Source organism: Acinetobacter sp. UBA2063, assembly GCF_002333245.1.
Classification (GTDB): domain Bacteria; phylum Pseudomonadota; class Gammaproteobacteria; order Pseudomonadales; family Moraxellaceae; genus Acinetobacter; species Acinetobacter parvus.
Window position 1 is genome coordinate 1 of sequence record NZ_DDAH01000037.1, and the last position, 43,553, is coordinate 43,553.

Consider the following 43,553-nt stretch of genomic DNA (forward strand, 5'->3'; position numbering starts at 1 on the left):
TTGAGATGTGTCATAGTATTCGTCGTTAGAAAACAATTATTGTGACATTATTTCAATGAGTTATCTATTTTTGTCGTGTACAGAGAAAGGATTTACAAAGTTGCTTTAACACCACAGCATGATCTACTTCCACACCCAACTGAATATTACCCGTCCAGTTTTTCTTTACATCATTCATACGCTGCCAACATCCAAAGGAACGATAAACATCCCACTATTTTGTACAAATCTAAAATTATGGGGCTACAATAGCGAGGTTCTTTCATTGGTTCAGGCTGCCAAGCTCTCCCCAGCATGCCTTAAATGAGCCAATTATTTCTATAGTGTAATACTGAACATCGAGATTGTTATGACTTATACGTTCAATCGTCCAGCTTTCCCTGCGACTCGCATGCGCCGTATCCGTAAAAATGACCAGCTCCGTGCCATGGTCAGCGAAACACAACTCACAGCTAATCACTTGATTTATCCAGTATTTGTACTACCAGGCCAACAACAAAGCCAGGATATTCCAAGCATGCCAAATGTGCAGCGCCTGTCTGCCGATTTATTGCTCAAAAAGGCGGAAAGCCTGCTGGAACTTGGCGTATCCAAACTTGCCCTATTCCCCGTAACCCCACAACAAGATAAAAGTTTAATGGCGGAAGCGGCCTGGCATGAAGATGGTCTGGTTCAAAACACCTGCCGCCTGCTTAAAAAAGAATTGCCTGAAATGGTGCTGATCACCGATGGCGCACTTGATCCATACACCACACATGGTCAGGACGGTATTATTGATAATACAGGCTATGTACTGAATGATGAAACGGTGGAATGCCTGATCAAACAGGCATTGAGCCATGCCGCAGCAGGCGCGGATGTGGTCGCACCAAGTGACATGATGGATGGCCGTATTGGTGCGATTCGTCAGGCACTTGAGCAAAATGGTTTTATTTATACCAATATCATGGCGTATTCAGCCAAATATGCATCCAGCTTTTATGGCCCATTCCGTGATGCAGTCGGTTCAGCCAGCAACCTCAAAGGGGGCAATAAATATAACTACCAGATGGATATAGGCAACCGTGCCGAAGCCCTGCATGAAATCGCCCTTGATATTCAGGAGGGTGCGGACATGGTGATTGTAAAGCCTGGTATGCCATATCTGGATATTGTGCGTGAAGTCAAAGATACCTTTGGTGTCCCAACCTTTATCTATCAAGTCAGTGGTGAATATGCGATGCTTGCGGGCGCAATTCAAAATGGCTGGTTATCGGACAGTGTGATTCTGGAATCCTTGATGTGCTGCCGTCGTGCAGGTGCAGATGGCATCTGGACGTATTTTGCAGAAGAAGCAGCACGTAAACTGAAAGAGATGAAATAATTATTGCTAGTTCAATATAAGAACTTATGTTGAAACTGGATACACGGAAACGTCATCCACAATTGTTCGAGACAGGACGACACTAAAAGAATGCCGTTTCTGCGACCCATTCAACAAGCTGATGGTAGTCAACGAGTTTTGTGGTGAGCTGCGATTATAGCAGCGCAAGATGCCTTTCTTGCGAAGCGTTGCTTCTCATTTGGGCGAAACCAAAGTAAGTCCAGCCTGAGCAAGCCAAAGCGACTAAAGCTTTGGTGAAGCGCAAGACGAAGTGGCTTATCCTGAAATATAATGAGAACTCGGCAAGACTCCACCATGCATATCATTAATAGTAATTCTAAAATAGTTTAAATTAAGCTGAAATTAAACTATGACTTTGGTTTAGATTTTTATGCATATCGCCATCATTGGTGCAGGCATTAGTGGCTTAATGACTGCACTGGAGCTTGCTGAACAAGGCTGCTCAGTTGATATTTTTGATCAGCATCAAGCGGGTCAGGCTGCTTCATGGGCGGGTGGCGGTATCCTCTCCCCCATGTATCCGTGGCGATATGCACCTGAGGTCAACCAACTCGCGCAATATGGCAAATCGCTGTATCAAATGTGGAATGAAAAACTGCTGCCGATCACAGGCATTGATTTTCAAATCCACGATACAGGCATGCTGATTTTTGACCGAGAAGATTTCGACATAGGGTTAAGTTACGCAGCCCAATTCAATGAACCGATGCAGCAATGCGACCTGCTCAATCGCAAGCAACTTGAACGGGTTAATCCGCATATTTCAGCACAATTCCAGCAAGCGATTTATTTTCCACAGCTCTCCAATGTACGTAATCCCCGTCTATTACAATCGCTGATTGGCTATTTAAAACAGCATTCTTCAGTGCGTTTTTTTGAACATTGCCCGATTGAAAAACTGATCATTCAAAATAAAAAGATACAAGGTGTACACACCGAAGATGGCAGAAACTTTAGTGCAGATCATGTTGTGATGAGTTGTGGCGCATGGAGCCAGCACTGGTCAGAACAGGTTCAACGAAAAATCTCTGTGCATCCTGTACAAGGCCAAATGCTACTGTTTAAAACGCCTGAAAACTGGTTGCCCACCATGTGTATGAATCGGGTAATGTATCTGATTCCACGTCAGGATGGTCACATTGTTTGCGGTTCAAGCATGGCAGATTGTGGCTTTAGCACCACAGTGGATGAACAAACACAACAAGATATTTTAACAGCCTGTCTGGAAATGGTGCCTAAGCTGGAACAGTTCCCGATTGTGCAACGCTGGGCTGGGTTACGTCCTAGCTCCCCTCATGGCATTCCGTATATTGGCGCAATGCCTGAAATAGAAAACCTATGGGCCAATTTTGGACATTTCCGTAACGGACTGTGTATGGGAGCAGGTTCAGCACGTTTACTGCGCCAGTTAATGCTAGGACAAGAAACCCTTGTTTCGCCAATCGCCTATTCACCAGAACGCTTAAAAAAACAGGATTTAATCTCTTCCTAAAATTTCGCTCAAGGCCGATTTCAGGTCGGGATATTGAAACTGGAAACCTTGGTCCAGCAATGCTTTCGGTTTTACATACTGACCATTTAAAATCAACTGGGATTGCTCCCCCAAAGCCAGTTCAAAGACACATTTCGGCATTCGAATAAAAGGCCTACGTTTTAAAACCTGCCCTGCGACCTGAACAAATTCTTGCTGATTGGATTGCTCAGGCGCAACCAGATTATAAACCTGTTGCTTATTGTTCGATTGCAGCAGAAAAACCATTGCATTGAGTACATCCTGAATATGAATCCAGACAATTGGCTGCCGTCCTGAACCAATCTTGCCTACCGCATTTAAGCGAATGGGTAACAGCATTTGCGGTAAAATCCCTCCATTTCCAAACACAACGCCCAATCGAATAATCTTGGTATTTTGCTGGGTAAATTTTAGTGCAGTTTGTTCCCATGCCTGACAAAGCTCAGACATAAAAATGGTTTGCGGTGGTGTGTTTTCATCACAGATGGCTGTCCATTGTTCTTGTGGATCAATGCCGTAATAGCCAATCGCTGAACCTGAAAGAATGCATTGTGGGAAAATCTGCTTTTGCTCCAGCCACTCGTACAACCTTTGGGTCATAGAAACCCTACTTTCAATGAGTTGTTGCTTCCTCTGTTCCGTCCAGCGTTTTTGCCCAATATTTTCTCCAGCTAGATTGATCACATAATCAATCTTTTGGGAGCTCATCTGTTCAAAGTCATTTACCCAAGTTAAATCTGGATGATCAGAAACTTTATTCTTTTGCCGAGTGAGCGCAATGACCTTGTATTGCCTTTCCAATAAAAATGGCAACAGATAGGAACCGATAAAACCACTGGCGCCCGTGATCAGGACAGTTAATTTTTGCATCACACAACCTTTATAAAATGATATGCATCCTAGTCTTGGCAAAATTGGCATGAATTACAAGTGAAGTTTTTTATCCTAATTAAACATCTTGTTTGCCATTCTTTGTGCTTGTGGTCCATAAAACCAGTAAGTAATTAAAAATAAGGGTAAGGCAATCACCAACCACATGCCTAACACCGTGATAAGGAACTGTGGCTGTTTTAAATAGAGTAAGAAATTCTGCCAGATTTCAGGGTCTTTACCCGAAAACATAAATAAACCAAGTAATAAACCACAAATGTTATATCCCCAAAAAATCAGGGTAAATCCAAAAGCTAGGCATTTCTTTTCCTGCGCAGTTGGGGCGCGGCGCTGTTGCTTTAAAAACCTGAATAAGACAAAAATAATCGCGATTAAATAAGGAACAGCGGTAAGCACACCACCAATACTATTGGGTAGAATTGCTGCCAATACCCCAGCAATCAAAGTTGAAACCAGACAAATAATAAAAAACCAAATATAGTACAAACGCAATGAAATCATTAACATAAACCTAGCTAGAGCGGTTTCGAGAAATAATTATAATTTTTTTTCACTTTTTTTTCATTTTTATGTCAACCAATCCTCAACTATCACCGTTATATAGGGTATTAGGTCGCAGCAACCGATTGGACATTGCACGGCACCCGCAACGTTTTCGGTGACCTTTCATTATGACTCTCCAATCTTTGTCTGTGCTTTTGTTAGCAGCCAAAATGCAGATTAAGATTTTGACCGACGATTCCTCATCACTCGAATCGTCGGTTTTATTTTTTTAGATAGCCTTAAAATATTTAAGATCATCATTTCATTAATATTTAAGAAATGAATATGAATGTAAAATGTCAGTGTTATACTAAAATTTCATAAAATTAAAATAGTTAAGTTTTAAAAATGAAATGTCCAAACTGTCAAACAGAAGTGGCAAACGACAATATCAATATTCAAAGTGATATGGGTAAATGCCAGGCATGCAATCACCTGTTTCGTGTTTCAGAACATTTCGACATGCCTGCATTTGCATTTGACCTGAACCAGCCTCCTAAAGGGGCCTGGTATAAAAACAATATGCAGGAAATTAGGCTTGGGGCAACGCTAAGAAGTCCAATCGCGTTCTTTCTTGTGCCATTTATGCTGATTTGGTCAGGTGGGTCATTGGGTGGTATTTATGGTACTCAAATCGCAAAGCAGCAGTTCAGCCTTTTACAAAGCCTATTTGGGATTCCATTTCTGCTTGGCACATTATTTTTTGGATTCATGACCCTCATGATGACATTCGGCAAAGTGGAACTAAGCATTGACCGTCAAGGAGGACGTGTTTTTACAGGCATTGGAAAAATAGGAAAATCCAAATCTTTCCAATGGCATGAAGTGACCAGAATCCGTGAGAATTATGTCGCCAACTCATCCAACAAACAGCAAGGGCAAATCTTTATTGATGCGGCTCAACCCATCCGTTTCGGTCTAGGGCTTTCTCAGGAACGACATTTCTACCTGTTCCATGCCCTCAAAAAAATCCAGTCACAATATAAACCTGAACGAAGATAAACCGATTTAAAATTATTCACCGATACTCCCTCATGGCATGAATTGTCAATTCTGGTTTTTATTGCCCTTTAAACTGTGGCAAACGTCTCTCCAGCATGGCACGCACTCCCTCTTGTGCATCTTGCGATGCAAATAATGGTTTGAGATAACTGTCCATGTTCTGGAATGCAAAAGTCTGTCCCTGTGTCACCGCATCGGTTGCCGAAGCCAATAAGGCCTGTACAGCAAGCGGTGCAGCAATACAAATTTCTTTGGCAATTTCGATGGCACGTTGCAATTGTTTACCATTTTCAACAATCTCAGACACAAGATTCAGTTGATCAGCCGTTTTGCTATTAAAGGTCTTACCTGTTAACAAATACGGCATGGCCTTTTGCCAACCTGCGGCTTGCACAAAACGCACTGTTGCGCCTCCAAAAGGCATAATCCCACGTAGCACTTCAAGCTGACCAAATACCGTGTTTTCACTGGCAATCACCACATCGGCATTCAGCATCAACTCCACCCCAGCGGTATAACAAATCCCTTGTACTGCGACAACGACAGGCTTTGTTCTGTGCCGCCCACCAACACCCCAGGGATTAATTTGGCTTTCCTCAAAATTAAAAATGCCCTGTGGAATTTTGGGTTGTAATTCAACCAGGTCCAGACCTGCCGTGAAATGATCACCATGTGCAAAAATCACGGCGCAACGTAATTCAGGATTGTTCTCATATTCGGTTAAAGCCAGAGATAAATCCTCAATCATATGACTATCAAAGGCATTTCGTTTTGCGACCCGATCCAAACCAATCAACATCATGCGATCAATAATTTCGCGGCTTACTTTTCCTGAACTCATTTTTGTATTTCCTCATTTTTTTAATAACTTCGACTCTACTGTCAAATATAAATTTATCCAGTCATTGCTGATTCGTTCCTGTTCCAGTCGCTTATTTTTATAGCAATTCTTTCTTAAAGCATGAAACAAACTCAACTCTTCTGCTGTTAAATATTGCGGTTCGCTAAAGACAGAATCAGGTTCATCGACCATTTTATCCTGAAATTGCAGTACTGTGGCTTCATCCATCATTAAAGGAATAACATCCGGAATTTTTTGGCGTACCATGCTCAGGATATTTAAACCCTCTGAATCCAGATCACCCCAGTAATAAACTTTTTTATGTTGTAGCCAAGCCGCATTGAGCCATTTGATATTTTTACCGCCGCCACAGACCACGATACTGTTTTCCAACATAGGTAAGGCTAAACCTGACTGAATATTTTCAACCACAATAATATGTTGGGCAGGCAATTCAAATTCTGTCAATACATCAGTCGAAAGCTGAAAGACTGGAAATCCACCCAATGATTGTTGCACTTTGGCACATAAGGGTTTGATCATTAGCCAGCCTTTAGGATGATCCAGACAATTAAGCCAACTGAGTAATCCACCTGTTGCTTGTATTTCGCCTTGATGCAAGACATCACAAATAGCTTCCACAAAAATCAGATTTTTTTCTAAAAATTTGGTATCGACATGCTGTAAAGGCAATGCTCTTAAATAATGCCCTGCGCCCATATTTGCTTTAAGCTGGGCAATCAAGTGGATCAGTAATTGCCAATCATGTTCAGGGTATTGTTCAATCTGTTCTAAATATTCAATTAATGTAGAAAATAGTGCATATTCTATATGTGGCTCTACAAATAGCTGTTGCAACAGAAAGGAAATTTTGTCTGAAATTTTTTTAAGTCTCTGTTGCTGTCCTAACAACTCCACCATGACATCTAATGTAGGAATGACCAGTTTGACAGGGACATGCTGTGTTGCCAACTGTTTAAATTGACGTTGTTGCCATTCCACCAGATCAGGATAGGCAAAATTTTTCCATGTCTTAAAAAATGTATGGAAATGATCTATATCTGCAAATGCCTGCTGACCTGTCGGGGCTTTGAGTGAAAGTACAATCGGGAATGGACGTTGATGGCGCAAACGTTGTTTTAAATGCCGTGGATGATCCCATTCTTTCTTGCGTAACTGAGCGATGGCATCATCAGGCAAAATTCCCCATGCTACTGTTTTAGCCATGAAGCTCAATTCCAAGTTGCTGCGCCTCGGTGGTTATGGTCTGTTTGCGTTGCTGCATCCGTTCATCAATCTCTTGCCATGTGACTTCACATAAATGACTTTCATGTTGGTCAATATCACGTTCAGCAATCAGTAATGATCGGGCAGATTCACGTGCCAGATTCAGGTTTTTATAGGGTGTAATCAGATTGACATGTATTTTCAGTGCCTTAAATACTTTTAGCACACGACGACTAACTGCTTCAGCGGTATTGGAAAAAGCTTCATCTAAAAATACAGTGCTATAAATCGGGTAATCATAACCATCAGGTGTCAATACATAAGCTAAACTTGCTGCGACAATGGTACCTGCAAAGGATTCTTTTTCACCGCCTGATTTTCCACTAGAGGATTCCAACACATCCCTTATTTCACTTGTTTGCGCATCCACTTCTTCGGCATGGAATGACATTTGATAACGAGGATCAAGCAAACGTAAACTTTCCTGATTATTGGCAGTTGCCGAGCTACTGGCTCTGTCCAAAATCGCCATTAACTCCGCCAAGTGTTTAAAACGACGTTCATATTCTTCACTATTCACGCCAGATAAAACCTGTTTTAAACGTTGTTCGAAATCGTGTACATGTGGATATTTTTCTTTCTTATAGCCCAGTCTTAAATAGCTGCCGAGCTTAAATTCCGTGCGTTGTAATACCTGATTAATCATGTCAATTCGGTCAATGATTTCTTCCCGATTTGCATTCAATTTATCCTGAATCACACTTAAAGACTGAGCGGTGTGTTTATGCAAACGTTGCTGGAATTGCTCAACCAGATTCGGCAAACCCTCCTGCTGTAATTCCTGCAAATAGGCAACATAATCTTCTAAAGCAGCCAGCCCTATCGCCCATTCTCTTTGTAAAGGAATATGTGCCCATTTATCTTTACTGCGGAATGACACCATAATGCCATTGGCTGTATTGCTAAGCGTCGTTTTTTGGTCATTTGCCTGCTCAATTAAACGCTCAAGTTTTCGTTCGGCTTCTGCCTGCAACGCATCATCTAGTTGTTTGACTTCGCCTATCCGTTGTTTCAATAACTGTCGAGCATCATCACTGATTCCGTGCTCGGCTGCTTGTTGTGCTTTTTGCTGTTTTAACTGGGTATCACGATGTTGCTGTTCTAACTGACCTCGGATTTTTTGTGACTCACCTTTTTGTAAGCGAATCTGTTTGAGCTCATTTTTTGCATCTTCCCAACGCTGGCGAGCCTGTTCAGCATCAGAATCTGCCTGCTGTAAACGCTGCAAGTCCTGTTGGGTTTGTTGCTGACGTTGTTGCCAATACGGTAAATTAATAGTATCCCATTGATAACGCTGCAATCTTTCCCACAAGCCTTTTTGCTGATTCACATTATTAAGTAACTGCCGAGCTTGTTCAATCTGTTGGTACTGTTGTTTAAACTGTTGTTCTAACTGACTATATTCATGTTTAAGCAAGCTTAGACGAGAGGTGTTGGAAAAGCCCAGACACCATGCTTTACGATCATCAATACGTTGTTGGTCTTTTTTCTCAAAGCGTCCTCGTTCCAAATGAATCAAGCCCTGTTGGGTCATGGAAAATGGCATATGATCCAGTGTTTGGGTATCACTCACGCAATTTAAATCAAAACGCTGTAAATGCTGTTTTAACCAGTCACGATAGGCGTGTTCTCGCCAAAGCAATTTACCGAGAAAACCATTGTCTTTAAAGTGGACATGCTCCACCTGTTTTAGATTGACCACCTGTAAACGCACATGGGTTTTATTATTGCGTGCATTGACCCATTTGGTCACCATGGAATAACGATCCTGTGGCACAAGTAAGGTGGTTTTAAGTCCACCTAACGCTCGCTCAATCGCTCCCTGCCATGCTTTTTCGTGCTCTTTAACATCAATCAATTCGCCAATAAACATCAGTTCATGTTCATCAAAAGATAAATGCTGTTTTAATTCATCACGTAAACGCAATAAATGCACATCATGAATATTACTGTCGGGTCTGGCTTCAATTTCCTGAATATCTGCCTGAATATCCTTGAGCTGTTGTTGGGTTTGTGCGTATTTGCCACTGATTTCAGCAAATTCATCCTGACGTTGCTTGGTATCCTGTTCAATATTGACCAGTTTTTCGGTCGCAATGCCCTGATTTTCCAGCAAAGCATGCTCGGTTAAATCATCCGCAAGTTGTAACTGTCGGGCATCGTCCTGATAACGAGAGGCTTCTACAACCAGACTTTTAAGTTTATCTGTAATAAAACCCAGTTCTTTGTGCAGATTTTCAATCTGATGACCACCCAACTGTAAATATTCCTCATGACGACGTTCCTGCCGTGTCTCTGCATCCTGTTCCAGTTGTTCAATCTGCTGAAATTGTTGTTTGAGTTGTAGCAATTCCTGTTCAAGCTGCTGTAACTTTTCAGTCCATAATGCGGCAAATAATTCACCAAAATAAGCAGCAATCGATTGTTTTTCCAAATGAAGCTGCGCTAAACGCTGCGTCAATTCGGCAATTTGTTCAGCACATTGTGGCAAACGCTCTAAATGCTCCACCTGTTCACGCGTATCCACCAGATGCTTATAATTGGCTTCCAAATCAGCAAATTCATTCACCGCCGTTTGTGCAGTTTCTCGTAAATTACTCGGCTCTAACACCAATTCCCGAATCAGCTTGGTTAAATCATCAATTTTCTTTAAACCCAATGCTCGGGAAAGTAATGCAGGTGCATTCTGATTGTCCATAAATAAATATTTACGGTACATATCCTGATAGCTTTTAAAATCACTTTCAAAATAATGAATACGCTGATCTGTCTTGGGATTAAAATGCTGTTTCAGTTGGCGTGTATTACCATCGGCAAAAATCTCTAATACTTCAGTCAGTAACACATTGCGACTGGCTATCATATATAAACGATTGACATCACTGAGTGAATTTTTGCCTTGTCCAAGCCAAAACAAGCCAATCAGGGTAATCTGAGAACCATCCTCTGCAATATACAAGGCTCGTAGTGCCGTGGTTACAGCTTTTTCTCGTTTACTTTTGACTTTGGTAGTGGAACCATCATGTTCAGAGCCGTAACTGCCACGCATATAGGTCACTAAAGAACGATCTGAACGGTCACCCTGTGCGGCTGCTACGTTAAAACTGGCTTTGCTGGCAGGTTGTAACAATGCCATCAGTCCATCAATAAAGGTAGATTTACCAGCACCATTGTCACCTGTAATCAACGTCCCTTCAGGATCAATTCGGGCTGTATGTAAATTATGGAATGAGCCCCAGTTAAACACGGAAATCTCAGCCAGACGAATTTGTCCCTGAGCAAATAAAGTATCCAAAGTCATTTCTTGCATTATACCTTTCCTTTATTCTGCTCGCATTGATGCATAGCTGCTTTATCTGCCAGTTGCTCATATTCGGTCAATAAACTTTGTAGAAATTCAGCATTGACCACATAACGGATAATCGGTGTAATTTCATAACGCCCATCCTCACCTCGTATTACACTGAGAATTTTCTTTTCACTGAATTTATCTAGTGTGCCACTTAGTTTTTTACGGTCTTTACTGTCATGATTGGTAATCGGAATAAAAGGGGTCAAACTTGCCTGAATTCGTTCCAGATCAATAATAATTTTTTGCTCACCTGCGGTTTCCCGCTCCTGATAATATTTCCGTAAAATGAGTAATACCAAAGTGTCATATAAGGTTAAGGTACGCTTTCGAATCAGCGTAGGGAAATCATCCGATAATGCTGTATCGTCATTTTCATCATTGATGTTTTCAGTATTAATAATATACGCCACGCCCTGTTTGGCATCTAAAACCAGTTGAATATATACTTCGGCAAGATGCTGGCGAATCACTGTTTCATAACGACATAACACATCAAACAGTTTTAGATTTTCAGCTGCCAGAATCGTTCCCTGTCGCATCAAATAGACCAAAACCCGTCTGGCTTCATGCGGCATACTAGATAGTTCATCACTTAGCTGTAAATCGTTCTCCATCTCTTGATCTGCTTCAACTTCTATCAGTTCATCTTCGACTTCGACTTCGGCGATGCGCTGCGGTTGAATATCATGATTTTCGTCTGATGTTGGGCGACGCACCCTATCAAAAAAACTGCTCTCTTGTGGTTGCATGTCTGTACACTCTTATAATGCCAATTCATCTAAATTTTCAGGGAATAATTCTGCACTTAAATAATAGGTCGGGATACGGGCTTGTAGATTCACGCCATGTTGATCCTGAAATTGAATCTGCTCATTTTGTTCTGTTAATTGCGGCGCTTTAATGGCTTTGGCAATTCGTAAGTATGCCACCAATTCCTCCAGACCTGCCTGTAATGGATGTTCTTGGGTTAAATGTGCAATACTCATACCCCCTTTTTTCAGCAATGTATGGCGTGCTTTCTCAGCAACCTCTCGTACCTGTACACTGTCCAGATAGTGCAGCATTTGATTACTCGGTTCTTTACGATTTTGTTGTTGCTGTACGCCACGTGTATCCATGTGTTCATTCGGACTTTTCAAAGCAAAATTTTCAGGTGAGCTGATCTGAACCGAACCGACTGCGAAATCCACCTGCATTTCGGTTTTTAAATCGCACTGCTGTTCCAGTGTTAAATTCACTGCCTGTTTTTCCAGTTGCGATAGCAAACGCTCGATCATACGATTTTCCAGTGCAGCTCCACTTTCAATATATGCCCGCAATCCCTCTTCAGTACGGCGACGCACCTGAAATACCCGACCACTTTCCCGCGCCAGTTCACGCATGAGCTGTCCTAGATATTTCTTTTGTGCTTCAGTAAGTTGCTGTGCTACAGGGTGATTGAGCATACTGCGTAGTTGTTCCCGAAACTCAGTGGAACGATCCTGATCCTGTAATAATTGACAGAAACCATCAAAAGCACTGCCAGCATCGCTCTTGGCAAGTAATTGCTCTTTTTGCATCAATGCCAGTAACACTTCACCTCGTGAAGCGTTGCCCTCAATCATATCAATTCTTAACTCTTTATCTAACTGACGAATTTCATCTTCAACTCGCCTAAAATCACCTGTCAAAATAGAAGCCAGTTGATAAATTTCCCGAATCCGTTCTCGTTGCTCCGTTTCATTGAGCTGTGTCACCACCCCTGCATGCAAGTCATCAATTTCTTGTTGAATCTGGGCTTTCTTTTGTTCTAATAAGCTTACCCGATCATCAATACTGTCGCTAATGGCCACCACGAAATCCCGTACTGCATCCTGTACAATTCTCAAATGTGAGGCAGTGGTACTGCTATGACGCTCGTCCAGATTGCGACAAAAACGCAATACTGTTTCACTGGCATCAGTCTTGCTGAGCATGTCGTCCATTTCACGCAACCAGCCTGCCTTAATCCAGCTATTTAAATAATAGGCTGCATTATTTTCGGTTTGCCACAATCCCTGTTCGCGACTATATTTAATAAATTCATCCAGTAAGCTTCGGGCACGACCATAGGGAACTTCGGTTTCTTCGACAAATAAATCGGCAATAAATGCTAAAATGTGTGGCGCATTTTCTGCTCTTAATAATTTCCAGACTGGACTTTCATGATATAAACGGCGGTAAGTTGCCTGTATCCCCTGAATATTCATATTTTCTCATACATCATGAATATAAAAACTTATCATATCAATAATTCAGTCAACTCTATAGTTGACTGAATAAACTCAACGACTCAAGATGTCGTAGTTATAAAAAATACATTTTTAAGCATCACTTTTATCTTTAACCATTATTTTGCAAATTGTCATGTACAATTTTATGCTACCTTATTCCCATACAAAAATAGGGATTTTCTATTTCATGACCGTGCATTTTTTTCATACGTCTGACTGGCATTTGGGGCAATTCTTTTATAATCATTCCCGCCATTATGAACATGAACAATTTCTGACATGGTTACTTGAACAAATCAAACAGAAACAACCGCATGCCTTGCTGATTGCAGGCGATATTTTTGATGTGATTAATCCAAGTTCTCAGGCACAAAAACAACTGTATCAATTCCTCGCCGATGCGCATGAACGCGCACCGCACATGCAAACTTTAATGATCGCAGGCAATCACGATTCAGGCTATCGAATTGAACAGGTTGAGCCATTATTAGCGAAATATAATGCCAAAACTGTGGGTGTGATTCGCCTGAATAAAGAAAATAATTTAGATTTAGATCGTTTAATTTTGCCAATCTACGATGAACAAAAAGAGGTTGTCGCGTGGTGTATTGCCCTGCCTTTCTTACGCTCTGCGGAGATTACAGGCTTTAATGAACATACCACTAATAGTCAAAATGCCATTGCCTACTTACATCAACAACTCATTGCCGAGGCAAAACGGCGCAAAACAGATGATCAGGCCCTAATCCTGATGTCACATGCCCATATGCAAGGGGGGGAAACTTCAGATTCAGAACGGCCAATTATTATTGGCAATGAAGAAGCACTTTCGACCAACCTGTTTGATGACAGCATTGATTATGTGGCGCTCGGACATCTACATAAACCGCAGAAAGTTGGGCAAGATCATATTCGGTATAGCGGTTCCCCAATTCCCTTGTCCTTTAGTGAAATCAACTATAAGCACCAAGTGGTTGAAGTCACGATTGACTCGACCAAACCAGAAAATAAGCTGGATTTTGAAGCATTGGTCATCCCACGAAGTATTCAACTGCATAAAATTAAAGATGAACTCACAGCGGTCATGCAGCAGCTTAAAAACCTACCCAGTGGCCCTATCGAAAATATTGACCATCGAGAATATGTCGATATCGAATATCATACGGCGATTCCTCCACAGCCGAATTTGCGCCAACAATTCGAAGATGCCTTGCCGAAAGATCGCTACCGTCTGGTGCGTATTTCCAGACAATATTTATCGAATGAAAATAATGCTAAAAACAAGCAGAGCATTAGCCTAGAGCCACCGACACCAGAAAAATTATTCCAGCAGATCTGGGAGAAAAAGGGCTATCACGCAGACGATGAAGTCACCAAAGATTTCTTAAGTCTGGTGAATGAAGCACAAAAAAAACTTGAAGATGATCAAAGTTCTTAAGGACATGCCATGAAAATTTTATCGATTCGACTAAAAAATCTGGCATCTCTTGCAGGTGAGCATTTTATTGATTTTGAATGTGATCCTTTAGCCCATGCAGGCTTGATCGCGATTATCGGGAAAACTGGTGCAGGCAAATCCACCATTTTAGATGCCATGTGTCTGGCCCTGTTTAATAAAATTCCTCGCCTTAAAGAAAGTGACGGCAAGCTTCTGGACGTAGATGGTTCTGAACTGCTGACCAACTCTCCCCTGACCGTTTTACGTCGCGGTACAGGACACGGCTTTGCTGAACTGTGTTTTGTGGCACAAGACCAAAAACATTATCAGGCGCGTTGGGAAATTAAGCGTGCCCGTGAAAATGCCAGTGGGAAATTGCAAAGTGTGCAGCGCTCGCTCAAATGTCTGACCGATGGCGTGGTGATTGCAGATAAAAGTAAAGCCGTCGAAAGCCATATCCAGCAAATTACCCAACTCAGTTTTGAACAATTCACTCGTGCCGTTTTACTGGCACAATCGGAAGTGACCGCATTTTTAAAGGCGCGTGATACTGAACGAGGCGAATTGCTGGAATACCTGACCAACTCAAGTATCTTTGCCAAAATTGGTCAACTGGCGTTTGAAAAAACCCGTGAAATGACCAACCAGCGCAAACAACTGGAAAATGTTTTAGGTCATATTGAAATCCGTTCCGAGGAAGAAATTGCAGCCATACAAGTGCAATTCCAACAGACACAACAACAGGTCCAGCAGCTTGAAACCGAGCGGACTCAACTCAAGCAACAACAGCAATGGTTTGAACAACAACAAAAGCTAGAAAGTGAAATCACCATCAAACAGCGGCAGCATGAAACGCAACTCAATGCCCATACTGCCCTCGCAACAGATCGCCAGTTGCTTGAACAATTGGACATCTTTTCTGACATTCGCCCTGTTGTGTTTCAACAACAGCAAATCCAAAAAACACTGCAACAACTTGAGCCGCAGCTTCAACAAAAACAGCAACATTTTAGTCGCTTAACCACAGAATTTGAGCAGGAAAAAGTCTGCTATATGCAAGCGGAAACGGCGCTGCAACAATTTCAAAATTTTGAGCTGCAACATCAAGATGAGTTGAGTCAGCTACGTAAATACGTTCAGGAACGTGACTATATTGCCGAAGATTATAAAAAAACCAAAAGCAGACTGACGCACATCGAAACCCAGCAACAACCTTTGCTACAACAGCAGCAACAGCTTGAGCAGAACATCCAGAATATAGGCACACAACAGACCTGCTGCCTTGAGCAATTACAGCAAAGTGCCCACTTCTCAACTTTGGATAAGGGTCTGCATGCCCATGTACAACAATTAGAGCAGTTTATTCAGCATTATCAAAAAGTTGAAAATACGCTGGGGAATATTCAACAAGCTCAAAGCAAACTTGAGCAAGATAAAAGCCAACTTGATCAATTAATCTCGCAGTTTGGTACAACGCAGCAGATTGATCACACCCTTGAGCAGAAACAGACACAGAAAGAGCAAGTGTTGATTCAGCTAAATCAACTGGATGTGATTCAACAAAAACTACAACATCATTTTCAATTAAAAAATGAAGTCTCAGAGCTGCAACACAAATTAAACACCATACAAGTCCAGTATCAACAGCTCGAGCAAAATACTCAAAAAGCAGAAAGTGAATTTCAGGCAGCAAAAACCGAGCGGGAAAAATTACAGCAGGTCTTGCAACAGCAACGCTTACTCCATGCCGAGAATATTGAACATTTACGTGCTGAACTGAAACAAGGTGAAGCTTGTCTGGTCTGTGACAGTACTGAACACCCCTATCGTGAGGATGAAAGTCCTGTTTCGAAAGCCTTATATGCATTACAGCAACAGCAGGAACAACAGGCATTACAGCAAGAGCAACAATGCTTCCAGCTTTGGCAGACTACACAGCAACAATTCACCCAGCTTCAATCTGAGCAAAAACAGCGCCAAACCGCCTTGCAACAAACTCAGGAAAAATTAAATACTCAACAGCAAGAGTTACAGCAATATTTGACTCAAACGCATATTCAACTCGATTTGAATGTTTCGCAACCTGAACTTGAAGTTTATCTGCAAGGCTTAAATACCCAATCTGCACAGGCAAAACAACAAATTGATCAGGAATTACAACAGCTCAATCACGCCAGTAAACAGCAGTTTAATCTAAACCAGTCTATCCAGAACACGGCCTATCAACTGGAAACCGTACAGCAGTTACAACAACAGATTCAGCATATTGTGGATTGCCTGGATTCACATGAGAAAACACTTTGGCTGGAACAACCATTAGTACAATCAAAACAGATTGTGCAGCGTTTAAAGCAACGCCTGCAACAGCTTGATCATGCGGACGGACTAGCTAAACAGCAACAGCACAGCACACAACAACTCAATTTATTAATATCAAATCTCAATGCTTTGAACACGCAACATACTGAGCTAAATCAGCAATTGCAGGACATTGCGAAAAAGGGTCAACAAAATAGTGAGGATGCCAATCAACTCATTCTGGCCATGGCAGGTTCAACAGAACTCAAAGCCAATGAATGGTTGCATCAACATGATCAACAGCGCCAGCAACTGCAGCATCAATACCAGCAGCTAAAACAGAATTTCGAACAGGCACGACAAAGCTTTGAGCAACACAAAAATGAACTAGAGCAACTCAAAGCACAGCACCAGCACAACCAACAAACATTCACGCAATGCACAACAGAAATCGGTGCATGGTTGACGCAGCACAGAGATTTTGAAGAGCAGCAACTCAGTCAATTGCTAGCCATTTCTTCAACGCAGGAACAGCAAATCCGCTTAACGCTACAAAATGCGGATCGTGTCTTGAGTGAGGCCGCTTATGCGCTTAAAACTGCGCAACAGCTATTCAATGAACACCAGCAACAGCAACCTGAGATTCAACATGAACAACTGACCGAACTGATTCAGCTAAATCAGGACAAACTGCAACAGCAGCTTGAACAACGAGATCAATATAAAGTTCAGCTTGAATTGCATCAGCAAAACCTTGCCAAGCAAAAACAGTTTGCAGATCAAATTCAACAGATACAACAGCAGGAATACCGCTGGAATAAAATTTCCAGTTTGATTGGCGATTCTAAGGGCAAAGATTTCCGTGATTTGGCCCAACAATATAATCTGGATATTTTGCTGGAATATGCCAATCAGCAATTGGCGATGTTATCGCAACGTTACACATTAAAGCGCCTGGATAACTCGCTTAGTCTGGCGATTATCGATCATGATATGGATGGTGAAACCCGTTCAGTGGCTTCTCTTTCTGGTGGGGAATCATTCCTCACTGCCCTTGCAATTTCATTGGCGATTGCCAATATGGCCTCAGGTTCCATGAAAATCGAATCACTATTTATTGATGAAGGTTTTGGCACGCTGGATGCATCTTCGTTGCATATGGTGATGAATGCGCTGGATCAATTACAAAGCCAAGGGCGTAAAGTCATTTTAATTTCACATATTCAGGAAATGCATGAACGGATTCCTGTGCAGATTCAGGTGCAGCCGATGGGTTCTGGTTCAAGTCGGATTGAAGTAGTGGGTTAATATGCAGTAACCCAACGCTTCATTTAAAAACTGGCAAACCCAACTTGGCATTTTGTTTGCTTAGCTTAAGTTGTTACGATTCGTTCATTACCTTAGAATTTCACCATGTCAAATCGTGTTTGGCTATATGCCTTTTTACCAGGCACTACCTGATTTCCATGCCATTTTTGAAGTTTATCTGGGTCAACAATGGATACTGTTTGATGCAACGAATATGGGAGCGATTGATGAGTTTGTAAGGGTTGGTACAGGTTTGGATGCTAAAGATGTGCCCTTTGCCTCTTTATTTGGAACAGCCGAACTGATCAAAATCAAACCCCAAATTACCAAGCTCTAATGATGATAGTCCCGTGCACCAAACAGCGCTGTCCCGACTCTGACCATGGTTGAACCTGCCGCAATAGCAGCGTCCAGATCACCTGACATTCCCATACTCAAGGTATCCCAATCTTGAGGCCGTGCATGGAGTGATTTTACTTGCTCAAACAAGGTTTTTGCATCGGCAAATGCGACACTATTTTCTGGCGCTGGAATCACCATTAGCCCACGTAAACGTATGTTTGGAAGTTGGCTAATCTGTTTAACCAGTTCAACAACCTCATCAGGCTGGCAGCCATCCTTGCTGTCTTGCCCATCAATATTCACCTGAATACAGATATTTAAAGGCTTTCGACTGTCCATACGCTGACTGGATAATCGCTCAGCAATAATCAGGCGATCTACGCCATGCACCCAATCAAACTTTTCCGCCAAATGTTTAGTTTTATTGCGCTGTACATGACCAATAAAATGCCATTCAATCTCTAAATCCTGTAGTTCATCAATTTTTGTCAACGCTTCCTGCAAATAGTTTTCCCCAAAGCTACGCTGTCCAGCCTGATACATTTCCCGCAGACTTTGGCTGGGATGAGTCTTTGAAACAGCCAGCAATTGCACGGATGCAGGATCACGCTGGACACGCTCACACGCCAGTTGAATCTGATCTAATACGGATTGACGGGATTGTTGCGATTGATTCATTGACACAGTTCTCACTTGTAAAATCTTTTTTTACATTGATAGGACTCAGGGTGTTGGTAAGCCTGAATGAAAGCCGTATATTATTCTACAAAATAATGAGACATTTTGGTTTGTTTCGGGGAAATTATGGATATTACAGAACTACTCGCCTTTTCAGTCAAAAACGGTGCTTCGGATTTACACCTTTCATCAGGTATGCCTCCTATGATTCGTGTGGATGGTGAAGTTCGCCGAATCAACTTGCCAGCACTTGAGCATAAAGATGTACACCGTCTGGTGTATGACATCATGAACGATAAACAACGTCGTGACTATGAAGAAAAGCTGGAAACAGACTTTTCATTTGAAGTTCCCAACATTGCCCGTTTCCGTGTGAACGCGTTTAACCAGAACCGCGGTGCGGGTGCGGTGTTCCGTACCATTCCATCAAAGGTTTTAAGTATGGAAGATCTGGGGCTGGGTTCAATCTTCAAGGAAATCTGTGATTATCCACGCGGGATTGTACTGGTGACAGGGCCAACGGGTTCTGGTAAATCAACCACACTTGCGGCGATGATCGACTATATCAACGAAAACCGCTATGACCACATTTTAACGGTCGAAGACCCAATCGAATTTGTACACCAGTCTAAAAAATGCCTGATCAACCAGCGTGAAGTGCACCGTGATACACATGGCTTCAATGAAGCACTGCGTTCAGCACTGCGTGAAGACCCTGACATTATCCTGGTTGGTGAAATGCGTGACCTGGAAACCATTCGTCTGGCATTGACTGCTGCGGAAACGGGCCACTTGGTGTTTGGTACACTACATACCACCTCTGCGGCAAAAACCATTGACCGTGTGATTGACGTATTCCCTGCTGAAGAAAAAGACATGGTACGTGCCATGCTGTCAGAATCACTGCAAGCGGTGATTTCCCAAACACTCTTGAAAAAGAATGGTGGTGGTCGTGTTGCAGCGCACGAGATCATGATTGGTATTCCAGCGATTCGTAACCTTGTCCGTGAGAACAAGGTTGCCCAAATGTACTCTGCGATTCAAACAGGTGCAAACTACGGTATGACCACACTGGATCAGAGTCTGAAAACACTTGTATCCAAGGGAATCATCAATACTCAAACTGCTCGTAGCGCAGCCAAACAGCCAGAATCATTCCTATAAAAATAAATGAATTAGAGAAATAATATGGATTTTAATGATTTACTTAATCTGATGATTCAACAAAGTGCATCTGATTTATTTGTCACTGCAGATGTTGAACCTTCAATGAAGATCAACGGTCAAATTGTGCCTGTTTCAAAATCTAAACTCTCAGGTGAAGTCGTTGGTCAGTTACTTCATTCAATTATGTCAGATAAGCAGCGTAAAGAATTCGCTGAAACAAGAGAGTGTAATTTTGCAATCGTCAATCGTGAGAAAACAGCTCGTTTCCGTGTAAGCGCCTTTCAACAGCGTGATATGCCTGGAATGGTTTTACGTCGTATTGAAACTGTTATTCCAACCATGGATGAACTCAAGCTCCCTAGTGTGCTGAAAGAACTCGCCATGACCAAACGTGGTATTATTATCTTTGTAGGCGCAACAGGTACAGGTAAATCAACCTCATTAGCTTCGATGATTGGTTACCGTAACCAAAATTCAAAGGGTCATATTATTACCATTGAGGACCCAATTGAATTTGTACATCAACATGCGGGTTGTATTGTCACTCAACGTGAAGTGGGTATTGATACTGACTCATTTGAGATTGCATTGAAGAATACCTTACGTCAGGCACCTGATGTGATCCTGATTGGTGAGATCCGTTCCCGTGAAACCATGGACTATGCCATTGCCTTTGCGGAAACAGGCCACTTGGTATTAGCCACCCTACATGCCAACAACGCCAACCAGGCGCTGGATCGTATCATTCACTTCTTTGAAGCAGATCGCCATAGCCAACTTTATATGGACTTGTCGCTCAATATGAGAGCAATGGTCGCACAACAGCTGATTCCAACCCCTGACGGTAATTCACGCCGTGCTGCCATTGAAATTTTGATCAATACACCATTATTGGCAGATTATATCCGTAAGGGTGAAATCCATGAGATTAAAGATGTCATGAAGCGTTCACGTGAACTTGGTATGCAGACCTTTGACCAAGCGTTATTTGACCTTTATAAGGCAGGTGAAATCACCTACAAAGATGCACTTAAACATGCAGACTCGCCAAACGATTTACGTCTCACCATCAAACTTTCAGAAGAAGGTGCAGATCAACTACTCAGTGCCAGCAAAAATATTACCTTTGATGGTCAATAAGCGATTTTTTAATCCATTAAAAAAGAGAAAGTTGCTCACAACTTTCTCTTTTTTATTGGTTTAATTTTGGTCAATTGAACAAACTTTACGAGCTTGAATACTTATTTCTTACGAAAAGCTTCCTGACATTCAGCATCACTACAATAACCATACAAATTCAGCGAATGGCCAGTTAAGGCAAAACCATGCTGATCTGCAACTGAATGTTGCTCCTTTTCAATCACATCATTTGTAAATTCAACAACTTTGTTGCAATTCAGGCATACCAGGTGGTCATGGTGATCTTCCTGCATAATTTCAAAAACAGAGTGGTTGTTTTCAAAATGATGCCGCTGAATGATTCCAGCAGCCTCAAATTGTGTTAACACACGGTAAACTGTTGCCAACCCAACATCTTCACCTTGCTCTAGCAGTGTTTTATAAATATCTTCCGCACTTAAATGGTGTTGCTTTGAATTTTCTAATAATTCCAAAATCTTAATACGAGGAAGGGTGACTTTAAGTCCAGCTTTACGTAAGTCTTGGTTGGAAATAGGCATGAAAAAAGGTCTCTCAACAAATCTTAAGTTGGAATAGGCAAGTAGGGTCTGCTGACATTTCACCTTGCGAGCTTTCAGCTCTCATTGCGACAGAGGGCATTTTTTAGACGATACAAGGCATAACTTACGAAATTTAGCAATTCTAAATAAGTAAGATATAACGCAGTAGCGGCAAAAAATGCCCCTGTCCCACAGGGTTATGGTTAAAACTTCCCCAAACTTCGTTATGAAACTTGACAAGGGAGTCGCCATTGCCTGCGTTTCATGCCTCGTTTATGTCGTTCTAACCGATAACGCAAGGCATGGCTGAAATGGCAGCAGACCCTAGTATTTAAATGCAGTATGATCTATCCTTGAATCAAATGCATCATCATTTATCAGGATAGTGTAGCAAAATGCAAAAAATCATGCTGGCGTTGTTCGTCACTTCAGTACTTAGCGGTTGTTCAGTCTTTGGTGTTTATAAAGTTGATATTCCACAGGGAACACCCTTAACCAAAGCACAGGCCTCTCAAGTACAGGTCGGCATGAGCTTTCAGCAAGTCCGTTTCTTGCTGGGTAGTCCAACTGTGACAGATCCTTTAAATCCACAGCGCTGGGACTACATCTACAACTATATACCAGGCACCTATGCAAAAAAAGCAAAAATACCAGCAGCCCATGGCCAACATTTAAAAGTTTACTTTGACGAAAATGGTAATGTACAACGTATTGAGGGCCTGGATACCATTCCTGAATCACAGCCTGGTTTACCAGCATCAAAAGAAGCCATCTTGACTGCGCCCCCACTATAACCACTTTCCCATAAATAAAACCCCTCATCGCAGCATTCGTGAGGGGTTTTATTTATGAACTGGATGGCCTAAAGCGATTACCCTTTACAAATCGACCAACTGGATTCTTTGCGGCTCGCTTACGGCGAATATCTTTGGGATTAATGGTTAAAGCGCGATAGACCTCAACACGGTCCCCTGCCTGCAATATTGTTTCGGCCTCAATTCTTGAACCAAAAACGCCCAACTGCAAAGGTTCGGGTAAACTGACCTGATCAGCCAAGCCACTGTTCTGGATTGCCTGCAATGCAGTCATGCCCTCAATAAAGGCAACGGCGATATGAAATTGTTGCTCAGGGCTGGCAAAGGCAACCCAGACTTGCTTGCCCTGTTCCATTATAGACTTTGTGCGATAACGGCCGCCATCGCAACAATAATGGAAAGTGGCAACACCAGACGCACGGCAATACGCCACAGGTTATAAAACAGTTCATTGCTAAAATTCATGGCTTTACGCAGATGGCTAATCTTCATGATCCAGCCTGCAAAAATGGCATAGATCAGGCAAATTACCAGTCCCCATAACATCAGTAAAACATTAAAGATTTGCTCAACCTGAGGTATGATCCAAACTGCAATGGCAGCAACAATAATCACCCACTGCACAATGACTGCAAGTTGACGTTGTGCCAACTGTTCTTTCGCCAATTGAATCAATAACGCGGCTAACATGATTGCAGCAAACACCCAGGCTAGAGCTGGAAGCTGGGCCTGAATTGAAAAGAATCCAAAAGCAATCACGGCAAATAACTGGGCTATCCAGATCGGTAATGTGGCTGAAGTTGCATTTTCCTGCTTTTTAATTGCAGATAGGCTGCTCTGCCAATATAGCCCCAAGCCTAAACCACTGGCCACCAGAGCCAAAACGGTTGCATTGCCCCATTCCCTAAACTCGACACCCGTCCAGTGCCATGCCTGTAGCTGGGTTCCTATTACATTGGCAAGGATAAATGCGCTAATCACACCAATTGCTGTCAGTGCAATTAAAAATAAACGTGGAATAAAGGACAGGCCAACAGCGATGATTGCCAAAACCGCAAAAATAATTTGGCTAGACATATCTGCTGCAAGTTGCAGAGCGACCACATGCGTTGCTGTGGTTAAAACACTCCCTGTAAAAAAGGCAACAAAAATCACAGCTAACCAGCCAACCAGACGCCATCTAGGTGAGGCATCCGCATCACGTGTTAAGCTGGAAAGTGCCTGTAATGCTGTGGTCTGTGAACGCTTTGCTAAAGCAATTTCAAGATAGCCAATGGGTAATGCCAACACAAACATAGTACCCAACCACAACAGCCAGAAGTCAAATTGACGATCAATCTGGATACCAACGGTAGGGGCTAATGTTGTGATCATGACAAAAGATAAGCAAAATGCCATCACTGGAGCCAGCCAGCGTGACAGAGCGGTGTCCTGCATAATGCATTCCTTGAAAAAATCCTTGAACTCATTGCACTTCTTTATGGAGCTTACAATGAAATATTCAATCTATTTTGCCTTTCTCAAGCTTGAAAATCAAAACAAAAGATGCCGAAAGAAAAAAGCAAATCACCCATTCAGATGATTTGCCGCGCATCATTTATTATTTTACTCGTTCGATCCCTTATTTATCATGCCCCCACTCAAAACGCTCTCGATAGGACTCTATTTTCTTGATAAATAAGTCATGTACGCGCTTGTGTGGTATACGGTATTTATAGTTTGCCTCTTCCTGCAAGCTTTCCTCAAAGGTAAAATGTGACTGGGTATAATCAATAATATTATCCAGAATTCCTTTCATCTTTACCCGATCACTGGCATATTTTAAATCAGCAATTTCATTAATATAATCCAGAATACGACGATGCTGATCATCAATGACGTCTATTCCTGTATTATATTCGACAGACCACTTCATCCCGACACACCACCTTAAAACCAATGTTATTTAGTGAATAAAAGCATCATATCGACAAATTTTTTAAATAAAAACACAGCGTTTTTGTCAGATTTTAAAAATTTTCACTTAAAAACAACTAACCTATTGTTTTCTATTTAATTTAATATTATGACCGATCAAAACACTCAAGTATTTTTTAACCAATGATAAAATTAACTGCATTATTTCATTAAAATAAAAACAATTTTTTATTATTTTAAATTATACTTTAGTATTAAAATCCAATATTCAGGTTTTCAAGGTATTGTACTATCAACTTTAAATCAGAAATATCCTTTTCACGCCCATAACCTGCTTTAAAACCAGCAAGTGTTTTTAAGACAGCAAAATGAATATCCTCTACAATATCTGAATAAAATAATAGCTACGCTGTTGTTTTCTTCCCTAATACTGGTCTGCCTTAGTTATGCGCTTGAGTGCTGGATTTTCAGCTTCGCGTATAAGACGCTCAACCCGTGTTAAGGCATATTTAATCGGTTGACCATGTTCAAACAGGATCATTTCTCCAGGCTGATACGCTTTCCACGCTTCATTATGCGTTAAAGGTTCAGTGGTAATCACAGCCACACGATCTTCTGGGGTGGTCACCTCACTAAAGTCAACCTCGACATCCAGATCAATCAGGTGGGCATGCTGAAATGGGTATTCACGTACCAGCCAGTGCAGCTTGGTGGTTGCATAGCTAAACAGTGCCTTGCCATTGGACAGGCAAAAATTGAACGTGCCGAATTCAGCAATCTGTGGCGCAATACGCTCTAACAGGGAAAAGACTTTTTCGATACAAGGCTCGGTATAGCCAAATGTTTGAACCATTTGATCCAGCAAGTAACAGAATGCACGTTCACTATCGGTATTGCCCACAGGTTCAAAACGACCACTGAGTTGGGGATTAAAATCATGTAAATCGCCATTATGTGCAAAAATCCAATGCCGCCCCCATAACTCACGTAAAAATGGATGGGAATTTTCTAGCGTAATTTTGCCTTGTGTTGCTTTTCGGATATGTGCAATCACATTACGGGACTTAATCGGATAATTGCGAATTAAATCGGCAATTGGCGATTCAACCGCAGACTGATTATCGACAAATAGACGACAGGCCTTATCTTCAAAAAAAGCAATACCAAAACCATCACAGTGATCAGACGTGACACCAGCTCGTTGGGAAAAACCACGAAAAGAAAAGGTAATGTCTGTAGGGGTGGCGCAATTCATTCCTAATAGCTGGCACATATCTTCTAACTTGCTAACATCTATGCCTATTGTGCATGAGGTTCAGATGCCTTGTAAATCTGAATATGTGCGCACTATTGGATGAAGTGTGATAATTCCTACCGTTGCGCCATTTTATTCATCACAAATGAGGTGGCGATCTTGTTCACTTCCAGAAATACAAAATAATCCAGACATTTAAAATCCTCATCATAAAAGGCTTGTTTGGAGAGTCTGGACTGCATGCCCAAATAGGTTTGAAATAGCTTAGGCATCTTTTCATCCTGCGGAAAGCTGTAGTCAGGACGTTCTGGTTCAAAGGCACGCTTGGAACGGATGTCAATGCTTTGATGATCCGCCAACTGCTGAAGCTGGCGGTGAGTATAATAGGCACGCGCCAGATTATCCTCCAGATGAATACTGACACAACCCATGAGATATTTGGCACGCATCGACCAGAGCACTTTAGGTGCAAGATTCAGCCACAACATGGATAATGCCTTGCCAGATCGAAACTGTGGATGTACACAGGTACGTCCAATTTCCAAAACGTTTGGTAAATGGGACAAATGAGGGATGATTTCAAATTCCTGAGCGCTGTAGCTCTGCCCAATTTCATGCCCCTGAAACAACTTGAGGCGAGTATAGGCAACAATTTCACCTGTCCATTTTTCACGTAATACCGCATGTTCACAGCCAAAATCATAAAGGTCCTGATCCAGGCCATCCTCAAAGGACAGTCCAAACTGGTGGCTAAACTGTGCTGCCCTAAAGCGTTGTACTTGTTGTAATTCTTTTAGATTATCCACCCACTCAAAACGAAACTGGTTTTGTGATGGTTTCTGGCGTAAAGGTGAAGTCAGTGTATGACGATACTGATTTAATTTTTCTAGCATAATGAAAGCTCCTTATGACTAGAGTTACCTTAAATCGCTTCAATGACACTTCAATGAATAAAACATGAACAGATGATGACGAAAAAAGAGACCTGTATGAGGTCTCTTTTTATTTGCAAAATCCTAGTGTTTTGCTCGATTGGTAATCAATGTTCCAACCCCATGATCGGTAAAGATTTCCAATAAGGTGGCATGTGGTACACGACCATCAACGATGTGTGCGCTGACTACACCACCTTTCACCGCATCCAGTGCACAACCCACTTTAGGAATCATACCACCATAGATCACACCAGTCTCAATCAGGCGATCAACTTCCTGCGTGCTCAGTCCAGTCAACAGGTTTTTATTCTCATCCAATACCCCTGTGATATTGGTCAATAAAATCAATTTTTCAGCACCTAGGGCTTCCGCAACCTTGCCTGCCACCAAGTCTGCATTGATGTTATAGGTATTGCCCTCTTCATCCACACCCAAAGGCGCAATCACTGGAATAAAGTCACCTTGGGTAAACATTTCCAGTACATCTGTTTTAACACCTGTGACTTCACCCACCATCCCCAAATCAATTTGAGTGACTGAACCGTCGGCTTCCTGTTTTTCCATCAGTAATTTACGGGCACGCAGCAAGTTACCATCTTTACCTGTTAAACCAATGGCACGGCCACCATGCTGGTTGATCAGGTTGACAATGGACTTATTGACGCTACCACCCAGCACCATTTCAACCACTTCCATGGTGGCGGCATCAGTCACACGCATCCCATCAATACGGTCAGATTCCTGTCCAAGACGCTTCAACAATGAATCGACCTGTGGACCGCCACCATGGACCACTATTGGATTTAAACCCACTGTTTTCAACAACACGATGTCACGAGCAAACGAACTTTCCAGCTCTGGATCAGTCATGGCATTGCCACCATATTTGACCACCAGCGTTTTTCCTGCAAAACGCTGAATATACGGCAAAGCTTCAATCAAAATTTTTGCTTTATCAATGCCGATATGCTCGTGTGGCATGCGCCCTCTCCTTATTAAGCCTGTGCAAGTTCTTGTGCAATTTGTGGATATTGATGTTGCAGCATAGAAACAAATTTTTGGCGAATCTCAGTTAACCGATCTGGATGATCTGCATCAAAGCGGACAGTGAAGTATTCACCTGTGTTGGATGCTCGAATAATGCCAAAACCATCGTCAAAATCAAGCCTTACCCCATCAATTTTACTTAAACGAGCGCCTAAATGATGGCTTAGCAGCTCAATCTCATCCAAAACCTGTTTAGGATTGACCTCATGCGTACTGATATAGGTATCTTCGGTACAATATCGTTCAGGATAAATACTAAGCAATTCAGACAGACTTTGAGCATTGGACTGAGTGAGGTATTCCATCACTCGTAATGCGGCATACAAGCCATCATCGTAGCCAAAGCCACGTCCATCATTAAATACATAGTGGCCTGCATATTCACCACCAAATACGGCTGTACCTTGTGATTTGGACAAATAGGCACGCAGGAAACTGCTGCCCGTACGGATCATTTTGGCCTGACCATCAAGTTGCCCCACCGTATCAGCAACCATCCGAGAGCATTTCACATCAAATACGATTTCTTTATGCGGATGTTGTTGTAAGCATATTTGCGCAAATAAAGAGATGAGGCGGTCAGGACTAATAATATGTGCCTGTTCATCCAGCAATACGACCCGATCACCATCCCCATCAAGTGCAATGCCCATATCCGCTTTTTCAGCAATAATCGTGGCCTGCAATTGCTGCAAATGGGCAGCATGGGATGGATCGGGTGCATGGTCTGGGAAATGGCCATTCGCCTCACAACGCAATGCAATGACTTCACAGCCCAAATTCTGCAAGACCTGTTTGGCACAGTGTCCTGCTGAACCATGTAAGCCATCCAGAACAATTTTTAAGGGGCGCAGCAACTGAATATCATTCAGTAGTGATTGCTGATATTGCATACAATGTTGCGGATTAAACTGGTGAAAAACAGTCTCTACATGAAGATCACCATTCGTGGGCAAAGAGACTTGGGCCAAATGCCCCACCTGTTGAATGGTTTCTGGACTTGGTGGTTCACCCTTTAGAATCCACTTGATGCCATTATCCGATTTGGGATTATGGCTGGCAGTCACCATAATGCCATTCCCACCAAAATCACGGGCAATGTAGTACATCATCGGCGATGAACAGCAACCGATATTGGTCACGTTCAAGCCTTGTTGCTCTAATATTTTTTGAATGATATTGGCATAGCTTGGGCTGGTTAAACGTGCGTCATAGCCAATCACAATTTGAGTCTGCTCAGCATATTTATATTGTTGGGCTAAAGCATATGCAATGGAACATATAATATCTGGGGTAAGATTTGAAAGTTTTCCGCGAATATCATAAGCACGAAAAATATTCAGAGGAAACGTTTGTTGTATATTCACAGCAAGCCCTCTATTCTCAACATTTAAGAATAATTAAAAAATATAGACTATTAAGTAAATGAGTAGTCCTTATTCAGAAAAATTAAAATAATGAATCAGCTGCTTTTTAATCTAATTTTAAGGAACAAGCAATATGAAAAATGCAACGTTTTTAAGCAAAACATTGCATTTAAAGTGATAATTAACGAAAAACTTACTGTTTCCCAGTATGTCCAAAACCACCTGCACCACGCCCAGTTGCAACAAATTCTTCCACTTGTTCAAACTCTGCCTGTACCACAGGCACTAAAACATATTGTGCCAAACGTTCACCTGGTTCCAGACGGAAAGTGTTTTGTCCACGGTTCCACACAGAAACCATCAACTCACCTTGATAATCCGAGTCAATTAAACCCACTAAATTACCCAATACGATGCCATGCTTATGTCCCAAACCCGAACGTGGTAAGATCAAGCCCGCAAAGTTTGGATCTTCAATATAAATGGCCAGACCAGTTTTGACCAGGACGGTTTCACCCGCTGCAATCTCAATCGCTTCATCTAAACAGGCACGTAAATCCAGACCTGCTGAACCTGTAGTTGCATAGGCAGGCATTGCCCACTCCTGACCTAAACGGGCATCTAATACTTTAACCTGAACTTTCATGACAAATTCCTACTGATGATTTATTAACGTTTCAATAAAGCTCTTAAATTGGCGAGATGCTGTTGAGCCTGTTCTTTCGGATCAACATTCGGGGCAAGTTTCTTTTTACGACCATGCCACTCCAGTTCATCCTGTGGCAATTCATCCAGAAAACGGCTTGGGGTCATTTGACGCATCTGCCCACCATTCTTGCGTTGCTCAGCCAAAGTCAGGGTTAGACCCTGACGCGCACGGGTAATTCCTACATACATTAAACGGCGTTCTTCCTCAATCGTTTCAGCCGCAATCGAGTTTTTATGTGGTAATAGTTCTTCTTCTAGCCCAATCATGTACACATACGGAAATTCCAGCCCTTTCGCTGCATGTAATGTCAACAAATTCACCTTATCCGTGTCTTCTTCTTCCTGTTGCTGCTCCAGCATATCCAGCAGCACCAGCTTGCGAATCACGCTTTCAATATTTTTCTCATCAACATCATCAGTGCGATTAATTAGATTTTGAATACTGGTATATAGACTCTCGATATTGTCGAGTTTGGTTTTTTCCTGTGCTGGAGTCGCAGCCTGTTCACGGACATAGTCGATATAACCCGCTTCCATAATCATCTGACGAACCTTAGGCACAGGCGTATCATCATCCAGTAATTCACGGGTAAAAGTGGCAATAAATTCGGCAAACTCATGTAATTGTGTGGCTGCTTTTTTTGGCAATACCATAGCTAAACGCTGGTCTGATGAAGCAGTAAGCAATGACAAGGTATTTTCCTGCGCAAACAAGCCAAGTTTTTCCAATGTCACAGGACCAATGGCTCGTTTTGGCGTATTAATAATACGCAAGAATGCACTGTCATCTTCTGGATTGATAATTAAGCGTAAATAGCTCATCACATCCTTAATCTCGGCACGAGCAAAGAATGATTGACCACCTGATAGTTTATAAGGAATCTGCATTTGGCGCAGTTGCGTTTCCAGAACCCGTGCCTGAAAGTTGCCACGATATAAAATTGCGTAGTCTTTCCAGCTTTTGCCATTCATTAGTTTATGCGTAATCAGGTCTTTCACCACCCGTTCAGCTTCATCATCGTCATTTAAACAGGTGATAATCCGAATGGTTTCACCATGTCCCTTGTCACTCCACAATTTCTTGTCAAAGATATGGGGATTATTGCCAATCACGGCATTGGCTGCTTTGAGGATACGGCTGGTGGAGCGATAGTTTTGCTCCAGCTTGATCACGTTTAAGTTATGAAAATCTTCTTTCAGCAACGCCATATTTTCAGGCTTGGCACCGCGCCATGCGTAAATGGACTGGTCATCATCGCCAACGGCGGTGAACTGCCCCATCACTCCAACCAGAAGCTTGACCAGGGTATATTGGGCGGTGTTGGTATCCTGATATTCATCGACCAATAAATAACGGACACGGTTTTGCCATTTTTCTCGCACCTCAGCATTTTCCTGAAGCAAGCGGGTTGGCAGCACAATCAAGTCATCGAAATCAACCGCATTATAGGCACGTAGGTTACGTTCATAGAGTTGATACAAATGGGCAAGTTGAACATCCTCAACTGTTTCACAGACAGAATGCGCCTGTTCAGGGATGATGAGATCATTCTTCCAGTCTGAAATCTTCTTCATTGCCTTGGCAATGAGTTCCTTACTCTCCGCACCAGACAGGTTGTCACGCTGCATCAAGTCCATCAGGATACGTTTGCAGTCATCAGCATCTAAAATGGAAAAATTATTTTTAAGCGGTAAATGTTTAAGTTCCAAACGTAATAAATTCAAACCAAAGGTATGAAACGTTGAGACAGAAAGCCCTTTGGCCTCTTCACGGGAAAGTAGTTTCCCCACACGCTCTTTCATCTCACGTGCGGCCTTATTGGTAAAGGTCATCGCGGTAATACGGTAGGCAGGTATCCCACATTGCTTCACCAAATAGGCAATTTTTTGGGTAATCACAGATGTTTTACCAGAACCTGCTCCTGCAAGCACCAACAAAGGCCCTTGAACATATTTCATGGCTTCATATTGCTTGTCATTGAGTTGACTACCAGTCGACATCTGTACATACCCCTCATTTTTGAGCCCGATTTTGCGAGACTAAGTATAGACATCTCCGTTTTAGAATCCTAATCCTAAATCTCAGGATATGTATAAATTATGATGCCTCGCTCAACCCATACGTCGCCACTCGTCGCACTAATTATATTAAAAGTTCCAACACCCTAATTTTAGGCAATAAAAAACCAGCCGAAGCTGGTTTCCCACAAATCAGTAAAGAAGATTACTGTTTTGCATAAATGCTGATTTCAACACGACGGTTTTGTTCACGGCCAGAAGCAGTGCTGTTGTCCGCAATTGGGTTTGATGAACCATAACCTTGCGCATCGATACGGCTCGCTGATACACCCTGACTTGCCAAATAGCTTTTTACTGACTGAGCACGCGCTTGAGACAATGGAATGTTGATTGAGTCATTACCTGTATTGTCTGTATAACCAGTTACAAGAATCGCACTCTGGTTATCTTCAGCCAAAGTTTGCGCCACTTTGTTCAAGGTACCATAGAAGTTTGGCTTAATGTTTGACTTGTTGGTGTCAAATGTAATGCTACCAGGCATAATCAATTGAACTGAACCATCTGCATTACGGCCCACTTCTACACCAGTACCCTGCATTTGTTGACGTAGTTTTTTCTCTTTATTGTCAAGATACAAACCACCAGCGCCACCAAGCACCGCACCAATCGCCGCCGCACGGTTGTTTTGTGAAGCCTTGTTTGCATTACCTTTAGATATGCCATAACCTGCCGCAGCACCAATTATTGTACCTAGGGCAGCTTTATCATACTCTACGCCACCAACGTTATTACCTGTAGTTTGGCAACCAGAAAGTACCAATCCAGCCCCAACCAGTGTTGAAATTACTAATGCACGCATTGCGTAGCTCCTGTCTATGTATTTTTGTCTGATCAAATAATGAATGAGAAAATTCAGCTAGACCATTGATATTTTGTTAATAATAAACAATTTATTTATCTTTTTGTAATATTTTGATGCATTTTACTTCATAAAATCCTCATATTCTCTCCATTGTTTTCAATTTATCGGATTTCTAAAAATAAGAGATATATGTTTCAATAAAAGTTTTTTAAGAACTTTATAAATGCTTGGCGCTTCACATATGATAAAGTGGATTAAAATTGCAGAAAATGGGTAAATCCATAAAAAATGTCAACATCTTCAAATATACAATTGTATTTCAATTTCCGTTGTTTATAGTTGGAACATCTTTTTAAATCTCTGCACTCAAGGTTAGATTTATGTCTACTGCCCATAAAAAAGCATCCTTATTGCAAAAAGTCAGTAAAGGACTCACAGTTGGTTCAGTCATTACAGGAAGCACGTTTTTACATGGTCCCCCTGTTTTGGCACTCGGTTTTACCAAGCTGTTTAAAAAATCAAAAAAAATAGACGAAACCAATATTCAATTGGCCAATAGCTGGATTGGTGTAAACAACCACCTGATTGAAAAGGTGCTGCCAAACCTAAAGTGGGATATCAGCATTGATGAAAAGCTTGACCTGAATCTACAGGGCCGCTATATGATGATTTGTAACCATCAAAGCTGGGTGGATACCACAGTGAACCAGTATTTTGGTTTAAGCCGTATGCCCCTTACCCGTTTCTTTACCAAATGGGAACTTATTTTCATTCCGTTTGTGGGTCAGGCATTTAAAATCCTGGGTTTCCCGATGATGAAACGCCACACCAAGGAACAGATTGCAAAAAATCCTGAGCTGAAATCACGCGATATGTTAGAAGCACGTAAGGCCTGTGAACAATTGTTGAGCCAGCCGTTTACCTTATTAAACTATCTGGAAGGTACACGTTTCACTCCAGAAAAACATGCACAGCAGCAATCCCCATATAAAAACCTGCTCAAGCCTAAAGCAGGCGGTCTGGCATTGGCCTTGAATATTCTGGGAGATAAGATTGATGCCCTGGTTGACATGACTATTGTCTATCCAGACGGCGTACCAGACTATGGGGATTTCTGGCTTGGCGATGTTCCACGCATTGCAGTGGATTTGCGTCAAATTGACATTCCTAATTGGGTGGTTGGCGGTAATTATCAAGATGATCCTGTTTATCGGGAACGTTTCCAAAGATGGGTGGATCAGGTCTGGACTGAAAAAGATCAACTCATTACTGCAATGAAATCCAAATATAAGCCATAATTTTTTTAGGGATTAAACAAGAAATGACCCAGCAGGACTCAGGACAAAACCCTAAATATAATAATGTGAATCCGAATAGTAAGTTTTTCAAACTATTCCTCGCCTATGATATTTTCATGGTCTTTATCATTGTTTTCAATCTATTCTGTCTGGGCATGAACTTTTTCCTCATGAGCAACATTGGGGAATGGTTTTTCAACACTATCCATCTTCCCAGTGTCCTTGAGTTCTATCGTACATATTTACATCCCTGGGTGATTACCACTGAAGCATGGTTTATTATTTTTTTAATCACTGAGCTGGCGGTACGCTGGCTACTCTCAATTGTGCAAAAACATCATGCACGCTGGTGGTTCTTTCCCTTTATCCACTGGTATGAAATCCTAGCCATTATTCCACACCTGCGTTTTTTGCGCTTATTTCGTGCAGGTATCATCGCCTACCGTTTATATGAACTTGGCTACAAGGTCATCCCAGACAATATCCGCATTAAGGCGATGTTTTATTACAGTGTGATCATGGAAGAACTGTCTGACCGTGTGGTGATCACCGTGATTGATGGTATAAGACACGAACTTGAAACCAGCTCCACGCACAAAAAGATTATCCACGACCTGGTTGATCATCATCGTGAATTGTTTACAATCACGCTTTCCTCCATGCTACAGGAATCGCTAGCCAAGGCATTACAGCAGCAACAGCCTGTGATTACTCAGAAAGTGGGTATCATCGTTAATCAGGCGATTGAGGATACACCTGAGCTGACACAACTGCTGCGTTTGATTCCAATTGTCGGGGGGCGGATTGAACAGCAGATTCAGAGTATTGGACAACGTCTGGGTGAGAATATCAGTGCGGGTTTAATTGAGCCATTTACAGCAGGTTCCCTACATCGCCCCAATGAAAACTATCAACTTATCGCAGAAAAGGTCAGTGCACTGAACATTGACAACCAATATCTGGAACAGCTGGTGGAATCGGTGGTATTTGAAAGCCTTGAAGCAATACGAAAGCAGGTCAAGATCAAACAATGGCAGCAAACTTTGCAGGAATACGATCAATTGGATAAAAAATCAGAAAGTTGACAAGAAAATTTACCAATCACGCTAGAGAATTACTGTAATTTGTTCTAGCATTTGCTCTTATTTACAACATATGCAGGGCATTGCCCTTAGGGTCTGTTGACATTTCACCTTGCGAGCTTTCAGCTCTCATTGCGACAGAGGACATTTTTTAGACGATACAAGGCGTGGCTTATGCAATTTAGTCATTCTAAATAAATAAGACATAACGCCGTAGCGGCAAAAAATGTCCCTGTCCCGCAGGGTTATGGCTAAAACTTCCCTAAACTGCGTTATGAAACTTGACAAGGGGATCGCCATTGCCTACGTTTCATGCCTTGTTTATGTCGTTTTAGCCGATAACGCAATGCATGGCTGAAATATCAACAGACCCTATACAATAGAGTGCTTAAAAAGCCCTGAAGGATAAATTATGGCTGATATACGGATTACGGGCAGAATGGTGAATTTTAGTCGACTGACTTTCGACACAAATGACCATGCTGCAATCCGACAGCAACTGACAAGCACACTCAATGAGGGTTCTTATTTAGGGACTTTAGTCATTATTGACAGTACCGTCGAGCAAGAGCTGATTGCCCTGATCCAACTGTTAATTGATTTGGGTTTACAGCCAATGGCGGTGATCGATGGTATCCTGGGAGATGAGGCACGCGCAATCCAGTTCCCTGTTTTGCCTACCGATCAGCCCTTGCAACGCATCAAGGCCTCTAAAGAGCAGGTCGTTGACCATGCACCTGAAAAAACAGTCGATAGCACTGCAATACAAACACCACAAAAAAACACATCGGTTACCCATGTCACCTCATATCATGATGAGATTTTGCGTACAGGTCAGTCTTTGGTACAGGATCAGGGCGATATTATCCTGAATGCTGGCATGAATAGTGGATCAGAAGTGATTGCATCTGGAAATATTCACATCTATGGAAATGCGCGTGGTAGAGTCATTGCAGGCGCAGGTGGACATGGCTCAGCACGTATTTTCTGCAATTCTCTGGAAGCGGAACTGATCTCGATTGCAGGAACCTATTGTGTGGCGGATGATATCCCCAAAGATATGATCAAAAAACCTGTACATATTTATTTAAATAACAAGCAAGAGCTTGAATTTGAACCCTTACAGTTTTAACTTAACTGATTAAGTCAAAAAAGCACCAAAAAGCCCTTTTAGGGGCGTATGACCATAAATAGGAGTGGATTCGGTGGCCAAAATTGTTGTCGTAACATCAGGCAAAGGTGGTGTAGGTAAAACTACAACAAGTGCAGCTTTTGCAACAGGTTTAGCCCTACGTGGTCATAAAACTGTTGTGATTGATTTCGATGTGGGTTTACGTAACCTTGATTTGATTATGGGCTGTGAACGCCGTGTGGTTTATGACTTTGTCAATGTCATCAATAATGAAGCCCGTCTGCAGCAAGCACTGATCCGTGATAAAGACATTGAAAACCTGTTCATTTTGCCTGCATCACAAACGCGTGATAAAGATGCGCTGAGTGATGAAGGTGTAGCGCGCGTCATCGACGAGCTTTCACAGGAATTTGACTACATTATCTGTGACTCTCCTGCTGGAATTGAACGTGGTGCGATTCTAGCCATGTACCATGCGGATGAAGCCATCATTGTCACTAACCCTGAGATTTCATCGGTTCGTGACTCTGACCGTATCATTGGCATGCTGGACAGCAAGACCAGAAAAGTTGAACAAAATGAAGGCCGTATCCGTAAGCACCTTTGTATCACACGTTTCAACCCTGAACGTGCAGATAAACAGGAAATGCTGAGCATTGATGATATTTCTAAAGATATTTTACGTGTTCCAACTTTAGGCGTGATTCCAGAGTGTTCAAGCGTGCTACAGGCATCGAACGAAGGTAAACCTGTGATTCTTTATCCAGAAGCAAAGGCTGGACAAGCCTATGATGATCTGGTTGCTCGTTTCCTTGGCGAAGACCGTCCTTATCGACACATTGCAGTGCAGCCAAAAGGTTGGTTGGCTAGACTATTTGGAGCGTAATTATGGCAGGATTCTGGAGTAAACTGTTTAGCGGTGATGAAAAACCATCAAGTGCACAAACGGCTAAAGATCGTTTAAAGGTCATTGTTGCATCTGAACAGGGATTGGGTCGCCGTTTAGGGCAAGACAAACTTGATCAAATGAAGAAAGAAATCATGCAAGTGGTGAGTCGTTATGTGCGTGGTGTGGATGAACAGCATATCCAAATGCAGGTTCGTTCAGAAGCAAATATCGAAATGCTTGAGATGAATATCAATTTACCTGAAGAACGATAGAAGTTTTTCTATTAGCGATTTTTCGCAAATAAAGGCAGAATACGTGAGTGGATTTGGAAAGCATTGCTTTCATCCACTTCAAGGATTTTGCCTTTATTGTTTTATAAAACTGAGGAGATTGTCATGGCATTATCACAGCCAGCAACTTTCAATGAAGAATGGTCAGATGAGCGTGTGTTTGCCTACCTCAACCAGCTTCCACCAGCGGGTGTAAATGCTGACTTCCATGTGCTCTATCATGCATTCAAGCATATGCGTCCACATGACTATGAGCGTTTGATTACCAAGTTTCTGGCAGATGGCCGTGACCTGAATGCAACCAATCCAGAGGGGCAGCGCATCCATGATGTCATCGCACAGTATCCTCGTCAAAAAGAGGGTTTTCTGGAAGTTTTAGCGAAATTCGCTTAATAAAAAAAAGCCTGCATCATGCAGGCTTTTTCTTTATATCTATTATTATCGATTGCCAATCAGATAAACACCCAATAAAGTGAATATTCCACCAGAAATGCCATCAATCCATTTGGCAAAGTTTTGGTATGCAGTTCTAAATGTGGGCAAGGAAAAAACAAAGGCAACCAATAAGAACCACAAGGCTGTCTCAATTGACACAATAATAAAAAGCAGGGAATGATGCTGGTCAAATAAAGGATTGGCTAAAAACAGTGAAAATACACTACCAAAGTAAATAATCGCCTTGGGATTCGACAGGTTGGTGAGCAGACCTTTCATAAAGAATAGATAAGGTGATTGAGGTAGGGCCATCTGTTTTACTGTTTCATCACCCTTTGAAAAGGCTGAGCGTAGCATCTGGAAACCGAGCCAGCATAAATACAGGCCACCTGCAATTAAAAGGCCCTGCTTTAGCCATGCCATCTTTTCAAAAATAATATTCAGCCCCATGAGTGCCAATAAAGACCACAACATCGCACCCAAACAAATACCGAGTACCACCAATACCGCATCTTTGCGGGAGCGACTAATTGCAGTTTGGGAAACTAAGAAAAAATCTGGACCAGGGGTAATCAATGCACAAAAATGAATAAAGATGAGCGTACATAATGCAACCCACATAGCCAAACCCAGTGTTAAAACCTTAAAGGTTTAGCTTAAATAAAAAACGTGATTATTACCATATAAAAACAAGAAAATAAAAACGACAAAGCCTCAGAATAGAGGCTTGGTTAATGCAATATGATCGTTAAACCAGAATATCCCGTTTGCCATTTGCTCCCATTGCACTGACAATCCCATTTTCTTCCATTTGATCAACAATACGGGCAGCACGGTTATAGCCCAGACTAAATTTACGCTGGATAGATGAAGTAGATACTTTACGGGTTTCCAGTACAAAAGATACACACTGATCATATAATGCATCCCGACTTGGATCACCCTCTCCATCCTCAAAACCACGGGATGTTGGCTCTTCGTCAAATGGGGTCAGGATTTCATCAACATAATCAGGCTCACCACGTTCACGCCAAGCATCACAGATACGGTTGACCTCATCATCACTGATAAATGCACCATGTACACGTTCAGGTTCAATCTTCCCAGGTCCAAGGAACAGCATATCACCATGACCAAGCAGATCTTCTGCCCCACCCGCATCCAGAATGGTACGGGAGTCAATTTTACTGTTGACACGCAGTGCCACACGGGTTGGGATATTGGCCTTAATCAGGCCTGTAATCACATCTACAGAGGGGCGCTGTGTCGCAAGTAGTAAATGAATGCCTGCCGCACGGGATTTCTGTGCCAAACGGGTAATCATCTCTTCAGCTTTTTTACCGACCTGCATGATCATATCAGCAAACTCATCGGCAACGATGACGATCGAAGGGAGTGGGGTCAATCGCGGTGCGCGCTCCCCCACAACCGAATCACTTGCTTTCCAGGTTGGATCAATCAGGTCCTCACCATTGGCAATCGCCTCTTCCACCTTGCGGTTGTAGTCATTAAGTTTACGGATTTTTAGGAATGACATTAGTTTGTAACGGCGTTCCATTTCATTCACACACCAGTTTAATGCACTGACAGCATCTTTCATGTCAGTCACAACAGGCGTTAACAAGTGTGGAATATCATTATAGTTGGCCAATTCAAGCTGTTTCGGGTCAATCAGGATCAGGCGCAACTGATCAGGTGTATATTTCAGCAACATCGAAAGGATCATCGAGTTGACCGCAACCGATTTACCCGAACCTGTAGTACCCGCAACCAGCATATGTGGCGCCTTGGCTAAATCGGTCAGTACAGGATTACCAGAAATATCCTTACCCATCGCCATACTAATTAAATTATTGGGATCACGATACGTTGGTGTTTCCAATAATTCGATCAAACGTACCATTTCACGGCTACTGTTCGGTACTTCAATGCCGATATACGGTTTCCCTGGAATCACCTCAACTACACGTACTGAAGCCATCGACATAGAACGCGCCAAGTCACGCGAAATATTGGTGACTTTGGATGCCTTGACCCCTGGTGCAAGATCAAGTTCAAAACGTGTGACCACTGGACCTGGCTGGGCTTCCACCACCTGTGCCTTAACGTTAAATTCCTGTAGCTTGATTTCCAGAAGCTCTGACAATCGGGCTAATTGTTCAGCAGTGAAGTTCACCTTTTTATTTGGATCAACATCATCCAGTAGTTCCAGACCTGGTAAGGTTGGCAAGTCACGGCGTTTCTGCGCCACCTGCATGGCACGGGACATTGGACGACCAAACGAATCGGTTAATGGCGCATCCAGATCAAAATCATCTTCAATATTCAGTTCTGCATCAGGTTCAGCCTTACCTGCGGTCTCCTGCCAGGCCTCAATAAAGGCTTCCTTGGAAAGTGTCTCTTTTGGTGCGGCGACCTCAATTGGCACTTTTACAAAAGCAGAGGACTGAGCATAACTTGAAGCTTGAGGTCTTATATTTTCCTGCTCTTCATCAACAAGAAGATCGTTAAACTCATCAAACGCTTCACTTGTAGAACTGTGCTTCTCTTCCTGAACAACATTTTGAACTGAAGACGCATGTGGCTGGACTACAATGGTTTGTGCCGATTCTGCGATCAATGCCTCTATATCGGCTTCAAACTCCACCACATTCACTTGTTCATGAAAGTTTGAATGTGCTGGAACATCTTGCGTAAACGGCGTATGCGGCGTAATTTTATTATTTGGAACGGCAGCCAGCAACTCATCAAAAATCTGGTCATCATTCCAGTCTAAATTGCTACCGCTTTCTCTTTGCAGGGTAGGCTCAATAGGTTGAGACTGCATCGTGCCGTCAGATACCACAGGCTGATGCGAATCATCGGCCGCCTTTAATAGCGCATCAATTTCCTGTTTATGGCTAACCTCGTCACTTTGCAACGCACGCCACACTTCACCTGTCTGAATCAGGCGTTGGCTTTCCGCTTGCAATTGATGTGCTTTTTGTAAGGTTTGTTCAAAATCCTCAATGACATCGGCTTCTTCTAACTGAGCACTTTGCTGCTCTTTCGCAACCACATCCGCAAATAATCTTTCTGCCACCTGTTGATGATGTGTATCTTCCACTTTAGCTGTAGCAGTTTTATCATTTTGTACTAGATCAACTGCTTTCATCTCAGGGGTGCTGGTAACTGTAGCTTCTGCTTGCACTTTATTTTTAATGGCAGGAGTTTCTTGGGCTAATTGTTCAGTCAAGTCATAAGCGGACTCGTTCTGTGGTACATTCTTGTAAAATAAATCCTGTAAATAAGCAGGTGTCTTCTTTAAAGTGACCCAAGTTTTATCCCACTGGATTCCAAATGCCAGAGTAATCAATACAATGCCAAATGCCAGTAAGAAGAAGGTTGCCCCATAAATCGTCAGCAACTGCGATAAGCTCTGTCCCAGCTCATAGCCAATAATGCCGCCTGCCGCATTTTCTAACGTATCGGCTGGCGTGTTCCAATGTAAATACAACAAGCTAGAAAATGATAAGATCAGGAAAAACTGGGCGGCATAGCGAAACGGACGATTGAGAAAACTTCTTGGCCACCAGACCTGAATCGCTTCCATAAACAGGAACAACGGAATCAGCAAACTGGCCCAGCCTAAAAAGCCAAACAGCAAGTCCGCAATCCATGCACCTGCCACACCACTGGCGTTGGAAACCTGTTGGGTATCACTGGAAATATGCATCCATCCTGGATCAAATGGTGTATAGGTCACTGTGGCAAGAAATAGGTAAATGCCAAAAGAAATCAAAAATAATGTCATTAAAAAGCGTTGTGCATAAACACTTGACACCGCAGTCATATACAATCCTGTAACCCAATTCATTTATCATTAGAATTAATGAAGCTCATCAAGAATCTTCAATCAATACGCTCTCTATTATGCACTCGTTCTTACAAAAAAGATGCACGATTGTTTACTGTTGTTGTTAACATCGTGGGCGTGTTGACTTGATCGTAAAGCACTGGCGAAATATCAACAGCCCTATTGATGATATAGCCCAATTCGATTGAGTTTATCAATATTATCCTCATGGATTTACGCCACTCCCCTGTGGATTCACGTATAATTTTAGCATTTTCAATATAAAAAGGATGTTCTTTAATGAGCGCTCGTCACTCACGGTTGATTATTCTGGGTTCTGGCCCTGCGGGTTATAGTGCGGCGGTATATGCGGCACGCGCCAACCTCAAACCAACGCTGATTGCTGGTTTGCAGCTTGGCGGTCAGTTAACAACGACCACTGAGGTGGATAACTGGCCAGGCGACCCAGAGGGATTAACTGGTCCTGTATTGATGGAACGCATGCAAGCTCACGCTGAACGTTTCGGTACAGAAATTGTCTATGACCACATCAATGAAGTCGATTTAAAAACCCGTCCATTTGTGCTGAAAGGCGATATGGAAGAATACACCTGTGATGCGCTGATTATTGCAACTGGTGCAACTGCACAATATCTGGGTCTGGAATCTGAGGCTGCGTTTATGGGTAAAGGGGTGAGCGCCTGTGCAACCTGTGATGGTTTCTTCTATAAAAACCAGAATGTCATGGTTGTGGGTGGCGGTAACACTGCGGTTGAGGAAGCACTTTATCTTTCAAACATTGCGGCCCATGTAACACTGGTACACCGCCGTGACAGCCTGCGTTCCGAGAAGATTTTACAGGATCATTTATTTGCCAAAGAAAAAGAAGGCAAGATCAGTATCATCTGGAACCATCAGGTAGATGAAGTACTCGGTGACAATACTGGTGTAACATCTGTACGTATCAAATCTACCCAGGATTCAAGTACACAAGATGTTCAAGTACAAGGTCTATTTGTTGCGATTGGACACAAACCAAATACAGAGATGTTTGAAGGTCAATTGAACTTACGTGATGGTTATATTCAAGTTCAAAGTGGTACTTCGGGTAATGCAACGGCAGCATCAATTGAAGGCGTCTTTGCTGCTGGTGACGTAGCTGATAGTATCTATCGTCAAGCGATTACCTCAGCAGGTTCAGGCTGTATGGCAGCATTAGATGCTGAGAAGTATCTTGATAATTTAAACTAATTTACATTAAGTTTAAAAAGCCACCATTTTTATGGTGGCTTTTTTTGTTAAATGATATGTACAATCAAAAACATGGCTTTATTTAACAACAATTATATTTTGGATGAATACATGACAACAACATGGACCAATGGCTACCAAACTGAAGTCAATTACACCTATGGATATTATCGTGATCTTAGCCCTAACTTCCAAAAATTCTGTTTACTTTTAAATGGGATAGATAGTCCAGATATTCAGACAAATCAAACACATTGTGAACTTGGCTTTGGGCAAGGTGTCAGCATCAACATACATGCAGCAAGTACTGATGCCAATTTTTATGGTACTGACTTTAACCCTGCACATGCAGCTCATGCCAACCAATTAGCACAACATAGCCAAACTAAGCCTTATTTTTTTGTTGATAGCTTTTAAGAATTATTAAATCAAAATAATTTA

At 42.2% G+C, this 43,553-nt stretch carries 36 protein-coding genes and 2 pseudogenes; 17 read left to right on the forward strand and 21 right to left on the reverse strand.

Annotated features, from left to right (window positions below; genetic code table 11):
• Window positions 1-349 precede the first annotated feature (349 nt).
• Together hemB and thiO are read left to right on the forward strand one after the other, a co-directional pair.
• The gene (gene hemB, locus B4H32_RS01750) at window positions 350-1,363 is read left to right on the forward strand and encodes a porphobilinogen synthase (RefSeq protein WP_004682770.1); all 1,014 of its coding nucleotides are present in this window, start codon (window positions 350-352) and stop codon (window positions 1,361-1,363) included.
• A 391-nt stretch (window positions 1,364-1,754) separates the two neighbouring features.
• Window positions 1,755-2,876: a glycine oxidase ThiO gene (gene thiO, locus B4H32_RS01755; protein ID WP_286799446.1), complete on the forward strand. Its 1,122-nt coding sequence runs from the start codon at window positions 1,755-1,757 to the stop codon at window positions 2,874-2,876.
• Here thiO and B4H32_RS01760 read toward each other — a convergent pair.
• Together B4H32_RS01760 and B4H32_RS01765 are read right to left on the reverse strand one after the other, a co-directional pair.
• A complete protein-coding gene (locus B4H32_RS01760; protein ID WP_286799447.1) occupies window positions 2,862-3,767 on the reverse strand; it encodes a TIGR01777 family oxidoreductase in 906 nt (301 codons plus the stop codon). The two genes, thiO and B4H32_RS01760, sit on opposite strands and share 15 nt — an antisense overlap.
• Window positions 3,768-3,842: 75 nt before the next feature.
• Window positions 3,843-4,289: an ABZJ_00895 family protein gene (locus B4H32_RS01765; protein WP_004682773.1), complete on the reverse strand. Its 447-nt coding sequence runs from the start codon at window positions 4,287-4,289 to the stop codon at window positions 3,843-3,845.
• 390 nt (window positions 4,290-4,679) lie between these two features.
• Here B4H32_RS01765 and B4H32_RS01770 point away from each other — a divergent pair, with 390 nt between their 5' ends.
• Entirely contained in the window at window positions 4,680-5,333 is a 654-nt protein-coding gene (locus tag B4H32_RS01770) for a hypothetical protein (protein WP_286799453.1), read from the forward strand.
• 58 nt (window positions 5,334-5,391) lie between these two features.
• Here B4H32_RS01770 and B4H32_RS01775 read toward each other — a convergent pair whose 3' ends face one another.
• Genes B4H32_RS01775 through B4H32_RS01795 form a run of 5 tightly spaced genes read right to left on the reverse strand, consistent with a single transcriptional unit; the run spans window position 5,392 to window position 13,041 of the window.
• Window positions 5,392-6,174, reverse strand: coding sequence for a crotonase/enoyl-CoA hydratase family protein (locus B4H32_RS01775; protein ID WP_004777338.1), 783 nt, complete (start codon window positions 6,172-6,174; stop codon window positions 5,392-5,394).
• A 12-nt stretch (window positions 6,175-6,186) separates the two neighbouring features.
• Window positions 6,187-7,401, reverse strand: a complete 1,215-nt coding sequence (locus tag B4H32_RS01780) for a Wadjet anti-phage system protein JetD domain-containing protein (protein ID WP_004799659.1) — start codon at window positions 7,399-7,401, stop codon at window positions 6,187-6,189.
• Window positions 7,394-10,771: an ATP-binding protein gene (locus B4H32_RS01785; RefSeq protein WP_286799463.1), complete on the reverse strand. Its 3,378-nt coding sequence runs from the start codon at window positions 10,769-10,771 to the stop codon at window positions 7,394-7,396. Before B4H32_RS01785 ends, B4H32_RS01780 begins: the two co-directional genes overlap by 8 nt.
• Window positions 10,771-11,562, reverse strand: coding sequence for a DUF4194 domain-containing protein (locus tag B4H32_RS01790; protein WP_004769647.1), 792 nt, complete (start codon window positions 11,560-11,562; stop codon window positions 10,771-10,773). Before B4H32_RS01790 ends, B4H32_RS01785 begins: the two co-directional genes overlap by 1 nt.
• 12 nt (window positions 11,563-11,574) lie before the next feature.
• Window positions 11,575-13,041 (reverse strand): DUF3375 domain-containing protein, encoded by a 1,467-nt coding sequence (locus B4H32_RS01795; protein WP_286799466.1) that lies wholly within the window; start codon window positions 13,039-13,041, stop codon window positions 11,575-11,577.
• Between the two features lie 211 nt (window positions 13,042-13,252).
• On the opposite strand from B4H32_RS01795, the gene B4H32_RS01800 reads away from it, so the two are divergent.
• From B4H32_RS01800 to B4H32_RS01810, 3 genes are all read left to right on the forward strand, one after another.
• On the forward strand, window positions 13,253-14,503 hold the full coding sequence (locus B4H32_RS01800; protein WP_414630943.1) for an exonuclease SbcCD subunit D: 1,251 nt from the start codon (window positions 13,253-13,255) through the stop codon (window positions 14,501-14,503).
• Window positions 14,504-14,512: 9 nt separating this feature from the next.
• A complete protein-coding gene (locus B4H32_RS01805; protein ID WP_286799467.1) occupies window positions 14,513-18,109 on the forward strand; it encodes an AAA family ATPase in 3,597 nt (1,198 codons plus the stop codon).
• Between the two features lie 127 nt (window positions 18,110-18,236).
• Window positions 18,237-18,446 carry a hypothetical protein gene (locus tag B4H32_RS01810; RefSeq protein WP_004676613.1) on the forward strand — a complete coding sequence of 70 codons (210 nt, stop codon included), beginning with the start codon at window positions 18,237-18,239 and terminating at the stop codon, window positions 18,444-18,446.
• Here the strand turns inward: B4H32_RS01810 and B4H32_RS01815 are convergent.
• On the reverse strand, window positions 18,443-19,129 hold the full coding sequence (locus tag B4H32_RS01815) for a YggS family pyridoxal phosphate-dependent enzyme (RefSeq protein ID WP_004799671.1): 687 nt from the start codon (window positions 19,127-19,129) through the stop codon (window positions 18,443-18,445). The two genes, B4H32_RS01810 and B4H32_RS01815, sit on opposite strands and share 4 nt — an antisense overlap.
• Before the next feature lie 126 nt (window positions 19,130-19,255).
• Here B4H32_RS01815 and B4H32_RS01820 point away from each other — a divergent pair, with 126 nt between their 5' ends.
• A complete protein-coding gene (locus B4H32_RS01820; RefSeq protein ID WP_004682784.1) occupies window positions 19,256-20,293 on the forward strand; it encodes a type IV pilus twitching motility protein PilT in 1,038 nt (345 codons plus the stop codon).
• A 24-nt stretch (window positions 20,294-20,317) separates the two neighbouring features.
• Window positions 20,318-21,436 (forward strand): PilT/PilU family type 4a pilus ATPase, encoded by a 1,119-nt coding sequence (locus B4H32_RS01825; protein ID WP_004676610.1) that lies wholly within the window; start codon window positions 20,318-20,320, stop codon window positions 21,434-21,436.
• A 101-nt stretch (window positions 21,437-21,537) separates the two neighbouring features.
• Here B4H32_RS01825 and fur read toward each other — a convergent pair whose 3' ends face one another.
• Entirely contained in the window at window positions 21,538-21,975 is a 438-nt protein-coding gene (gene fur / locus B4H32_RS01830; protein WP_004682786.1) for a ferric iron uptake transcriptional regulator, read from the reverse strand.
• Window positions 21,976-22,370: 395 nt separating this feature from the next.
• Between fur and B4H32_RS01835 the strand changes: the two genes are divergently transcribed.
• On the forward strand, window positions 22,371-22,769 hold the full coding sequence (locus tag B4H32_RS01835) for an outer membrane protein assembly factor BamE (RefSeq protein ID WP_004676608.1): 399 nt from the start codon (window positions 22,371-22,373) through the stop codon (window positions 22,767-22,769).
• A 52-nt stretch (window positions 22,770-22,821) separates the two neighbouring features.
• Here the strand turns inward: B4H32_RS01835 and B4H32_RS01840 are convergent, their stop codons facing one another.
• The 10 genes and pseudogenes from B4H32_RS01840 to B4H32_RS01885 all read right to left on the reverse strand — a co-directional run bounded on the left by B4H32_RS01840 (window position 22,822) and on the right by B4H32_RS01885 (window position 32,897).
• Complete coding sequence (locus tag B4H32_RS01840; protein ID WP_005330156.1) at window positions 22,822-23,145, reverse strand: RnfH family protein; 324 nt, start codon at window positions 23,143-23,145, stop codon at window positions 22,822-22,824.
• Window positions 23,145-24,227, reverse strand: a complete 1,083-nt coding sequence (locus B4H32_RS01845; RefSeq protein WP_286799480.1) for a hypothetical protein — start codon at window positions 24,225-24,227, stop codon at window positions 23,145-23,147. The genes B4H32_RS01840 and B4H32_RS01845 overlap by 1 nt, the downstream gene beginning before the upstream one ends.
• 193 nt (window positions 24,228-24,420) lie before the next feature.
• Window positions 24,421-24,705 (reverse strand): annotated as a pseudogene (locus B4H32_RS01850) (bacteriohemerythrin); the annotation flags it as partial.
• Between the two features lie 426 nt (window positions 24,706-25,131).
• Window positions 25,132-25,980 carry a class II glutamine amidotransferase gene (locus B4H32_RS01855; protein WP_286799484.1) on the reverse strand — a complete coding sequence of 283 codons (849 nt, stop codon included), beginning with the start codon at window positions 25,978-25,980 and terminating at the stop codon, window positions 25,132-25,134.
• Between the two features lie 98 nt (window positions 25,981-26,078).
• Entirely contained in the window at window positions 26,079-26,855 is a 777-nt protein-coding gene (locus tag B4H32_RS01860) for a GNAT family N-acetyltransferase (protein WP_004757387.1), read from the reverse strand.
• A gap of 123 nt (window positions 26,856-26,978) precedes the next feature.
• Window positions 26,979-27,878 carry an acetylglutamate kinase gene (gene argB / locus B4H32_RS01865; protein ID WP_004682793.1) on the reverse strand — a complete coding sequence of 300 codons (900 nt, stop codon included), beginning with the start codon at window positions 27,876-27,878 and terminating at the stop codon, window positions 26,979-26,981.
• A gap of 14 nt (window positions 27,879-27,892) precedes the next feature.
• Window positions 27,893-29,311 (reverse strand): phosphomannomutase/phosphoglucomutase, encoded by a 1,419-nt coding sequence (locus B4H32_RS01870; protein ID WP_004757386.1) that lies wholly within the window; start codon window positions 29,309-29,311, stop codon window positions 27,893-27,895.
• A gap of 193 nt (window positions 29,312-29,504) precedes the next feature.
• On the reverse strand, window positions 29,505-29,957 hold the full coding sequence (gene dut, locus B4H32_RS01875; RefSeq protein WP_004682795.1) for a dUTP diphosphatase: 453 nt from the start codon (window positions 29,955-29,957) through the stop codon (window positions 29,505-29,507).
• 23 nt (window positions 29,958-29,980) lie between these two features.
• Complete coding sequence (locus B4H32_RS01880; protein ID WP_004761799.1) at window positions 29,981-32,020, reverse strand: UvrD-helicase domain-containing protein; 2,040 nt, start codon at window positions 32,018-32,020, stop codon at window positions 29,981-29,983.
• Between the two features lie 223 nt (window positions 32,021-32,243).
• Complete coding sequence (locus B4H32_RS01885) at window positions 32,244-32,897, reverse strand: OmpA family protein (RefSeq protein ID WP_286799502.1); 654 nt, start codon at window positions 32,895-32,897, stop codon at window positions 32,244-32,246.
• A gap of 383 nt (window positions 32,898-33,280) precedes the next feature.
• Between B4H32_RS01885 and B4H32_RS01890 the strand changes: the two genes are divergently transcribed.
• From B4H32_RS01890 to B4H32_RS01915, 6 genes are all read left to right on the forward strand, one after another.
• Window positions 33,281-34,198 (forward strand): acyltransferase, encoded by a 918-nt coding sequence (locus tag B4H32_RS01890; protein ID WP_286799508.1) that lies wholly within the window; start codon window positions 33,281-33,283, stop codon window positions 34,196-34,198.
• A 23-nt stretch (window positions 34,199-34,221) separates the two neighbouring features.
• The gene (locus B4H32_RS01895; RefSeq protein WP_286799510.1) at window positions 34,222-35,283 is read left to right on the forward strand and encodes a preprotein translocase subunit SecA; all 1,062 of its coding nucleotides are present in this window, start codon (window positions 34,222-34,224) and stop codon (window positions 35,281-35,283) included.
• 409 nt (window positions 35,284-35,692) lie between these two features.
• Entirely contained in the window at window positions 35,693-36,412 is a 720-nt protein-coding gene (gene minC, locus B4H32_RS01900) for a septum site-determining protein MinC (protein WP_004676589.1), read from the forward strand.
• 73 nt (window positions 36,413-36,485) lie between these two features.
• Complete coding sequence (gene minD / locus B4H32_RS01905; RefSeq protein ID WP_005330179.1) at window positions 36,486-37,298, forward strand: septum site-determining protein MinD; 813 nt, start codon at window positions 36,486-36,488, stop codon at window positions 37,296-37,298.
• A gap of 2 nt (window positions 37,299-37,300) precedes the next feature.
• Window positions 37,301-37,573, forward strand: coding sequence for a cell division topological specificity factor MinE (minE, locus tag B4H32_RS01910; protein ID WP_004676585.1), 273 nt, complete (start codon window positions 37,301-37,303; stop codon window positions 37,571-37,573).
• A 123-nt stretch (window positions 37,574-37,696) separates the two neighbouring features.
• Window positions 37,697-37,984: a PA4642 family protein gene (locus B4H32_RS01915; protein WP_004676583.1), complete on the forward strand. Its 288-nt coding sequence runs from the start codon at window positions 37,697-37,699 to the stop codon at window positions 37,982-37,984.
• Window positions 37,985-38,029: 45 nt separating this feature from the next.
• On the opposite strand, the gene rhtC is transcribed toward B4H32_RS01915, so the two are convergent.
• On the reverse strand, window positions 38,030-38,647 hold the full coding sequence (gene rhtC / locus B4H32_RS01920) for a threonine export protein RhtC (protein ID WP_005330185.1): 618 nt from the start codon (window positions 38,645-38,647) through the stop codon (window positions 38,030-38,032).
• Between the two features lie 127 nt (window positions 38,648-38,774).
• Window positions 38,775-41,858, reverse strand: coding sequence for a DNA translocase FtsK (locus tag B4H32_RS01925; protein WP_005330189.1), 3,084 nt, complete (start codon window positions 41,856-41,858; stop codon window positions 38,775-38,777).
• A 303-nt stretch (window positions 41,859-42,161) separates the two neighbouring features.
• Here B4H32_RS01925 and trxB point away from each other — a divergent pair, with 303 nt between their 5' ends.
• Window positions 42,162-43,112, forward strand: a complete 951-nt coding sequence (gene trxB, locus B4H32_RS01930) for a thioredoxin-disulfide reductase (protein WP_004682805.1) — start codon at window positions 42,162-42,164, stop codon at window positions 43,110-43,112.
• A 111-nt stretch (window positions 43,113-43,223) separates the two neighbouring features.
• A pseudogene (locus B4H32_RS01935) lies at window positions 43,224-43,526 on the forward strand (methyltransferase regulatory domain protein); the annotation flags it as partial.
• Between the last annotated feature and the right edge of the window lie 27 nt (window positions 43,527-43,553).

Coding starts and splice junctions, on each gene's coding strand:
- hemB (WP_004682770.1), top strand. CDS start 350: ATGACTTATACGTTCAATCGTCCAGCTTTCCCTGCGACTCGCATGCGC.
- thiO (WP_286799446.1), top strand. CDS start 1,755: ATGCATATCGCCATCATTGGTGCAGGCATTAGTGGCTTAATGACTGCA.
- B4H32_RS01760 (WP_286799447.1), bottom strand. CDS start 3,767: ATGCAAAAATTAACTGTCCTGATCACGGGCGCCAGTGGTTTTATCGGT.
- B4H32_RS01765 (WP_004682773.1), bottom strand. CDS start 4,289: ATGATTTCATTGCGTTTGTACTATATTTGGTTTTTTATTATTTGTCTG.
- B4H32_RS01770 (WP_286799453.1), top strand. CDS start 4,680: ATGAAATGTCCAAACTGTCAAACAGAAGTGGCAAACGACAATATCAAT.
- B4H32_RS01775 (WP_004777338.1), bottom strand. CDS start 6,174: ATGAGTTCAGGAAAAGTAAGCCGCGAAATTATTGATCGCATGATGTTG.
- B4H32_RS01780 (WP_004799659.1), bottom strand. CDS start 7,401: ATGGCTAAAACAGTAGCATGGGGAATTTTGCCTGATGATGCCATCGCT.
- B4H32_RS01785 (WP_286799463.1), bottom strand. CDS start 10,771: ATGCAAGAAATGACTTTGGATACTTTATTTGCTCAGGGACAAATTCGT.
- B4H32_RS01790 (WP_004769647.1), bottom strand. CDS start 11,562: ATGCAACCACAAGAGAGCAGTTTTTTTGATAGGGTGCGTCGCCCAACA.
- B4H32_RS01795 (WP_286799466.1), bottom strand. CDS start 13,041: ATGAATATTCAGGGGATACAGGCAACTTACCGCCGTTTATATCATGAA.
- B4H32_RS01800 (WP_414630943.1), top strand. CDS start 13,253: ATGACCGTGCATTTTTTTCATACGTCTGACTGGCATTTGGGGCAATTC.
- B4H32_RS01805 (WP_286799467.1), top strand. CDS start 14,513: ATGAAAATTTTATCGATTCGACTAAAAAATCTGGCATCTCTTGCAGGT.
- B4H32_RS01810 (WP_004676613.1), top strand. CDS start 18,237: ATGCCTTTTTACCAGGCACTACCTGATTTCCATGCCATTTTTGAAGTT.
- B4H32_RS01815 (WP_004799671.1), bottom strand. CDS start 19,129: ATGAATCAATCGCAACAATCCCGTCAATCCGTATTAGATCAGATTCAA.
- B4H32_RS01820 (WP_004682784.1), top strand. CDS start 19,256: ATGGATATTACAGAACTACTCGCCTTTTCAGTCAAAAACGGTGCTTCG.
- B4H32_RS01825 (WP_004676610.1), top strand. CDS start 20,318: ATGGATTTTAATGATTTACTTAATCTGATGATTCAACAAAGTGCATCT.
- fur (WP_004682786.1), bottom strand. CDS start 21,975: ATGCCTATTTCCAACCAAGACTTACGTAAAGCTGGACTTAAAGTCACC.
- B4H32_RS01835 (WP_004676608.1), top strand. CDS start 22,371: ATGCAAAAAATCATGCTGGCGTTGTTCGTCACTTCAGTACTTAGCGGT.
- B4H32_RS01840 (WP_005330156.1), bottom strand. CDS start 23,145: ATGGAACAGGGCAAGCAAGTCTGGGTTGCCTTTGCCAGCCCTGAGCAA.
- B4H32_RS01845 (WP_286799480.1), bottom strand. CDS start 24,227: ATGCAGGACACCGCTCTGTCACGCTGGCTGGCTCCAGTGATGGCATTT.
- B4H32_RS01855 (WP_286799484.1), bottom strand. CDS start 25,980: ATGTGCCAGCTATTAGGAATGAATTGCGCCACCCCTACAGACATTACC.
- B4H32_RS01860 (WP_004757387.1), bottom strand. CDS start 26,855: ATGCTAGAAAAATTAAATCAGTATCGTCATACACTGACTTCACCTTTA.
- argB (WP_004682793.1), bottom strand. CDS start 27,878: ATGCCACACGAGCATATCGGCATTGATAAAGCAAAAATTTTGATTGAA.
- dut (WP_004682795.1), bottom strand. CDS start 29,957: ATGAAAGTTCAGGTTAAAGTATTAGATGCCCGTTTAGGTCAGGAGTGG.
- B4H32_RS01880 (WP_004761799.1), bottom strand. CDS start 32,020: ATGTCGACTGGTAGTCAACTCAATGACAAGCAATATGAAGCCATGAAA.
- B4H32_RS01885 (WP_286799502.1), bottom strand. CDS start 32,897: ATGCGTGCATTAGTAATTTCAACACTGGTTGGGGCTGGATTGGTACTT.
- B4H32_RS01890 (WP_286799508.1), top strand. CDS start 33,281: ATGTCTACTGCCCATAAAAAAGCATCCTTATTGCAAAAAGTCAGTAAA.
- B4H32_RS01895 (WP_286799510.1), top strand. CDS start 34,222: ATGACCCAGCAGGACTCAGGACAAAACCCTAAATATAATAATGTGAAT.
- minC (WP_004676589.1), top strand. CDS start 35,693: ATGGCTGATATACGGATTACGGGCAGAATGGTGAATTTTAGTCGACTG.
- minE (WP_004676585.1), top strand. CDS start 37,301: ATGGCAGGATTCTGGAGTAAACTGTTTAGCGGTGATGAAAAACCATCA.
- B4H32_RS01915 (WP_004676583.1), top strand. CDS start 37,697: ATGGCATTATCACAGCCAGCAACTTTCAATGAAGAATGGTCAGATGAG.
- rhtC (WP_005330185.1), bottom strand. CDS start 38,647: ATGTGGGTTGCATTATGTACGCTCATCTTTATTCATTTTTGTGCATTG.
- B4H32_RS01925 (WP_005330189.1), bottom strand. CDS start 41,858: ATGACTGCGGTGTCAAGTGTTTATGCACAACGCTTTTTAATGACATTA.
- trxB (WP_004682805.1), top strand. CDS start 42,162: ATGAGCGCTCGTCACTCACGGTTGATTATTCTGGGTTCTGGCCCTGCG.